The sequence below is a fragment of the Moritella viscosa genome (genome assembly GCF_900120065.1).
Classification (GTDB): Bacteria; Pseudomonadota; Gammaproteobacteria; order Enterobacterales; family Moritellaceae; genus Moritella; species Moritella viscosa.
In genome coordinates, this window is sequence record NZ_FPLG01000152.1 from 1 (window position 1) to 57671 (window position 57671).

Annotated in this window: 46 protein-coding genes, 1 tRNA gene and 1 pseudogene (1 of these 48 running past the window's edge); 23 read left to right on the top strand and 25 right to left on the bottom strand. The window is 35.4% G+C overall.

Annotated features, from left to right (window positions below; all coding sequences use genetic code 11):
• Positions 1–799 precede the first annotated feature (799 nt).
• From BT797_RS21915 to BT797_RS21925, 3 genes and pseudogenes are all read right to left on the bottom strand, one after another.
• Positions 800–884: transfer RNA gene (locus tag BT797_RS21915), tRNA-Leu, on the bottom strand.
• 296 nt (positions 885–1180) lie between these two features.
• Positions 1181–1489: pseudogene (locus BT797_RS21920) on the bottom strand (AbgT family transporter); the annotation flags it as partial.
• 261 nt (positions 1490–1750) lie between these two features.
• The gene (locus tag BT797_RS21925) at positions 1751–2275 is read right to left on the bottom strand and encodes a hypothetical protein (protein WP_045111956.1); all 525 of its coding nucleotides are present in this window, start codon (positions 2273–2275) and stop codon (positions 1751–1753) included.
• Positions 2276–2356: 81 nt separating this feature from the next.
• Here BT797_RS21925 and BT797_RS21930 point away from each other — a divergent pair, with 81 nt between their 5' ends.
• Positions 2357–3490 (top strand): DNA adenine methylase, encoded by a 1134-nt coding sequence (locus BT797_RS21930; protein ID WP_045111957.1) that lies wholly within the window; start codon positions 2357–2359, stop codon positions 3488–3490.
• Between the two features lie 58 nt (positions 3491–3548).
• On the opposite strand, the gene BT797_RS21935 is transcribed toward BT797_RS21930, so the two are convergent.
• From BT797_RS21935 to BT797_RS21945, 3 genes are all read right to left on the bottom strand, one after another.
• Positions 3549–4328, bottom strand: a complete 780-nt coding sequence (locus BT797_RS21935; protein WP_075473540.1) for a type II restriction endonuclease — start codon at positions 4326–4328, stop codon at positions 3549–3551.
• 517 nt (positions 4329–4845) lie between these two features.
• Positions 4846–8001, bottom strand: coding sequence for a hypothetical protein (locus BT797_RS21940; RefSeq protein ID WP_052678404.1), 3156 nt, complete (start codon positions 7999–8001; stop codon positions 4846–4848).
• 56 nt (positions 8002–8057) lie between these two features.
• A complete protein-coding gene (locus BT797_RS21945; protein ID WP_045111959.1) occupies positions 8058–8522 on the bottom strand; it encodes a hypothetical protein in 465 nt (154 codons plus the stop codon).
• Positions 8523–9208: 686 nt separating this feature from the next.
• On the opposite strand from BT797_RS21945, the gene BT797_RS21950 reads away from it, so the two are divergent.
• Positions 9209–9463, top strand: coding sequence for a hypothetical protein (locus tag BT797_RS21950; RefSeq protein ID WP_045111960.1), 255 nt, complete (start codon positions 9209–9211; stop codon positions 9461–9463).
• Positions 9464–10270: 807 nt separating this feature from the next.
• Here the strand turns inward: BT797_RS21950 and BT797_RS21955 are convergent.
• Positions 10271–10546 carry a hypothetical protein gene (locus BT797_RS21955; RefSeq protein ID WP_045111962.1) on the bottom strand — a complete coding sequence of 92 codons (276 nt, stop codon included), beginning with the start codon at positions 10544–10546 and terminating at the stop codon, positions 10271–10273.
• A gap of 221 nt (positions 10547–10767) precedes the next feature.
• On the opposite strand from BT797_RS21955, the gene BT797_RS21960 reads away from it, so the two are divergent.
• Positions 10768–11649 carry a helix-turn-helix transcriptional regulator gene (locus BT797_RS21960; protein ID WP_075473541.1) on the top strand — a complete coding sequence of 294 codons (882 nt, stop codon included), beginning with the start codon at positions 10768–10770 and terminating at the stop codon, positions 11647–11649.
• Between the two features lie 627 nt (positions 11650–12276).
• Here the strand turns inward: BT797_RS21960 and BT797_RS21965 are convergent.
• The 7 genes from BT797_RS21965 to BT797_RS23985 all read right to left on the bottom strand — a co-directional run bounded on the left by BT797_RS21965 (position 12277) and on the right by BT797_RS23985 (position 17595).
• On the bottom strand, positions 12277–12699 hold the full coding sequence (locus BT797_RS21965; RefSeq protein WP_075473542.1) for a DUF2787 family protein: 423 nt from the start codon (positions 12697–12699) through the stop codon (positions 12277–12279).
• Positions 12700–12778: 79 nt separating this feature from the next.
• On the bottom strand, positions 12779–13333 hold the full coding sequence (locus tag BT797_RS21970; protein WP_082293700.1) for a hypothetical protein: 555 nt from the start codon (positions 13331–13333) through the stop codon (positions 12779–12781).
• Positions 13334–13379: 46 nt separating this feature from the next.
• Positions 13380–13760, bottom strand: a complete 381-nt coding sequence (locus BT797_RS21975) for a hypothetical protein (protein WP_075473543.1) — start codon at positions 13758–13760, stop codon at positions 13380–13382.
• A 95-nt stretch (positions 13761–13855) separates the two neighbouring features.
• Positions 13856–15061 carry a site-specific integrase gene (locus BT797_RS21980; protein ID WP_075473544.1) on the bottom strand — a complete coding sequence of 402 codons (1206 nt, stop codon included), beginning with the start codon at positions 15059–15061 and terminating at the stop codon, positions 13856–13858.
• Between the two features lie 64 nt (positions 15062–15125).
• Positions 15126–15455 (bottom strand): hypothetical protein, encoded by a 330-nt coding sequence (locus BT797_RS21985; RefSeq protein WP_075473545.1) that lies wholly within the window; start codon positions 15453–15455, stop codon positions 15126–15128.
• A 1-nt stretch (position 15456) separates the two neighbouring features.
• On the bottom strand, positions 15457–16614 hold the full coding sequence (locus BT797_RS21990; RefSeq protein ID WP_075473546.1) for a hypothetical protein: 1158 nt from the start codon (positions 16612–16614) through the stop codon (positions 15457–15459).
• Positions 16615–17430: 816 nt separating this feature from the next.
• The gene (locus tag BT797_RS23985; protein ID WP_170860748.1) at positions 17431–17595 is read right to left on the bottom strand and encodes a hypothetical protein; all 165 of its coding nucleotides are present in this window, start codon (positions 17593–17595) and stop codon (positions 17431–17433) included.
• Positions 17596–17932: 337 nt separating this feature from the next.
• Between BT797_RS23985 and BT797_RS21995 the strand changes: the two genes are divergently transcribed.
• From BT797_RS21995 to BT797_RS22000, 4 genes are all read left to right on the top strand, one after another.
• Complete coding sequence (locus tag BT797_RS21995) at positions 17933–18289, top strand: hypothetical protein (RefSeq protein ID WP_075473547.1); 357 nt, start codon at positions 17933–17935, stop codon at positions 18287–18289.
• Positions 18282–18455, top strand: a complete 174-nt coding sequence (locus BT797_RS23990; protein WP_170860749.1) for a hypothetical protein — start codon at positions 18282–18284, stop codon at positions 18453–18455. The genes BT797_RS21995 and BT797_RS23990 overlap by 8 nt, the downstream gene beginning before the upstream one ends.
• Complete coding sequence (locus tag BT797_RS23995) at positions 18448–18624, top strand: hypothetical protein (RefSeq protein ID WP_170860750.1); 177 nt, start codon at positions 18448–18450, stop codon at positions 18622–18624. The genes BT797_RS23990 and BT797_RS23995 overlap by 8 nt, the downstream gene beginning before the upstream one ends.
• Positions 18625–19565: 941 nt before the next feature.
• Positions 19566–20120 carry an RDD family protein gene (locus BT797_RS22000; RefSeq protein WP_045111967.1) on the top strand — a complete coding sequence of 185 codons (555 nt, stop codon included), beginning with the start codon at positions 19566–19568 and terminating at the stop codon, positions 20118–20120.
• 130 nt (positions 20121–20250) lie between these two features.
• Here the strand turns inward: BT797_RS22000 and lptG are convergent, their stop codons facing one another.
• Positions 20251–21318 carry an LPS export ABC transporter permease LptG gene (gene lptG, locus BT797_RS22005; protein WP_045111968.1) on the bottom strand — a complete coding sequence of 356 codons (1068 nt, stop codon included), beginning with the start codon at positions 21316–21318 and terminating at the stop codon, positions 20251–20253.
• Entirely contained in the window at positions 21315–22430 is a 1116-nt protein-coding gene (lptF, locus tag BT797_RS22010; RefSeq protein WP_045111969.1) for an LPS export ABC transporter permease LptF, read from the bottom strand. Before lptF ends, lptG begins: the two co-directional genes overlap by 4 nt.
• A gap of 195 nt (positions 22431–22625) precedes the next feature.
• On the opposite strand from lptF, the gene pepA reads away from it, so the two are divergent.
• The 5 genes from pepA to BT797_RS22035 all read left to right on the top strand — a co-directional run bounded on the left by pepA (position 22626) and on the right by BT797_RS22035 (position 30549).
• Positions 22626–24149, top strand: a complete 1524-nt coding sequence (gene pepA / locus BT797_RS22015; RefSeq protein WP_045111970.1) for a leucyl aminopeptidase — start codon at positions 22626–22628, stop codon at positions 24147–24149.
• A gap of 216 nt (positions 24150–24365) precedes the next feature.
• Complete coding sequence (locus tag BT797_RS22020) at positions 24366–24686, top strand: EthD family reductase (RefSeq protein WP_045111971.1); 321 nt, start codon at positions 24366–24368, stop codon at positions 24684–24686.
• A 170-nt stretch (positions 24687–24856) separates the two neighbouring features.
• Positions 24857–25300, top strand: coding sequence for a DNA polymerase III subunit chi (locus tag BT797_RS22025; protein WP_045111972.1), 444 nt, complete (start codon positions 24857–24859; stop codon positions 25298–25300).
• A 33-nt stretch (positions 25301–25333) separates the two neighbouring features.
• A complete protein-coding gene (locus BT797_RS22030) occupies positions 25334–28195 on the top strand; it encodes a valine--tRNA ligase (RefSeq protein WP_045111973.1) in 2862 nt (953 codons plus the stop codon).
• Positions 28196–28431: 236 nt separating this feature from the next.
• Positions 28432–30549, top strand: a complete 2118-nt coding sequence (locus tag BT797_RS22035; protein ID WP_075473548.1) for a sensor domain-containing protein — start codon at positions 28432–28434, stop codon at positions 30547–30549.
• Positions 30550–30557: 8 nt separating this feature from the next.
• Here the strand turns inward: BT797_RS22035 and rraB are convergent, their stop codons facing one another.
• From rraB to dusA, 5 genes are all read right to left on the bottom strand, one after another.
• A complete protein-coding gene (gene rraB / locus BT797_RS22040; protein WP_045111975.1) occupies positions 30558–30920 on the bottom strand; it encodes a ribonuclease E inhibitor RraB in 363 nt (120 codons plus the stop codon).
• Between the two features lie 121 nt (positions 30921–31041).
• Positions 31042–31455 carry a type 2 periplasmic-binding domain-containing protein gene (locus BT797_RS22045; protein WP_067046153.1) on the bottom strand — a complete coding sequence of 138 codons (414 nt, stop codon included), beginning with the start codon at positions 31453–31455 and terminating at the stop codon, positions 31042–31044.
• Between the two features lie 11 nt (positions 31456–31466).
• Positions 31467–32606: a hypothetical protein gene (locus tag BT797_RS22050; protein ID WP_045111977.1), complete on the bottom strand. Its 1140-nt coding sequence runs from the start codon at positions 32604–32606 to the stop codon at positions 31467–31469.
• A 577-nt stretch (positions 32607–33183) separates the two neighbouring features.
• Entirely contained in the window at positions 33184–34803 is a 1620-nt protein-coding gene (locus BT797_RS22055) for a methyl-accepting chemotaxis protein (RefSeq protein WP_075473549.1), read from the bottom strand.
• 317 nt (positions 34804–35120) lie between these two features.
• Positions 35121–36122, bottom strand: a complete 1002-nt coding sequence (dusA, locus tag BT797_RS22060) for a tRNA dihydrouridine(20/20a) synthase DusA (protein ID WP_420271333.1) — start codon at positions 36120–36122, stop codon at positions 35121–35123.
• 137 nt (positions 36123–36259) lie between these two features.
• On the opposite strand from dusA, the gene BT797_RS22065 reads away from it, so the two are divergent.
• The 9 genes from BT797_RS22065 to BT797_RS22110 all read left to right on the top strand — a co-directional run bounded on the left by BT797_RS22065 (position 36260) and on the right by BT797_RS22110 (position 48820).
• Positions 36260–37477, top strand: coding sequence for a tyrosine-type recombinase/integrase (locus tag BT797_RS22065; RefSeq protein WP_075473551.1), 1218 nt, complete (start codon positions 36260–36262; stop codon positions 37475–37477).
• A gap of 588 nt (positions 37478–38065) precedes the next feature.
• On the top strand, positions 38066–38701 hold the full coding sequence (locus tag BT797_RS22075; protein WP_075473552.1) for a ParA family protein: 636 nt from the start codon (positions 38066–38068) through the stop codon (positions 38699–38701).
• A 36-nt stretch (positions 38702–38737) separates the two neighbouring features.
• Positions 38738–38989: a hypothetical protein gene (locus BT797_RS22080; RefSeq protein WP_075473553.1), complete on the top strand. Its 252-nt coding sequence runs from the start codon at positions 38738–38740 to the stop codon at positions 38987–38989.
• Between the two features lie 652 nt (positions 38990–39641).
• Positions 39642–39911 carry a hypothetical protein gene (locus BT797_RS22085; RefSeq protein ID WP_075473554.1) on the top strand — a complete coding sequence of 90 codons (270 nt, stop codon included), beginning with the start codon at positions 39642–39644 and terminating at the stop codon, positions 39909–39911.
• 14 nt (positions 39912–39925) lie between these two features.
• The gene (locus tag BT797_RS22090; protein WP_075473555.1) at positions 39926–41011 is read left to right on the top strand and encodes a hypothetical protein; all 1086 of its coding nucleotides are present in this window, start codon (positions 39926–39928) and stop codon (positions 41009–41011) included.
• Positions 41012–41190: 179 nt separating this feature from the next.
• Positions 41191–44004, top strand: coding sequence for an MFS transporter (locus tag BT797_RS22095; RefSeq protein ID WP_075473556.1), 2814 nt, complete (start codon positions 41191–41193; stop codon positions 44002–44004).
• A 140-nt stretch (positions 44005–44144) separates the two neighbouring features.
• The gene (locus tag BT797_RS22100) at positions 44145–46604 is read left to right on the top strand and encodes a hypothetical protein (protein WP_075473557.1); all 2460 of its coding nucleotides are present in this window, start codon (positions 44145–44147) and stop codon (positions 46602–46604) included.
• 112 nt (positions 46605–46716) lie between these two features.
• Positions 46717–47457: a hypothetical protein gene (locus tag BT797_RS22105; RefSeq protein ID WP_075473558.1), complete on the top strand. Its 741-nt coding sequence runs from the start codon at positions 46717–46719 to the stop codon at positions 47455–47457.
• 127 nt (positions 47458–47584) lie between these two features.
• A complete protein-coding gene (locus BT797_RS22110) occupies positions 47585–48820 on the top strand; it encodes a hypothetical protein (protein ID WP_075473559.1) in 1236 nt (411 codons plus the stop codon).
• Positions 48821–48859: 39 nt separating this feature from the next.
• Here BT797_RS22110 and BT797_RS22115 read toward each other — a convergent pair whose 3' ends face one another.
• Complete coding sequence (locus BT797_RS22115; RefSeq protein ID WP_075473560.1) at positions 48860–49585, bottom strand: hypothetical protein; 726 nt, start codon at positions 49583–49585, stop codon at positions 48860–48862.
• Positions 49586–49876: 291 nt separating this feature from the next.
• On the opposite strand from BT797_RS22115, the gene BT797_RS22120 reads away from it, so the two are divergent.
• Both BT797_RS22120 and BT797_RS22125 read left to right on the top strand, forming a co-directional pair.
• Positions 49877–51034 (top strand): hypothetical protein, encoded by a 1158-nt coding sequence (locus tag BT797_RS22120; RefSeq protein WP_075473561.1) that lies wholly within the window; start codon positions 49877–49879, stop codon positions 51032–51034.
• A 190-nt stretch (positions 51035–51224) separates the two neighbouring features.
• Complete coding sequence (locus tag BT797_RS22125; RefSeq protein ID WP_075473562.1) at positions 51225–54221, top strand: Eco57I restriction-modification methylase domain-containing protein; 2997 nt, start codon at positions 51225–51227, stop codon at positions 54219–54221.
• Positions 54222–54269: 48 nt separating this feature from the next.
• Here BT797_RS22125 and BT797_RS22130 read toward each other — a convergent pair whose 3' ends face one another.
• From BT797_RS22130 to BT797_RS22140, 3 genes are all read right to left on the bottom strand, one after another.
• A complete protein-coding gene (locus BT797_RS22130) occupies positions 54270–55898 on the bottom strand; it encodes an N-6 DNA methylase (RefSeq protein ID WP_217650849.1) in 1629 nt (542 codons plus the stop codon).
• Positions 55885–56073 (bottom strand): hypothetical protein, encoded by a 189-nt coding sequence (locus BT797_RS22135; RefSeq protein ID WP_075473564.1) that lies wholly within the window; start codon positions 56071–56073, stop codon positions 55885–55887. The genes BT797_RS22130 and BT797_RS22135 overlap by 14 nt, the downstream gene beginning before the upstream one ends.
• Before the next feature lie 84 nt (positions 56074–56157).
• Positions 56158–57671, bottom strand: the 3' portion of a protein-coding gene (locus BT797_RS22140) for a zincin-like metallopeptidase domain-containing protein (RefSeq protein WP_075473565.1). The gene runs 31 nt beyond the window's last position; the window shows 1514 of its 1545 coding nt (coding positions 32–1545); its start codon lies off the right edge, out of view — the gene reads right to left on this strand; it ends in the stop codon at positions 56158–56160.

A 57671-nucleotide genomic window follows, 5' to 3' on the forward strand; every position in this document is an offset into this window, starting at 1 on the left:
GTAGAATTAAACCACATCAGTTGTTGTAGTATTGAGATACGTCAGTTTTAAAAACTTTTCAGAAAAAACTCAAAATCATCTGAATTTTTAATTTCAGTAAAATCGAATATCATCCTAAAAATACTCCATCAACGGTACAATTTAAATTATTGAACTCAACATTAGTCTAACGATACTTGTTTCTAAGAATAATCATCGAGTTATGTAGCTTCAAGCTAACACAATTCACTTATATCACCATTACTTCATACGCAAGATACAATCATAATCACAAACAAATGTAACAACGCAACAACGCAACAACGTGAGCATACTGATCGTGTGTGTTACTTATTATCTTGCCCCTACCTGCTAATCACACACGCCACAACCCCATACTGCATAAGCACTCTCAGCCATAACCAATTACGAAAAAATAACGCAATGACTTTCAGCATCAATAAACCCACCGAATGACCCATACCAACTCCAAAGGACAAAACGGGGACAGGACACGGACAGTAAAGTACCGGAATCCCACTTAACTTTCCCCCATGCTAATACTGCAATCAATACCCACCAGCAAAATTAACAATCCTCAAAGTACAGGACAGAGTTGGATCGTGTGAGATCCCCTTGCGCACAGATTCTGCATGCGAAAGTACCGGATATGGACAGGAGTGAATTTTCTAAGGGTAATAACGTGAGTTTATTCGTGTGTGTTTTTGGGAATATGAATCAAGGAAAGAAGCTCTAAGCTTTTGATTGTGCTAGACACAACAAAGCCCCAGCGTTAGCTGAGGCTTTGTCATATGATATATGGTGCCCGAGGACGGACTTGAACCGTCACTCCTTTCGGAAGAGGATTTTGAATCCACCGCGTCTACCGATTTCACCACTCGGGCATAGGTCAGTATTATACATAGCAAACGATGCCAAGCAAGCCGTTTCTAATGATCGTAAAATCAACTGCTCAAAATTAAAGCAAAGTGCAACTTAAACTTGATACTAAGGTGTAACAGAGACTCAAAACCTTAAATATCAGTGCTAACTAACCACATAAAGACAGCTTTATTGCAGATATTGATTTGAACTAACAAGTATATTTGGCATAAAAAAGACCCGTAATAATCGGTTATCCAACTATCTCGGGTCACTTAACCTAGGCTTCACCTAAGTTAAAGGATCAAATCTATAACGATTAAGGCGTATAGAACGTAGCGGCACCAGGACCAACTGGTAAACCGAAGGCAAATACCCAAACGTAGAATAGGATACTCCAACCAACCATGAAACAAATTGAATAAGGTAGCATAGTCGCAATCAGCGTACCGATACCTAGATTCTTCATATAGCGCGTTGCAACAGCAAGAATAAGACCGAAGTAGCTCATCATCGGCGTAATGATATTCGTTGCAGAATCACCAATACGATATGCTGCTTGAATCGTTTCAGGTGCATAACCAACTAACATTAGCATTGGAATAAAGATAGGCGCTGTTACTGCCCATCATCCACCTGAGCGGACCATTCAGCACAACTAACATTCACAAATTTTTGCTACGTATAACCACTTTCAAAATCTCTTTAAAGCCTGAATGACAAGTCATAATTGATGGACCGGAAACTGGACAGGAAAGAATATTATTTACTAAATAAACCGCGTAAGACACCGCACAAGAATCAATAAGCTGACACCCTAAAAAGTAATCTAGCTGTATCGAATTAGCTAAAATATAGGATTTAGATCTATATAATTAGATATTAAAAATTAATCGAATAATGATTCAGTATAGATACTAGGTCTTGAATCAATAACTGACGAACTCAGAGGAGGAGGAGCATCATTATAAGTTAGGTAAATCAACCCTCTCATACCACCAGAACAAGGGTGAGAGGCAGGATCATTAAATAACCACAAATACTGTAAGTCATCACTATTCATTGGTTCTATAACCGACAATTTAAACCAAATTGAACATCTTTTCTTACGATAATAAGAAGGTGTAATGGATGGCTGTATACTAGACATCTCACCTTGACTAGTTTTAGCTGCAACTAAATCGATAATGTTAGCTTTACAGGTATATTTAGCCCCATGCATCAAGTAAAGAAAGCAAGGCTCACCTCTTTCAAGCTGCTTTTTAGCTATCTCAACAAATCGGTTACTCATACCGACGCCGAACTTCCCCATCCATACACTACCATGCTGTTCAATCATGAATTGATGCTCACCAATAGTATCAGCACCAGATAGCTTGTCACTATATCTAAGTAGGAAATGTAAGTTTTTCATAATTATAGGAACAAATATTTCATTATCATCAATACATGCTTATAATGATACCACTTACCCAACTAAATAACCAGGTTATAAATGCTAGAAAATCAACAACTTACTATCGACTGCAACATTGACAATAGTGGTGTCAACCGTATGAAAGTTAAAGCATTAGATCTACCAAAATTCCCAACGACTCGTTATCAAGGGTCAAAACGCAAAATATTGCCGGAATTAGCTACAGCATTAAGCACAGTAAATTACACGAAAGCTTTAGATATGTTTAGCGGTTCAGGTGTTGTATCACTATTATTTAGAACTTTAGACAAAGATATTAGTTCAAATGATTTTATGCTTTATAACCAAAATACAGCTAAAGTATTCCAACAATTTAACCTTGATAATTTGAATAATCTTGAGATTAAGAAAGACTTAGAGGATTTACTCTATAAACTACCAGTCAATGAAGAAAAATTAGTCTCTAAGCATTTTCATAATATCTATTTCATCGATTCAGAAAATATTGAAATTGATAGATTTTGCCAAAATATCAATACATACAATGATTTTGCTAAATCAGTTTACATCTATGCAATAGGGCAGGCTTTAACAAAAAAAAGACCGTATAATCTATTTCATCGCGCAAATTTAGAAATGCGAACTAAAGAGGTAGAGCGTTCATTCGGCAATAAAAAAACTTGGGACACCTCAATGTTTGATCACGCGATAAAGTGTATCAATGAGTTAAAGAAGTTCCCGATCAATGAAGTGAAAGAACTAAATAAGAATGTTACTGGGTTTAATTCCTCAGAACTAGATTCTTTTTCAAATGATTTTGATCTAATTTACCTAGACCCTCCTTATATAAACGGCAAGGGTACTTCTGTTGATTACAGCAATTTTTATCACTTTCTTGAAGGATTATGTGATTATCAATTATTCGGTTCTGCTAATGATAAATACCCACATAAGCCTATAGTCAAAAAACCAAGTGCATGGCTAAAACCTGATACTGCATTAATAGAGTTAACTGCAATCTGTGAGCGCTGGCCAAATGCTACAATAGTATTCAGCTACAGAAGCGATGGATTACCAATTCCCGTTGAAGCAGCAAAAGCAATGTCAACAAATGGTCGAGTTGCTGAAATACACTCTGCTGGCGAATACAAATACGCACTAAGTAAAACGAATACCAACGAAGAATTAATTATCATTGCTAGACCAGCATAAAAAGGAAGGGGGATCAATTACTTGCCCAGCCCCCTCCATTATTCTTCTTTTTTTTAATTTATCGAAATTGTACCATTTCCGGATGGTCATACAATGAATCACTATCTGTAATATCAAACTTTAACTCTTCATAATTAGTCCAATAATAATCACAAGCCTGTTTCTTATGATGAAACTGAGTGAATGGCCCATTTACATATTCAAAACCACGAGGATAAGAAATATCGACTGACCCAATATTCTTCGTATTACCACTACCAGCTCGGATACCAGTCAAATCAACTTTCTCACGAATGAAAATAGATTCAACGGAATATGGACAATAGATGTCGCCACGCTGAGGAAGATTCTCTAGTGTATACTCTTCAAAAGCAGCATTACGGAAATATACAAACCCCAAAACCCAATGTTCATGGTATGTGCTATAAGGGTAAAGAATATTCTTAGTATTATTGCGGATAAATGAATTATAGCTACCAAGAGTCATCTTAGTTTTCTTAAATTCTTGTGGGTTGTGATATTTTGGTTCAATATACGTGGACTTAATATCCAGAGCAATACGGTGGATTACACAGCCGTTCATACCATATTTAGTCAAGGTAAAGTCGGGATATGTTGTCTGATTTGCAGTCTCAACTACATAACCGAACTCAGCAGCTAGTGAACGCAGCGCTGGACTAGCAAATCGTTCAAATACGGTACTGAGCACTTTTGAATCAGAGTCAATTGGTAATACGTTATTATTCATATCAACAAATCCTTGAACTTCCCAAGAACAGTGTTCCGTTAACTGAAAGAAACGTTGACTGAAATTATTAATATCAAAAAGATACGACATATATATTCCTCATTAATAGATTTAATATATATATGTGGCAGTACTGCTCGATATTCAATGGTAAACATATGATTAATCAACATTTACAACATTCCCGCCCTGTTATGTTTAAGTTTCCTGAATTAATCGTCTATTTACATCTTGGCACCTTAGTGATTACCACGCCAATCAATAAAACTTTTAATGACTTACATTAAAAACACACTCGCTGATATTAAATAACTCTCGCCATAACTCTAAGCTATTCGACATAATCAGACTCAAGATAAAAATTCCCCCCTTACTTTACTAACAGTTCACTCAAACTCAACCGTATACAGCAGTTTATCAACACCTAATTTCACACTAACGGCATCCAACGATAATCCCAACGATCTACCTTCAGCCTTCACCCTACGGGCTTTCTGATTCAATAACGTAATCATCTTCTCGATATAACCACCAGCAACCAGTTCTTGGTTCGCCAGTAACAAGTAACGAGAAGATGGGCATAGATTCCCGTTATAGAACGTAGGCTTTAAGATTTATTAACTAACCCCATCACCTCATCAAACTCTTCTTTCATGAAAAATTTATCAACTTCCATATCTGGATATTGACTCATAACCCATTTAAGTAACGGTATAGACTTAGGTGCTGCTGGCATCATGTGTTCTTCAATCTTACGGTTCTTAGCATTAGTAAAATCTGATTTCTTAACGGGATAACCAGCGTTAGTAAATAGCTTAATTAACTCAGGGTAAGTACGATTTGTACCATCAGGTGTATCCTTAGACAATCCCCATGAATCATTGGTCAATGCCGTCAATACTAAGCGCTTGAATATCCCTTCAGAACTGTCATTTTCATACTTCTGACCTTTCACTGTCATCACAGCTTTAATCTTGTAAAAGTCCATCCAGTTATCCCAGTCATCAAGCGTTTTAAGGCAATTACCGCCTACTCTCACCTTCTTAGGCTTCTTCTCAGGCTTCTTACTTGATTTCTTATCAGTCTCATCGCTAGGTTCCTCACTCGGCTCTACAGGTGTTAACTTACCTTTTCGCCAACCGTCAAAAGCAGAACGAGCAAGTTCACCTTCCTTATGATTCTTCCATGGCACAGTATCAAACGTAAGGTGACTAACTGTCTTACCCGTAAGAGGATTACGAACATCAACCATAGAAGGGTTTACTGGACGTCTTTTAAAATCAAAATCAAGATTCAGATACTTATCATGTTTGATTTCAATTAAATCTAACTCATGCAGATACATATCACGTTCAGAAACAATACAGTTATTCGCTACTTTTTCAGAAGGTTGTCGATTTAAGAAGAGATCAACCATCCAATCATTTTCATTAGGGCAATCTCGAGGTGGCTTAATACCTGCTTTGGCGGTAACAGGCTTCTTATATAGCGCAGACATTTCAGGATTAGTACCATCATCTTCCATCATTTCAGCTGTCAATTGTCCGCGTGTTTTCATTGCTATGATTTGTTTAACTTGATGCTTTAATACAAGTGCATCATCATCACCAAATCGAGCACATAAAGCTTTAAATCGCGCAGTTGTAGATTGGTATATTTTACCGTCTAAATCGTACTCATCAATGATCATGGCATCAGCATTACCCAAGTCAGTCAATAAACCATCGGTGGTCGCGCTATAAACTGTAATATCATCATCAACGTTATCTAATAGCTCTGATAATACTGCTCTGATAAATCCTGTTACATGAGATGCGAAATATGAATTAGTAAGAGGCGAATTACCATTGGGCTTACTCAACCCTGTTTTAGTATCAAATTTATTACGCTGAAACCCGACACCCTGTCCTATTTTTCCATACGCAGTATTACCCACGTCTTTTACGATTTTCTCTTCAAATGTTCCTTTATGTTTTTTCCGTAGCTTACGGATCACTTTAGTAAAAGGTTCAAAGATAGGCTCTGCATCATTAACCCAAGGAATAATATCACCGTATAGTATTTCAATTTTACAGCCCATGTTATAAGCCACTGCAATCTCAGGGGCAGTACAATAAGTCTCACCTTCCAACGGGTAATAAAGACCATATAGTTCGGTTCTAACTGGCAATGAAGGGAATCGCGTACCTTCATCAAACTTAAACTTCACATAAGCAAAGCCCATAACATGACCTAGATAGTCTTCAATATCTGTTGAAGAAAAAGCAGCTCTGTAATTCACAGGTAAAATATCAACGAGCCCTGTAGTATAAGCGCCTGCTAAATCCCAATCACTGACAGCATCTTTAGCTGACGGTCCGAACACATAATCCTCATTCCTTCCACCAAAGAAACACCGACGAGCTGTTGATTCATTCCTATCACGCTCACCAGATAACACAGTTAATTTATTTGGTATAGAACGATGCCTACGTTCATCCCATTTATAAGATATAACTTCCTCCATCCCAAACACTTCATTAAATGCCATATTTGGGATCAAGGGAGCAGTATAGCTCTCAGCTTCAGCAGCCCTCTTTTCATATTTATCAGCAAATACATTTTTAAACAACGCTACTGACAAATTACCAAGCGTATTAGGGAGATACTTAATTCGATTAGATGAGCTATTTTTAGTTTTAGCACCACCTTCAGACACTGCACCAGCATCGTTAGCTTCACTATCATCATTATCAAATACATCATTTAATTCAGTAAGCGCAAATTCCTCTACATAACGACCGTATTTAACGGCTATCTCAGCATCACGTACGGCATATTTCTCAAACGCCCCCTTGTTCTCTTCCAATAACTTACTCATTTTTTCAATAGAGTAACCAGCCGGAAGCTTAATTTTAGGGATACCAATGGCCTCACCAATAACATCAAGTGAACAACGTCCGGGAGAAAGGAATAATGTATCTTTTAGGTGAAGAGTCGTTCTTTCTAGACGTTTACCATTATTTTTATAAGTCACATATTTTGGCTTGTACTGCGATGCACCAATAGCACGTAAATCTAAACCATAATCACCGCGCGCATTACTAGCTACAGCCTTAACGGCATCTAACTTATTACTTTTGATATTCCAATAAGCATCGAATGAAGCTATATCAGCTCTCATGAAGTGGGCATAAATAAATGTTTTCTCTGGGTACTCAGAGAGCCAACCATGTCTCTTAGCATAATTTATGATCTGGAAAATATAGTTATTAAAATCAAAACGGTCTTTTTTATCGGTACTCGCAGGGTAATCAACCCCCTTAAATTCACGACCATCTGCGGTCAGTAAACAATATTGGTAAGATAAGATCTTATTACATTCATTCTCTTCATCATATTCAAACTCAGTATCAATACCGATATGAATATTACTACCTTGAGCCTTTAGATATTTAAATCGAGATTTACGGTCAATGTGATAGTGAATCAGTTCCTTTTCTACATCTTTATTTTCTTTAATAGGTTTAACCCTATTAGCTAAGTATTTTCGTAATTCAGTAGTACTGTCTTTTTGATACTCAGGACCAAAACGACGCCTGATTCCATCCATGAGGTTTTGAAGTTGAGCATCTTGAGTAGCCCTTTCAGTAGCTTCACCACCTCTAATAGTGGAGTATGAAATTGTACTTACATATTTATCTGATTTTTTCACAGGGGTAGATACTACTGTTTTCTCGTCTTGTTCATCTTTAGTCTGTTCTGGGGATAATGTAGTTGTCATGCTGTATACCAAATGTCTATATCATGCGGGTAAGATAATCGGACCTAATTTATTTATTAACGTAATCCCAACTTATCCCAGTCTGGTTGATAGAGTGCAGGTTTCTTTACCTTCACCTCAAGTGCCTTCAGCAGCTCTACTTTAAAAGTCTCATGCTTACTTTCATCTAGCAAACCCACGAAATCAACAATTTCATCATACTCGTTACGTAAGATGAAGCCCTTATAAAGCGTCGAGATCAATTCAATTGCCATGATTTGACCTTTACGCAATAAATTACCATTAGGTAATTCAATAAAGTAATCGCCCTTCTGAACATCAGCTTTCTTCAACTCAACAACCAATTTAGCAAATACGCTAGATGCAGCAGTCTCAGTATCATATTGCTTAAAGTCGATAGTCTTAGCTTTCATACCTAATAACACGATTGTCTCTTCACACAGTAAAGCACCATGGATAGTCTGCATTGAACGCTCAACACCACTCGGGGTGTTTATAAAACCTGTTTTAGTATCAGCCATTTAATTCCATACCTTTAGTCAAATAACTAACATCATAATACTTTCATACCCACATGCTGTAATTACCTTCCTAAATAACAACATTCATCAAGTTGTTGCGATTTTATTGCCTACTCTGCGCACAGTGGTCGATGATAGAACCCCGTGATTAAAGGGCTGAGAGGATGGTCTTAGATATTTATATGGGTAAGAGATATTGCGCATCCCATCCAAGATTACATTTACACTCCTAATTTTAAGCATTGATAGTTGCGCAGAGATTGCTTACCCGACTACTCGTAACAAATTAGGTCTGAGATTCTTATATGATTTATCACTGCTTAATCTGATGGGGATAGTTGGGTAGCATCTTGATGGCTAATACATCCAGTGATAATTAAGCGCTGTAATATCATGGGTAAGTTCTGGTATTCGTGATGAATTAAGGTTCTTGATTACTGGTTTAATATCACTGGATTAGGTTGCGCATTATCTCTTACCCATATAAATATCTAAGACCTTGGCTTTAACGAAGTTAAAACAAGGACTTGCATTAACACCCACTGCGCCGCCTAATAGATATACGCGCAGAGATACAGCTTAATTGTCTATTTTTATACGGAATTAAATCAACAATAAATTAGTTAAAATTTTAATTGTCCTAACGTTTCATCGAAGGGCTATTTCATACATAGGGAAAAATAAAAATGAGTACATTTAATTTATTTGTTGAAGCGTTTAAGGCTCGAGTGATTCTCAAGGCTAATCAAGGAAAAACTGCGCGAATTAAGGAATTTGATGCCATCGTAAATGACATTGAAATGATGCATGGTGCTATACCTGATATCTTTAGAATTAGAGCGTACTTCATCGTATGTTTATCTAATAAACCTAACTGGGGCTGTCGTAAGGTTATTGAAGAGTTTGATTACACTGTTGCTAAAATCAGAGGTGATGGTTGATAGCGGGTATTGAGTGTGATTTATTGGTATGTCTGTATTAGTGGGTAATTTATTCACTAATATAGGCATTAATATAAGGGGTGAGGGGGTTAACGAAGTTAAGCAACGACCCCTTATATTAATAGAATCACCTAGAAAAAAAATAATAAAAGTCATTTTCCAAACCCAGCTGGGAAATGACTTTTTCATTACGTCATAATGTCCGAACAGATACTAGATTCATTAAGCACGTTTAGATTTATGGTTACTTGTAATCTTGGTTTCATTCGCTGCAAATAAGAACCCTGAAATCAATCCGCATCCTAAGTAAATCAATGGTAATGGCATGGTGTTACTCCTTGTTTAATTCTTTATAGATGGCGTAGCCGATGATAAATCCAATACCAAATATGGGATTGGAAAAAGCTGCAACAGGCATAATATTTTCTTCTTTGTTTCAGATATAAAAAAGCGCCATATCATTGCTGATATGGCGCTGTGTTAAGTGTTGTAATTTATTAAATTTTGGCTAGCAACCGCCCTTACAAACTCCGCCAGATGCTTTATGTGAATTACACACCCACTTACCGCATCGGTTACATGAAGTGCCACCAGCAGCTTCTGTCTTCTTTCCGCACTTATGGCAAGTCCATAGTTTTAGGTTACTACTCAACTTCTTAAAAAATGACATCTTAGCTCGTTCCTGATTAGTGAGAATGACCGCAAACTTGGCAGCTACCATCATCGTAAGCACGTTGACCACAGGCTGGACATGTTGTGACTACTGTTAAGATTTTTTTGATTGTCATGATATTTCCCTATTATGATTTATTGATTAGTTGAATTAACTACGTTTATCGTTTTAGTACATTTAGTTGTATCGGTGATATGGCCATTTAACGTGCCGCAAACATCAGCTTTCCATTGAACAATCACACCATACGAGGCCGTATGTTGAATGTCTGATTTACCATTCCAGTTTGCTTCTAAAACTGATTTCATCTTAGAAATGTCTCCCGGATTACCACCCATAGTACCGCCAGCTAATACCGCTGTTGATGCAAATAGGCAAGATAGACTCAGCAGCATGATTGATTTGTTCATTGATTGTTTTCCTTTGTTTTAATATTTAAATTAATTGATGGGTATTATGAAATGCTCGACTGACAGGTTGAGTCAGTGATACTTGAAATTATTGATTTTTGCTTCACGCCTTACTGTTACTGCTTCATGAAACTAATAACAATACTGCTAACCTAATGGGTTTAGATTAGAAATAATAACGGCTGACTCAACCTGTCAGTGCAGTGGTTTAATCTAGTTAAATGAAAAGTAAGAATGAGAAATTAGCCAAGCGCCTAGGTACTATCCTTGCCCGATTAAATACTGGTGAACGACTGTATCTAAAAGACTTGGAAGTTGAATTTAACGTACATGAAAGAACGATATGGCGTGACTTTGAAAGGTTGTCCTATTTACCTTTGATTCGTGAAGAAGGTTGTTACTTTCTTGATATGAGCAGTGTTAGGCAGCAATCATCTAATAACATGAATAAGTTCATTCACAATATGGGACTCGAATCACTCATCCCGATTAAGCTCAACATGAACAACTGGCAGACCAATGATGTACCAATATTTCTATTCAAGAATGTACGTATTGAGGATGTCTCAAGTTTTACTGATTTGTTTGATGTATTGGCTAGCGCGATTAGTTCACAGCAACAGATTTCATTTACATATAAAGATAAATTACTCGAACAAGCCCACCCCTACCGCTTGGTAAATGACAGAGGTATCTGGTATCTAGCCGCAGTCTGCCAGAACCACTTACACTCATTCAGAATTGCCTATATTTCACAGTTACAGCTCAGTGGCGATAAATATAAACCGCAAGCTAATATACAAAATGAAATCATTAGGCAAGGGATGCAATGGATAGATATCGACAAGTTAGATGTACTAATACAAGTTGATTCCCATGTTGCTTCACGCTTTCTTGATGGTGGTTTACTCCCTAATATTCAGGTGTTAAAAGAAATGGATGACGGTTCATTACTGATTAGCAGTCAGATAACACGATTACACGATGTGATTCCTATTTTGAAGGCTTGGATGCCCCATGTTGAAGTGTTATCACCAGTGAGTCTAAAGCATGAACTTATCCGCGATTTGTACGCGTCATTAGAGCGCGTCAAGATGATGTAATGCTGTTAGTTTGAGGTAGGTGTTAATCCGATACAAATCACAGCTAAACTTCATTTTCTTATTTTGCATACTGTTGGTTTTTAACTTCGGGATAGGACTACCCCCCACTTTAAATTGACATAGTTAGCTAAAATCAAAGTTACTAATGTGAGTTAACCAGATACTTAAAATTGATCAACCTGCAAACCGATATGGGTTATCGAAAGGTTCAAAATGGGCTTATTTTTCACCCGTAGTTACTAAACATAATAATAACTGCGCTTTAGCAGGTTTAATATATAGGGATATATATTAGATTTTCATCAGTAAATTACTGTTCTAATTTTTAATATTTCATTACCCCAATTACATTAATTTAAGCCACCTACCCTATTGCCTATCGAGCAATGGGGTGATTATTTTCGATGGTATTTTTTACTTCATTAAGCATCAACCATTACCAACTGAAACAGCCGTTTTCTGTAAAAGGATTAAGTATCCTCTGCTTTAAAAGCATAAAGTGGTGTGACAATACCCGTCACGCCTTGCTACGTAAGGCTTGATGGGTATTGTCTAATTACACCCGTTAAGTAGTTAGCTTCCCCCCGGTCCATAATCAGGCTTTTTCCTGACCTTTACGCAGATCAGCTAAAACGTACTGACTTTAACTTCATCAAATGCAGCAAAACTTTGGTAATTACAAAAGTTCATCTCCCATGTTGGATAGAAATCCATAACTTCATGTAAAGAGCACATAGGTAATGGATACACCAAGCCAGTACCATTGCGCATATCAAAATCAATTTCTTTCGCTAATTCAGGGTAGTGATAGCCTTGGTAACTGAACGAGGTGATGTAATCAAATTGCCACAATCCGTTATGGTTTGTGATACTAATTTCAACAGGATGAAAACCACCATCTTCACTGTTGTAAGCACTATCTCTAAAGTTAAATACAATTGTGTTAATGCCTGTTGGTATATCTTGCTCTTGAGCGACCTTGGCAAGTAAATCCATCAAAGTAGGTGTGACAGGCACGAGTAGGCCATCCGAATCAAAGTTCAGTTTCATAATGAGTTCCGTTAGTAAGTTTGTGGGATTAGGTTTAGGTAGGTTCTTAGGTATGTAAGTAGTGAATAAGCAGCGTGGATTAAGTTAATGCTAACAACTTAGCTTTCTTCTCCTCATAGTCAGCAGCTAATACATGCAGAAATACGCTAGTACCAGATTGAGCAATCAAGCCAATATCATCACTACGTAATACACCAGCAAGAAAGCCAGCATTATTAGCACTAGCACCTTTGAATGTAGGTTTAAGGGTGGTACTTTTAAATGGCTTATCAACTTGTTCATCCAGAATTGCAAACAACTTGGTTAAGTTAATCCATTCTTTAGAATGTAACCCTCCACCTTCATTACCACTGAGTCTGAGATATAACTCGCCTTCTTCATCATGCTCTGCCACATCAAAGAAAACATGGTTAGTTGTTTTAGGACTTAGTTTCTTACCTTTACCTGATAATACAATATTGCTGAAATGGTCGAACTTCTCAGGCTTAGCTTGTTCATCAACAGGTGCATCTTCTACTTGTTCAGCTGCTACTTCATTATCAGTATTTTCATCAGTAATAATTACCGAATCATCAAGTTGAATATCAGTAGTGGTATCGTTAGTTTTATTGGTGTTGTTAGTTTTACGGCTCATAGAAAATCCTTTAATAATGATGGTTAGATTAGGTTTAATAGGTGAATTAGATCAATTTGCTTAATGCAGTGACGGCATTAGTGTTAGAAGTTAATGGTGCTAATAGATAACAGCCACCACCCACTGTTGTAGTGACTGATAAGGCTAGAAGATATGGACAAGTATCATCATTCAACAATACGACAAACTCAGGGTTATCCGTTACGTATTGAATGAAATATTGCATATCTTCATCTGCATCAAGTAATGAACTATCAACATCGCTTTCTTCTAGCAGAATTAGAAAGGTATCGTATTCATGCCAGAAGTCAGCGGTAGTATTCAAGCAACCATCAAATGGGTCAGTTAACTCAGAATGTAGTGCGGTTTTAACTTGCTCAGGTAGGTTTAATTCATTAACAAGGCTGAGGTTCTTAATCACTTTCATTGGTTGTATTCCTTATGTATTAACAATCAATATCAGGTTATTAATATATAATTCAGCCTTGATTTATTACGCTATGTTAATAAACAACCTTACTATCACCCTCCTACCATGCTCGATATCATTGACGCTGTTTCACGTTGTTTACCCTCGCTTAATTTGGCATAACGTAAGGTGCTAGATATGTCCTTGTGATTAAGTAACTTCTGAACAGCACTGATATCAACACCGTTAGAAATTAGGTTACTCGCAACTGAATGACGAGCGGTATGCAATAACACTTCATCAGGATTATCTATCTTCGCTATTCGTTTAATAATATCGAAGGAATCACGAGGGCGCGCTATTGGTTTCCCATTTTTATGTGGAGCAGGGAAAAGGTAATTATTGCCCGATATTTTAGGGATGGATTGCAGTATCTCTATCATAAGGTCAGACAGATAAATGATGTGATAAGTACCATTTTTTGTCCGTGGGATAGTCAGCGTGCGCTTTTCGTAATTAATATCACTATGTACTCTGAAACGTAATTCACTTTCCCGACAGCCAATCAGATGCAGCAATGCAATGAAGTTACCAAAGCTTTTCTTCGGATAGGCTCTAGCAGCTTTGATGATGCGTTTAGTCTCATTAATGTCACAATAACGAGTACGGGCATTGTTCTCCGGTAATAGTGACACCCTATCCGCCACATTGATTATATCGTGCATTGAGTACGTCAATTTCCCCATAGTCTTGAGGAGTGCCAAAACCCTGTTACAACTAGCTGGTGCGTATAGTTTATCTTTATATTTAGTTTCACTCAGGGTTAAGTGAAGTTTCATTACATGGCTAACGGTCAGCTCGTTATATTTAATATTAGCAATAGCATTACAGTGTTTACGAAATCGTTTTTCATCAATACCCCATGTTTTCTTACGACGCTTTGCCAGTGGTAAGTACGTATCGTAGAAGAATGACTTAACCGTTGGGTAATCAACTTTATTGTCACGTTCGGCTTTAGGGTCAATACCATCAGCAATCATGCCTTTATATTTTCTCGCTACCTTTCTAGCTTGGTTGATATCAATATCAGGGAAACGCCCGATAGTGATGCTACATTTACGACTGTTAAACTTATAACGTAATAGAAAGCGTTTATTACCTGTTTTACCGGATAGGCATTTCAAGCCGATGATTTCAGTATCGGATACTTCGAGTTCTGTTGATGATGAATTGGTTGGGTTGGATGGCAGGGATTTTAGATTGGCATTGGTGAATTTGAATTTTTTGGTGGTAATCGAATTGGGGTTGGTGCTGGTCATATTAATACCTCGTTGATTAGGGATACCAGGTATTAATATGTTCTTGATTTGGGGTTAGATACGTTTAGTTATTTAATTGGAAATATTCAAATGTGATTTGTGATAATGGAATTTTCTTTGTTGCTTTATATTCACACTCATCCGCCACCATAAAACCCCGAGATGTAGATATGGTTATGATAATATCGAATATTACGTAGTCATCAATAAACTCTATTGATTTTATTAACGCAGGCTCTTGTGTACATGAGTTTAAGGCGGTTATAACTTCATGTACTGGACCAGAACCATCCTTTAAAGATTCATTAGCAACACCAATAACAGCTCCTCGTCCGTACTTAATATAGTAAACTTTATTCTCTTCAATCAGTTTTTTATAATCTAAATTTTTCATCTTACTGTTTCCAAATATTTGGTAAGTTTTTTATTCCAAAAGACTTAAGAACACCATCGCGATGCTCATCACTAAAAAACTCTCCTTTTAATACTTCGGAAAGGGGAATCACAAGTTCACGATCACAGGACTCTAAAAGCGAGACGCCGTTAGAAATGATATAGATACTTACAGGCCCATATACCTCTACTAATTTAGATTTTATGTTTTTAACCACTTGGACTATAGAACCTGCAGTTCTTAACTGCTCAGCAGTAATATCTTCATCAAAATAATGCTTGGCAGCATATTCTGGTGATGATAATAATAATCCATCAGGTGTATTTATTTCTAAAATAAACAACCTATGGGCTTTAATCGAGAGATCATCTTTAAATTTACAATTTGAGTTAAACTCATCGAGATAAATTCTACAGCTAAAACGAGTATCATTTTTTGCAATGTCTAGAAGCTCTAACAACCTTTTGCTTTTATTCTTTTCAGCCCAAAAATTTAATGCTATATCAGGTCTTTTTAACTGCTGTAAATCATCAGGATTATCATCAACCCAAACTGGGCTTGCACAGTTTGGTTGCAAGTGAGATAGCTGAAAATCACGCACATCACCAATATCCGAATCATCGTAAAATGAGACAATATGCTGAAAAGGGTCTTCAATAAGGAGGGTTGAATAGCAAGTTAGTGCATCATTCTTATCATGAGCCAAACAAAGAAGTATTCTAGAAGACGGGTTGTTGTCTAAACTTTTTAAAGCCATGTCAAACTGAGCTTCAAAATAGACCGAGCCATTGATCACTAAGAAAGGTTTCTTTTTTGTAAATCTTACCATTTGCTCATCTAAAAAGTTTGTATACAGGTCAAGAGGTATACCTAATAATTTCCTAATTTCTTTCTGAAGCAGATATATTAAATAACCACCGTTCGAATAGTTAAACCCATGGTTATTAACATAGTCGGCATACTGTGGTATCTGTTTAGATTTCAATACTGAATTACTAAAATGAGAAAAATTATCATAGCCAATCATCTTTACAATTTCATTTTTGAAATCAGTCAAAGTGATGTCTGTACGACGGGTATTCTTATGTAGATTATTAAGGATTTTTTTAAAATCACTAGTATCAATAAGAGGAAATATCTGGCGTTGCATATTTAACATAAGTTAGCTCCTAATTTGTTCGTATTAACTCATTAATCAATGAACGAATTCACCAATGCCCCTTGTATTATTAATAATGAGTAACAAACAATATTAAAATTAACTTAATATAAAAATGATTGAAGGTTGTTGACGTTAGTCCAAGGGAGACCCTACGCAGTCAGGCGCGTAGGTCAAAATATACTCCAATAGTATTAATTGTCAATAGCTAAAAACAAAATTGCAATGAGCAGTAATATTAATACGTGGTAACTGTCATCTATCACCAGCGACACTAATACATACATACATACATACATACGCACACACCACTTCTAATAAGGATTCTTCACTATTATCGATTACGAATTAAGTATCATATCGGGAACTAAATCAGACAGCCAAGTTTTAGAGTAGAGTCACAGCAAGCCCCCCAGCAGAACGCCACAGATATTCACTGACCTGGATTATAACGACGGTATTCACGGTTCGAGGGTTAAGGGGATGGACAGGGGATAGTACTCATTATTCGGTTTTATTCTGCGATGGTAATAATTTCACGTCATTTAACATGAGCATTAGATGATATATTTCATGACGATATTATGCGGCTCATAGTTTAGTCATAACCTGATACTTAATTTTAAATCAGATACTTACACTATATTTCAGAACTCGTTTATAGCAATGGATACATTGCCGTTATTCTTATTGCTGCGTGATGATAATTCTTACCTTTATATCCAAATCTTAATGACTTTGTGAATATCGGCAACACTTCTACATTGCTAATATCACGGTGTGAAAGTTAGCTATTAATATACTTATATCAACATATTAACCTATTGCCTCAATACTAGATGAGCATAATACACGTTGATAATCATTCAATTTAAGTTCTGTTGATGATGAATTGCTTGGATTGGCTGGTAGGGATTTTAAATTGGCATTGGTGAATTTGAATTTTTTGGTAGTGATGGGATTTGTGTTATTACTGGTCATATTAATACCTCGTCTGGTTAGGAATACAGGGTATTAATATGTTTTTGAAGATAGTTTAAATACGCTTAGTGAAAAGTTATTACACTGAATTATTTACAGGCTCTAGATAGCTACAATCGATGCTCGCGAACCTACTCTCAGTTGCATCTACTGACCGCACTTCGTACTTAAACACAACTAAAAACAACTTTAGAGATGGATTAAAGTGGCGTTAGGATTAAAAGACACACACTTACAGCCACCATAGATCACAATTACAGGGAGTTAAGTGATATTTAAATTGAGGTTACATGGTAATTAGATTAATATTGATATCAATTTAAAGAGGGTTAAATATATGGAAGACGATGATTTTCAAACTTCGATAGTATCTAGATTACGATTTATAGCTAGAGAACGCGCTATACGAAGTGAGGGTTCAGATGAGGGTTTTACTGTATCAATTAGTGCAGAAAATATTAAGGCAGAGACTGAACGTTCAAGAATTAAAAAATCAGTATTAGAAAATTATAGCGATGCTTTCAATTCTGCTGGTTTTTCTAGCCAAATAGACAATGAAAATAAGTCTATCGAAGTATTTGTCCCTGCAGTGGTCGACAGCACTCGTACAAACTTTAGTCTTGATGACATCAATGAGCAAAAAGATGTCATTCAAGAAATTCGATTAAGAGAGGAAATGAAATATAATGACTAATAGACGCCCCTATAAAAATGCAGTTCAAGTAGAACTAACTCCAGAAGATTGCGATAAAATCAACGGTGCCATGGATATAATCCGCAAATATGGCGGCACTATAAGTGTCAACAAATTCTTACGAGATGCTGCAAAAACAAAAGCTAAGGAAGTTAACGATGAGTAAAGCAAACAAAACACAACGCGCTGTCCCAAACCACAAATACCGTATTGGATTCGGGTGTAACCAGTTTGAAAAAATTCTAGATGCTTCCAACAAAGAAGAAAAACACCCTAATATCTTTGTTAAAGATGCAGCCTTAGAAGAGGCTAAAAAGACCAATGTGGTACTCTAAATGAAGGCTACAAATAAAGGCTGTAAATGTAGCCTTTATTTGTAATATCTAATATGAACAGAGTCAGATCAAGGATGTCATTATCTGTTTATCACTGTGAGAAATGTGTATGTAACTTATTATCTATTCCCTACGTGCTAATCACACACACATATCACAACACCATATGGCGTAGGCACTTCCCTCGATAATCAATTACGAAGAAATCACGCAACGACATTCAGCATTAATAAATCCACCGAATTACCCATACCAATTCCAATGGTTAGTCAACGGACAAGACGCGGACAGGACTTGGACCGTAAAACACCGGAATCTCACCCAACCTAACCCCATGCTAATACTGCCAGTTACAACCACCAGCAAAATTAACGATCGTTAAAGTACAGGAACCTGTTGGATCCATCTGAGGAGCGTAAAATTATGTTGCGCGTAAGTTCTGCATGAGAAAGTACAAGATATGAACAGGAGCAAGTTTTCTAAGGGTAATAAAGTGCGTTTATTAGGTGTTATTTAGAGAGAGACAAGGTGTTTAGATAGGGGTTAAACTTAGGGGGAACATGGCTTATTTGGTGTAATTCAGGACTGCAAAACCGGAACGAAGTTTCGGTTTAAAGCTTTGTTTTCAAAGGTATTTTGAATCCACCGCGTCTACCGATTTCACCACTCGGGCATAGGTCAGTATTATACATAGCAAACGATGCCAAGCAAGCCGTTTCTAATGATCGTAAAATCAACTGCTCAAAATTAAAGCAAAGTGCAACTTAAACTTGATACTAAGGTGTAACAGAGACTCAAAACCTTAAATATCAGTGCTGTTACTCTTACCGTATATCAGTTGATGTCCACCAGCACTGACTATTTAGTACGACTAAGACTCACTTTTTTTGCTACACTGTTTCCACTTTCGAGATAACCCTGAAGACATGGCTGGATTCATAATGGCGAAAAAAAACAAACTCAGAAAACCAAAACACGCACCTAAAATTGAAACAGGTGAAACGGCATCCATTGCCACTTTTGGCCCGCGTATTGGTGCGCTTGTGTATGACGCACTTATTGTTATTGGTATAGCTGCGATTGCCAGTGCAATAGGGCTTGGTATTGCAGAAGCATTAATTGCATCCGGCATCGTCGATATTGCTGGCCGTTATGTGGATAGTGCGGCGTATGCAGGCAGCCAAATTTGGTTTGCGATATTAGTATGGGGTTCGGTAGCAGGATTCTATTTGTGGTTTTGGACACACGGCGGTCAAACAGTTGGTATGCGTGCGTGGCGTTTACGCGTACAAAATACCGATGGCAGCGCAATTAGCTTAACTCAAGCAATTATCCGCCTAGCCACTGCAGCATGTGGTTTAGGTAACTTACAAGTACCGTTTGATGTTAAAAATAGAGCCTTTCAAGATCACTGGTCGAACTGCAATGTATTACGTTTAAGTAAAGATCAAAACGGTTCATTACTCCGGTACGCTGACAAGCTAAAACAGAAATAATTATCTGAGTTTAGGCTTAACGAACAATGCTGAATTTATAAGCAGCAATAAAAATGGCAACCAAATAGGTTGCCATTTTTGCATCTACAGAGCAGAGATACATCATATTCAGTAGCATTAAACTCGCACGTTAACCATGTTTCCTTAACTGTATAATCGCAATGAAGGTAAAAATGGCACTAGGAACAACCGCCCCAAGAAACGGCGGTAACGAGTACACTAAACTAATCGGGCCAAAGGTTTCACTCGCGAGGTAGAAAGTAAAACCAGCAATCACCCCCATTAGAATACGTGCGCCCATAGTAACCGTTCGGAGTGGTCCAAATACAAAAGACAACGCCAGTAAGACCATTACACCAATCGATATCGGTTGAAATATTTTCCGCCAGAAGGCTAACTCATAACTTGCTGCATCCTGCTTATTGCTGTCTAAATAAGTGATATAAGAGTACAAGCCTGATATTGATAAATCCTCGGGATCAATCGTTACCACATCTAACTTTTCTGGTGTCAGCGTTGAATCCCAACGCAATTGAGACTGCTTTGTCACTGTAATACTATCATTTTTGAAATCCGTAATATTAATGCCCGTTAATTCCCAGTGTTTGTCTGTATAAATCGCTTTACGAGCTTGGGTCGTTTTAACTAAACGCTGACTTTCTGAAAATTCATAAATCGTGACATTATGTAATTCGCTGCCGTTATTCACTTTGCCGATATTAATAAAGTTATCTTTATCTTTCGCCCAGACCCCTTTTTGAGCCCGGATAATTGATTGACCAGAAATAGACTCACCACGTAATTGAACAGCTTTTAGCTCGGTATAAGGGGCAACATACTCCCCCATCAACATCACCACTATCATCATCGGAATAGCCGTTTTCATTGCTGAAAGTACAATTTTAAAACGTGACTGACCAGCAGCTTGAATCACCACCAATTCAGACGAACTTGCGAGTGCTCCTAGACCAATCAACGCACCGAGTAATGCCGCCATCGGAAAAAAAATAGTAATTTCGCGGGGCATTTTCAGCATCACAAATATTAACGCTTCAACTAAACCATATGTTCCCTGACCGACCGCTCGTAATTGTTCGACGTATTTAATCACCGCAGATAAACCAACGAGGGTAAACAAACAGATCATAGTGGCAAATAAAATAGCCTTACCAATATAGATATCTAAAATTTTAATCACTGCTTATTTCCTCGAGATAAACGCATTTTCACTTTATATACTAGATGATGGTACCAAGAAAAATTGGCTAAATTAAACGAAATAGCCAAAGCCAGCACCCCTGAATGAACAAGCCAAAAGCCGATTGATAACGGTAGTTTTTCATCCAATATCGACGAACGCGCCGCACTCAATAACATGAAATAAGTTAAAAACATTAATAACGCAGGGAACAGTTTCGCGTAACGTCCCTGTCTAGGGTTAACCATAGCTAAAGGCACAACCAATAACGTGAGGAGTGGAATTGATACGACTTGGGCAATACGCCATTGCAGTTCCACCTTGTGTTCGAATACAGTTGAATTCCATAACTCCGATGTAGGTAATGCTTTAGTTCTTCGACCACGCTCACGCACATCTTGTTCTTGAATTAAGACACGATAAGTACTGAAATCAACAATACGGAAATCACGTTGTGATAATTCACCTTCATAACGTAGACCTTGACTTAGCTTCAACCATTGTGAGCCATTGTCGTCAGACTCCACGTTACCTTTATCAGCTAACACAATAGAAGGACGCTCCCCTTCCTGCGAGGGTGATTTGGCAATAAATATTTTACGCAGCGATTTATTACTATCATAAGATTCCACATAGACCACAGCGCGACCACCATCAAGCGACTCAAAACGCCCTTGCTTCAATGTCGCTAAGCCGACATCAGCATCTATATTTTCGCGTAATTTCACGCGACCTTCTTCTGCTGTAGGCGCATAAACAAACGCATTAAAAGCCACCAGACCAATCGTCACTGATGATAATAATAACGACGACATTAATATCCGACTCGGGGTATATCCACAGGCCGTTAAGATCACCATTTCACTTTCGGCGTACAACCGCCCATGCGCAAACAAAATACCAATGAATAAACTCACAGGTAAAATTAATGTGCCTAACGCTGGCATAGTATACAGCAACATCTCCATCACTAAATTAGCAGGTAAAGCACCTGTCATTACCTTTGAGAGCAGTGCAACGAACTGCTGGCTCACAAAGATAAGTGATAAGATGAATAAAACAGCAATTTGTGATTTCACTGTCTCAGCAAATAAATATCGGAAAATTATCACTTAAAACCTATATTAGACTAATGTTTTGTATGAAATGCAGCTCATAATTAGGTAAACTCAGCTACAAATGCAGTTTAAATAGTTAACTGCACACCCATTTTATCTGAAAATGTTTAGTTTTTGATTAACTAAATACGTATAACCCCCTATTATGTTATAAATATTTGATTTTGTCTTTAGGAAACCGGAGAGTCCATGGAGTTCAATGTAAAAAGTGGTAGCCCTGAGAAACAACGCAGCGCTTGTGTTGTTGTCGGAGTATTTGAACCACGTCGTTTATCACCAGCAGCAGAACAACTCGATAAGATTAGTGATGGCTATTTAAGTTCCCTACTACGTCGTGGTGATATCGAAGGTAAACCAGGTCAAGTATTGTTGCTTCATCATGTACCAAATGTACTTAGCGAACGTGTATTATTAGTTGGCTGTGGTAAAGAACGTGAATTAGATGAGCGTCAGTACAAGCAAATTATCACCAAAACAATGAATACCTTAAACGAAACCGGTTCTATGGAAGCAGTTTGTTTCTTACCAGAACTCAATGTTAAAGGCCGCGATACCTACTGGAAGATTCGTTTTGCCGTTGAAACCGCTCGCGAAAGTCGCTACCGTTTCGATCAGCTAAAAAGTAATAAAGAAGAAACGCGTCGTCCATTACGCAAAATGGTATTCAACGTTACTTCACGTCGTGATTTACCAACAAGTGAAAAAGCCATTGCTCACGGTTTAGCTGTAGCCAGTGGTATGCGTCTATGTAAAGACGTAGCAAACATGCCGCCAAACATCTGTAATCCAGTTTATCTTGCTAATCAAGCACGCCAACTTTCTGATGACAGTGACAAGATCACAACACAGATCTTGGGTGAGCCTGAAATGAAAGAGTTAAAAATGGACTCTTATCTTGCGGTATCACAAGGTTCAGCGAATGAAGCTAAGATGTCGATTATTAATTATCAAGGTAATCCAGATCCAGACGCAAAACCGATTGTACTGATTGGTAAAGGTCTAACATTCGATTCCGGTGGTATTTCATTAAAACCAGGCTTAGGCATGGACGAAATGAAATATGACATGGGTGGTGCCGCTGGCGTACTTGGTACTATGAAATCATTAGCGAAGCTAAACTTGCCACTTAACGTTATCGGTATTCTAGCGGGTTGTGAAAACATGCCGGGTAGCAACGCTTACCGTCCAGGTGACATCATTACCACAATGTCAGGACAAACCGTTGAAGTACTTAATACCGATGCTGAAGGCCGTTTAGTATTATGTGACGTATTAACCTATGTTGAACGTTTTGATCCAGAACTTGTTATCGATGTCGCGACCTTAACGGGTGCGTGTGTTGTTGCACTTGGTCATCACATCACAGGTTTACTGTCTACGCATAATCCACTGGCACATGAATTATTAAATGCGTCTGACCAAGCCGCAGATAAAGCATGGCGTTTACCAATTACTGACGACTTCCAAGAACAAATTGAAAGTCCATTTGCTGATTTAGCCAACATTGGTGGCCCAGGTGGCGGTACAATCACTGCAGCCTGTTTCTTATCACGCTTTACTAAAAAGTATAACTGGGCGCATCTAGATATCGCAGGTACAGCTTGGGTAAGTGGTAAAAATAAAGGCTCAACAGGTCGTCCTGTACCAATGTTGACCCAATTCTTACTAAACCGTACAGAACGAAATGAAGTACAGCAGGCTGACGAAGCTTAATTAATTTCATATCGTCAATATCCAAAAGGTCGCTGTAGCGGCCTTTTTTATTCCCAACTAATCTAAAACCCCACCTTATTAATCAACTTTAGTATGAAATAATACTGAATTAAAGGTTTCTAAAATGGTTGCCACATAAAGTTAGCGTATGGTAATAAGTACACAAAGTATAACAATTTATACTAATGCCATTAATAAGGATATTAAGGTTATATCATGATAAACATCGCTAGTATTTATGAAAAAATGGACAATTACCACTTCGATTTTGACTATTATCTTAATATCCATATGCCAATGTCGATTAAGATATTATCAAACGCAGAAGGATTTAAAGGCGTAAAAGTGGAACGCGGTATCGATATATCTAACACTATCGATTCAACTTATGTCGCAATGTGCCATTACTATTTCGATACCTTAGAAAACTTCATGGCCGCCTTTATTCCTCACGCCGAAAAATTACAAGATGATGTAAGAAATTATACTAACATCGAACCGACAATTCAGATCAACGAGGTTGAGTTAGCCCTCTAACGTCTCCCTCAACATTAAGGAACAGACTTGGTTTAGTATTAATTCCCGTAAATAACACAAAACACAGTATTCCCGCCGACAACTCTATTTTTCATCACTATCCTTTGTGATACTATGTGCTGTTATATTTATAATTGGTAAATGACTCAGTCATTGGCGCAAAACTACAGATGAAAAAAGTCACTTTTTATATTATGCAAGAATCTAAAAATGGCGTTGCGGCGAGTATGCCGCAGCATCATGAACTTGCCTGTAAACTAGCTGGTGAGTTTTATCAGCAAGGACAACGCGTCTATATTCACACCAACGATGAATCGGCAGCCAATCAGGTTGACGAATACCTTTGGCAATTAGATGCAAGCAGTTTTGTACCACATAATTTACAAGGTGAAGGTCCACGTAATGGCGCGCCCGTTGAAATCGGTTTTCAACCGCCCCGTCATCGCTATCAGGTACTAATCAACCTGCACGACCAGACACCGCAATTTGCAGTCAACTTTAATCAGATTATCGATTTTGTACCGCATCAAGACGGGCTAAAACAACAAGCTCGAGAACGTTATAAACATTATCGTCAAACAGGGTTACAACTGTTAACTGTGAACGCCGAATAATCAATCAACCATTGAGAATTAGAAAGCAGACCTATGGAAAAAATATACAATCCCCAAGCCATTGAGCAATCGCTTTACCAAAACTGGGAAGAGCAAGGTTACTTCAAGCCAAACGGCGATCTAACTAAAGATGCATACAGCATCATGATCCCACCGCCAAATGTCACTGGTAGCCTGCACATGGGTCATGCCTTCCAACAAACAATCATGGATGCGCTAACTCGTTATAAGCGTATGCAAGGTAACAATACGTTATGGCAAGTGGGTACTGATCACGCCGGTATCGCAACACAAATGGTTGTTGAACGTAAGATTGCAGCTGAAGAAGGTAAAACACGCCACGATTATGGCCGTGATGCGTTCATTGACAAGATCTGGGATTGGAAAAATGAATCAGGTGGTACCATCACTCGCCAAATGCGTCGTTTAGGCACATCGGTAGATTGGGATCGTGAACGTTTTACTATGGATGACGGTCTGTCTGAAGCAGTAAAAGAAGTATTCGTACGCCTATTTAAAGAAGATCTGATTTACCGTGGTAAGCGCCTGGTAAACTGGGATCCAAAATTCCACACTGCCATCTCTGATCTTGAAGTTGAGAGTAAAGAAAAACAAGGCAGCATGTGGTATTTCCGCTACCCACTGGCAGATGGTGCAACAACCGCTGACGGTAAAGATTACATCGTTGTAGCAACCACACGTCCAGAAACAATGCTAGGTGACTCTGCGGTTGCAGTGCACCCGAAAGACGAACGCTATACGGCGCTTGTTGGTAAAGATATCATTCTTCCAATCGTTGGCCGTCGCATCAAAATTGTTGCTGATGATTACGCAGATATGGAAAAAGGTACTGGTTGTGTGAAGATCACACCAGCCCACGATTTTAACGATTACGAAGTTGGTAAGCGTAACAACTTAGCGATGTTCAACATCCTAACTGAAAATGCAGATATCCGTGAAGAAGCAGAAATCATCAACTCAGACGGTACAGAAAACACTGAACTAACCTTCACTATCCCTGCTGAATACCAAGGCATGGAGCGTTTTGCTGCTCGTAAAGCAATCGTTGCTAAGTTTGAAGAACTTGACCTACTCGAAAAAATTGAGCCACATACACTACAAGTACCTTATGGCGATCGTAGTGGCGTTGTGATTGAGCCACTACTAACAGACCAATGGTATGTAAGTGTTGGTCCAATGGCGAAAGTAGCCACTGATGCAGTAAAAGACGGTGAAATCCAATTCGTACCAAAACAATACGAAAATATGTATTTCTCGTGGATGAACGACGTACAAGACTGGTGTATTTCTCGTCAACTTTGGTGGGGACATCGTATTCCAGCTTGGTACGACAACGAAGGTAACGTATTCGTGGGTCGTGACGAAGCAGAAGTTCGTGCAGAAAACAACTTTGGTCCAGAAGTAGAATTACGCCAAGATAACGATGTACTTGATACTTGGTTCTCATCTGCGCTTTGGACATTTTCAACGCAAGGCTGGCCACAGCAAACACAAGATCTTAAAGTGTTCCACCCAAGTGATGTACTGGTAACCGGTTTCGACATCATCTTCTTCTGGGTTGCACGTATGATCATGATGACTATGCATTTCATCAAAGATGAAAACGGCAAACCACAAGTACCATTCAAAACGGTTTATGTGACAGGCTTAGTACGTGATGAAGCTGGCGATAAAATGTCAAAATCAAAAGGTAACGTACTTGATCCACTAGACATGATCGACGGTATCGACCTTGAGTCATTAGTACAAAAACGTACTGGCAACATGATGCAGCCACAACTTGCTAAGAAAATTGAAAAAGCAACGCGTAAAGAATTTGAAGGCGGTATCGAAGCTCATGGTACTGACGCACTACGTTTCACATTAGCAGCAATGGCATCGACTGGTCGTGACATTAACTGGGATATGAAGCGCCTTGACGGTTACCGTAACTTCTGTAACAAACTATGGAATGCAAGCCGTTACGTATTAATGAACACAGAAGAACATGATTGCGGCCAAAATGGCGGCGACATGGAATTCAGCCTAGCGGATCGTTGGATCCAAGGTCAATTCCAAGAAACTATCAAGACATACCGTGAAGCAGTTGATACTTACCGTCTCGATCTGGCTGCAAACATTGCTTACGAATTCACTTGGAACCAATTTTGTGATTGGTACTTAGAATTAACTAAGCCTGTATTCGCACACGGCACTGAAGCACAACTGCGTGCTACGCGTCATACGCTAGTAACAATTCTAGAAGAGTTACAACGTTTAATGCACCCAATCATGCCATTCATCACTGAAGAGATTTGGCAGCGTGTTGCACCACTTGCAGGTAAACACACCGAAGGCGCAACAATCATGCTACAGGCATTCCCTGAATATGATGCGGCTAAAGTTGATGCACAATCAATGCAAGATCTTGAGTGGGTGAAACAATTCATTATCGCTATCCGTAACATTCGCGGCGAAATGGACATCAGCCCAAGCAAGCCAATTTCTATCTTGCTTAAAAACGTAGGTACTGAAGAACAACGTCGCCTAGACGAAAATCAACAGTTCCTAAGTTCACTAGCAAAACTAGAAAAAATCACGTTACTTAGCGAAAATGAAGAAGCACCAATCTCAGCAACATCATTATTAGGCAACATGGAAATCTTAATTCCAATGGCTGGTCTAATCGATAAAGATGCTGAAATTGCGCGTATCAACAAGCAAATGGAAAAAGTACAAAAAGACTTAGACCGTGTTGCAGGCAAACTAAACAACGAAAAATTCGTTGGTAAAGCGCCAGAAGCTGTTATCGCGAAAGAGCGTGAGAAACAAGCTGAATTTGAAAATACAATTGCTAAATTCAAAGCACAGAAAGCACGAATTGAATCGATCTAATCGTTAACATCGTACTTACCTACAAAGGGAAGGTTGAACACTCAGCCTTCCCTTTATTATTTTTAGATTCCGCTAAATACTAAATCAACGTCACAATTACCTATGCCTTTCCCGCAAAAACGTTTCCATCCCTCGACATACAATGTAACATATTTGTTAATAACAGTGAGTTATGGTTATGGAAGACAACATCGCTTAACTATAAATGTCGACACCAAGGAATGGAGTGATAGATTATGGGCAACAAGGATCCGCTGAATCACGTATTAATTGCCGCTATTCAGCATTTACCTATTGGTATCTTTTGGAAAGATACCAAAGGTCAATACCTTGGTTGTAATAAACACTGTCTGGAATTATTTGATCTCCCCTCCGAACAGTTCATTATAGGCAAAACAGACGTTCAGCTAAAACCTGCATTCAAAGAAAAAAAACTCCCCAACGACGAACTCTATCAAACCGACCAGCAAGCGTTAAAATACGGGCGTAGTGTCATTGCAAAAAAAATGACCATGGAAACCATATACGGCGATGGTCAATATGAAATAACCAAGATTCCCCTTAAAAACAAAACAGGTGAAATCATTGGCTTACTTGGTATTGCCGTGGATGTCTCCAGTAAATTTCGTTCCGAGCAGAAGCTGCAAGAAAAAACCGCATTACTTAATTCTATTTTTGATGCCCTGCCAGATTCTGTCATATACAAAGACATGCAAGGACGTGTGGTCGAGTGCAACCGTGCCGCACTTAAGTTGGCCAACAAAAAAAAAGCCGATGTGATTGGTAAAACCATTGGACAATTATTGCCTGAAACAACAGCTAAATTAAGTATCAGCTATGATAGTCAACTCAAACCAAATTATAAAAGTGTCAATTATAAGATGGAGTTCACACTCGAAGGCCGAGACGTATACGTGGATGTACATAAGCACCCAGTCATTAAAAATAATGAATTAGTCGGGACGGTCAGTATATCTCGCGATATGAAAGAGCGCCGTATTACCTTGCAAAAAATTGATACATTAACGAAACAAGATCAACTCACAAACCTATTAAATCGCACCACGTTTCTGAAAAAACTCGATAAAATAAAATCAGATTCTAAGTGGGGTATGCTACTCATCGATATCAAAAAACTGGGATATATAAACAGCCATCATGGTACCGATATTGGGGATCAAGTACTATTTTATGTCGGCGAGGCAATAAAAAAAATAGCACCTGAACATGCTTACTTAGCACGAATTCAAGGTGACCGATTTTCGATTCTTAGTGATCAAGTCAGTAGCTCTAAGCAACTTGATGATTTATGTAATACATTAACAAATAGGCTTAACAAAAAAATTGCGATTCAAGGGCATGTTATTGATCTGGCCATTTGCATTGGCGCAGCCAATTACCCTTACAGTATTCAAAATACCAAACAACTGCTGACTTGCAGTGAACAAGCCTTACAGCGTTCACGTAAACACCCAGAGCAGAGCTACAGTTTGTTTAATCCCGTCTTAGAAGCACATGCCGATGCAGAAAGACGACTGACAGAAGACTTAAAATACGCCATACAAAAGAAGAACATCGACTTATATTACCAACCCATTATTGATAGTAAAACCAAAGTTGTATTGGGTGTTGAAGCGCTTGCGCGTTGGCATCATCCTGAACAAGGGCTTATTATGCCGATTAAATTCATTGCGCTTGCCGAAAAAAATAACTTAATTGGGCAGCTTGGTGAAGTCGTATTAGAAAAAGCCTGCCAGCAATTAGCCCAATGGCGTGCTCACGATATCGATATTTTTATGGCCGTCAACTTGTCACCGATTCAATTTAATGATCCACAGCTCATCAATAAAATTAAATACTGCATCGACTATTACCAGGTACCAGCACACCGGCTCGAAATAGAAGTCACTGAAAGCGCCCTAATGGAATCAAACAAGACCGCAGACCAAATGCTAGAAGAATTAATAAAACTCGGCGTGCGTCTTTCTATTGATGATTTTGGTACAGGTTATTGTTCATTGTCTTATCTAAAAAATATGCCTGCACATAAAATAAAAATAGATAAATCTTTTGTGGATGAATTAGAAATAGATAAAACGACAACAGCAATAACACGCTCTGTGATCAGCCTAGCAAGAGAATTAAACATTACAGTCACAGCAGAAGGAATCGAGGAAGAATCACAAATGGAATGGCTACAAGCACAACAATGTGATCAACTTCAGGGGTATTTATTTAGTCGCCCGTTACCGAGCGACAAATTTTGTCTATGGTACAAAAAACACCATGCCACACACAATAATATGACTTATCTACAACACACAGAAACAACGCTGTCTATGCCAGTACTATAATGTAAGTACTATGAGGCGTCTTCTTCGAAGTAAGTACCCCAACCATCATAAGTAACGTCTTGTTCGATAGACATTTTAAGTAACGCTTCGATATCACGCGTGATCGTATCGATATCAAGTTCAGTTTCAACAATACAATCGAAGGCGAATACTGTTTGTCCGTCTTCAAGTTCAACTTCTTCAGGATCTGATACATCGTAGCCCAGTTTAAATGCAGCAATAGCGGCTTTTTCTAACTGTGCAAAATCATCCCCAGCAAAGTGATGCTCAATTGAATACACAGCATCAGGATCACTGCCATCTTCTAATAAGTTATCAATGATCTCTTCAGCTTCGACTTTCAGTTCGGCAAATTCTTTTTCAAAATCCACTAGGTTAATCTCTTTAATTATGATGAGTGAAGAATACTCTGCTTTTAATATTCATGCCATTAAATTTTACCCAAAAAAAATGCCAAACCTAAGGTTTGGCATTTACAATTAGACATTACAATTAAGGTGTAAAGACCACTTTTACTGAATCATCGACTTCTGACGAATCGATATAAGCAATCGCGTTAGCACGTGACGCCACTTGGCTTTTGATCAATGCTGATGAGCCAATTGTCTTCGGCGGCTTGCCTTTACCAGTAAATATTAAACGAGACCAATAAGCTTGTAACTGTGAGTCACTCTTACCAGTAACACTTGCGTGAAATTCTCCTCGGATAAAGCTACCTGTCGCTTGCTCAATCACTTCAGCTTTTGCGCCGTTTGGTAATTTTTTCGACTTACCTAAATATAATTTAGATACTTGTGATTTCGATAACGAGTCAGGGCCTGTTGGGTTAGCAATAACCACAACACCCGCTTGTGCTACGCCAGATATCAATGCTGCTGTTAAGGCAACTTTAGCTAATAATTTCATCAAAGTTCTCCTTAAAATACGGCATCAAATGAAATGGTGTAAACGATAGTATCGTCGTTACTATCAGCTATATTTGGAGTCATACCACCTGAGGTATCACCAAAATTAGTTGCATAAGTAACATCGGCTTTTAATGCGAGGTTTGAGTTAATGTCATAACGCGTACCAATGCTGTAAGCATTACGCTTCCAGTTAAAGCTTGATTCGTATCCAGGGGCTCTCTCACTATCATCTGTTGTTTCAAGGAAAGCATAACTCACATAGGGAGTGAAATCACTAATACGGTACCCTAGGGTAATATAACCAGATTTAGTATCTGAATAATTACCTTCTACATCAGAAACCGCAAACTCAGAGATAGCAAGTAGTGAACCGTCATCATAACTCAGACCAATACCAGCAAAATAGCTATCTTCTTTATCAAAAAAGCTTGCTCCGTTCTTACTATCAAGTGTGGTTTGATAATAAGTCGTACGGAACACCCACTCTTCATAAGAAAATGATGCTGAAGCACCGAGAATATCTTTGTAGTCAACTTCGCCAAGCGCACCCGTATCACGATCAGCATGGCCATAGCTTGCTTGTAGTGTGACTGCAACATCACTAAAATCAAAATCATAAATAGCATCAACACCATCAAAAGATGACAGTGGCACAATACTGTAAAGTTCACTTGGAGGCGTTGCCCAAGGTTGTGCATAGCCCACTTCTAGATAATCAGAATACATGTACAGTGGCACACGCAGACGACCGATACGTGTGACAAAGCCATTATCAAAATCATGGCTTAAAAATGCCCATTCCATTTCGGTAGACCAATCATCATTACCACGAGCAACTAACTGAGCAACAATTTTTGTTTGCTCAGTTAGTGCGAACGAACCTTGCAGACCAAGTTTGCTGCCTTCAGAGAAATCAGCATCTTTATCGTATCCATTATATCCAGCATCGTTACTAGCAACACCTACTTTACCAGTGAAAAAACCATTAACGGTCATCCGATCAGATAACGAATCATAAGAACTCACCTCTTGTAAGATCGCAAGTTCTTGTTCGAGCTGGGCAAGACGCTGTGCATCCGTTGTTGCCGCAGTCGCAAATTGCGAAGCGCAGGCAACGGCCAGCGGTAGCATGATAAATATTTTTTTCATCAAAACACTCCTTGTATTAAACATTTTATCCATATTGAATTTCTCAGCAAGTCGCCATAAAAATATAAATTCGATATCAATCAATTAGCTCATTAGTATGACGGGATTGTTAATTCTTATCGAATTTACTTGCGTGACATAGATCACACAGAGACAAGTTGTTATGAGATTGTGAACGATTAAGTTGAACTTATTGCGTTTTACTTCTATGGGTTAACATTTAGCCTGAATATTATACTCAAACATTAATATGTATAAATGAAGTAAACGAAATGTAAAACAAGAGCCTACTGCATTAAAATAATCGTTCCTATTTTTATGAGTGACTTTATTATGAAATTCATACTTTATTCCGCTCTCGTCAGCCATTTCAATCACGAAAGTCCGTCTCTGATTGAGAATAGCGCTACTGAAATACAAGCGGCTAAGGATAGTTGGCAGTGGTTTTTTGTAATAAATTTGATCTTACGATTGGTACTGTTTTTGATAAAATGATTGGTCTATCAGTAGCAATTTGCTTACTCATAAAATTTCTCTCCTTAGAAATTTTGTGTAGCAAGCAAACTGTCGTTACTCACTACACACTAAATTGATTTGTTGCTTGCCTTAATTGTTGTGTTGCAACTTCAATAGCACCTGCTATCTCGTCAAGTACTTCGGTATCTTGGGATACTTGTGTTGCTATCGCATGAGTTTCATCGATATAACCATGTATTAGTTTGCTGGTTTGCGCTTGCTCTTCCGTTGCCGATGCAATTTGCTCGTTGACTACGTGAATCGCTTCAACTTTACCCGAAATACTGATGAGGGAATCACTCGCACTCGATGATTGCTCTACGCCCATCTCCGCTTTATTCATCCCACGTTGCATCGCTTCCACAGCACCTCGTGAAGCGCGTTGCAATTCTTCCAACACCTGTTGAATCTCTTGGGTTGAGTCTTGTGTGCGAGATGCTAAAGTTCGTACTTCGTCGGCAACTACAGCAAAACCACGTCCTTGTTCACCCGCACGCGCCGCTTCAATGGCCGCATTTAATGCTAGCAGATTGGTCTGATCGGCGATACCACGGATAGTGTCGAGAATAACCCCTACATTGCTAGTATGGGAGTCTAATTCATCAATTACTTTTGATGCTGTTTTTACCTCATTAGCGAGGTCATGTATGGCTTCAATGGTCTTATCGACAACCACTGTTCCGGTCTCAGCTTCCTTGTTTGCACTACTCGCTTCTAAAGAAGCATTAGATGCATAATCAGCAATATGCCTGACAGTATCGAACATTTCGTTCATCGAGCGAGATACCTGATCAATCGACTTACTTTGCTCTTGAATTCGAGATTTAGACGTGCTGCTTGATGTCGCTAACTGCGTCGACACTTGTGATAACGAATCAATAGATTGGATAGTTTCTGAGATACTACCATGGAGCTTATTCAAGAACTGATTAAACCAATACACTAAGTCACCGATTTCATCTTTATTAGTGTAATCAATACGTATCGTCAGATCACCATCTCCTTGCGCGATCTCTTTTAAAGAATCAGATACTTTACGAATGCTCCCTGTAATCGACACTGTTAACCAATAACACAGTGCTAACACTAAAATGATGACACCCACACCCAATAAAACACCTTTATTACGGCTACTATCAGAGCTCTCTAATGAGGTATTAATTAATGCGGTAAACTCAGATTGACTGTCTTGTTTAAATTGACCAAGGTCTGCCAATAATTTTTCTAACTTAAGGCTATTTTTCTCAGCTAACACTGATAAGTTATCAATAGAAATAGTGCCACTAATCAAACCATTAGCTAAGTATTTAGCTGATTTATAATATTCAGCTGCTTCATTTTTAATTATTAGTAATTCACGATTTTTATCAGGATGAATCGAGTTAATTAAATCTAATTGTGCAATCAGATCAATATAAACATCATCTGCACTCAGTAGCATATCTTCATCGCCGATCGTGACAGATGTTTCAATTGCTTGCGTTAATTCAGCAATTTTACTGTTACTAATAGTAGCAGCTTCAAGTACTGGATAATAAATAGCAGACAGTTGTGATAAACGTTCTTTATTTTCTTTTACAACGAGAATATTCGCAAAAAGATAAGTTAAAAAACTAACGACAACAACCGCCGAAAGAATGCCGATCTGATGCTTAATTTTTAGTTGGGTTGATAGTCCCATTTCATACCTCTGTAGCGTTTACAAGTTAGTTTGATAGTATTATTACAATACCAATCCAGTCCCTTTGATCTAACTTATAGATCGGACAACGTCCTTAAAATCCTAATAGCTTATCGGCCTAACAATCAAAATCATGACCATATTTTGGATCTTTATTTTATTAAACCCTTAGAATTAGAGTTTTTACACCACTTGAATAAACTAGCCTAAATGAGAGCATTTTTAATAAGTAACCGTGTTCTAAAAATTTATGCAAAAAAAAGCTTATTATATAAATCATAATAAGCTTTTTATTTTTGAACTTTAAAATCAATACATTAGCATTTTGGAACTAACTTTAGCGCGGCTTCAACAACATCCACACCAGCCCCTTTTTTATGCCCTTGTTCACTCAAGTAACGTTTCCACGCTCTGGCACCAGGCTGACCAAGGAATAACCCCAGTATATGACGATAAATATGCGTTAAACTCCCGCCATTACGAATGTGATTATCAATATACGGTAACATCATTTCTGCATAATCATGACGACTATAAGTCGACTTCTCAGCACCGTAAACAAGTTCATCGACTTGGCTCAATAAATAAGGGTTATGGTACGCTTCACGCCCCATCATCACACCATCAATATGCGTAAGGTGCGATTCTGTCTCTGCTAACGTTTTTACGCCACCGTTAATCGCAATAAACAATCCCGGAAAATCCTGCTTAATATCGTAAACACGTTGATAGTTAAGTTCAGGGATCTCACGGTTTTCTTTCGGGCTTAAGCCACTTAGCCATGCTTTACGGGCATGCAAAGTAAAGTCATTACAACCCGTTGCCGCAACAGTATCGATAAATGTTTGTAAAAACTCATACGAATCTTGATCATCAATACCAATACGGGTTTTAACAGTAATTGGTATATCTACCACGTCTTGCATCGCTTTAACGCAATCTGCCACAAGCATAGGTTCCGCCATTAGGCAGGCACCAAATTTACCACTTTGAACGCGATCTGACGGACAGCCTACATTCAGGTTAATTTCGTCATAACCACGCTCTTGTGCCAGTTTAGCGCTTTGTGCCAGATCTAACGGGTTGCTGCCACCTAACTGTAAAGACACTGGGTGCTCTTCTTGGTTATAGGCAAGATAATCACCTCGGCCGTGAATGATGGCACCAGTGGTCACCATTTCGGTATACAGTAAGGTGTTTTTGGTCAGCAGGCGATGGAAGTAACGGCAATGACGGTCTGTCCAATCCAACATTGGTGCAACGGAAAACTTATGGGAGATGGGGTTTGACTTTAAGTTGTTGATATTTGGCTTATTGATGGCTATTTACCTCTAGATCTGAATGTATATTTTTGCTTGTTATTACATATCATGATACATTTTAATAATTATTTGACCCCAAAAGTGACCCCAGCAAATTGTTACTTTTGACCCCACGGAATATAAGAGTAATTATAATGGCATCAGTGAATATAGAAAAGAGAAAATCTAGTGCAGGTAAAATAACTTTTCGTGCAAAAGTAAGGTTAACTCAAAAAGGAAAGATTTTAGAAGAGAAAAGTCAAACTTTCACGAATAAAAAGCTTGCTGTTCTCTGGTCTGAAAAAATGCGTTTATCTCTTGATGAGAAATTCTCAAAGATTAAAGCAGGGGAATATAGAGAAGAAGAAAAATATAGGGAGGCTACGATAGGAGAGCTTATAGCTTTATATTTAACTGAATTCTCTACTCAAGAAGAAGAAGATAAAAAAATAAAACAATTAAAAATTGAACAAGGTGATAAATATAAAGAAGTGCCAAAAACTTCAAAAATCATCGGAAGAACTAAAAAGTATGTTTTAACAGCCCTACTGCGCTATAAAATATCATCAATTATCGCAAGTAACCTTCGGGCAAGTGATCTCGTAGAACACTGTAAATTTCGCTTAAATGAACCTTCACAACCAAAACCGCAAACGGTATATCATGATGTAACGTATTTAAGATCTGTTATGAAAGTGGCAAAAGCATTTTACAAGATTAATGCTAACTTAGATTATCATGATGAAGCTATACCACTTCTATTAGATTATGAATTTATTGGTCGTTCAGGTAATCGAAATGATAAAAGACCCACAGAAGATCAATTAGATCTAATGAGAGAGGGATTACGTAAAAGACAATCTCATAGATCATCGACTACGCCTTACTTAGATATACTTGATATATCAATATTGACAGCAATGCGTATAAGTGAAATCACCTCGATTACTTGGGAGGATTTCAATTACGAAAAGAAAACATTAACAATCAGGAATCGAAAATCCCCTTCAAACAAAATTGGAAATGATTCAATAATCCCTTTGCTTGGTGATTCTGCTGAAATTCTTAAAAGACAGCCAAAATCAGAGGATAAAGATAAAGCATTACTTATATTCCCTCATAACTCTAGAACTGTCACAGCAGGTTGGCAAAGGGTAAGAAAAGCCCTAGATTTAGGTGATATTAGGTATCATGATATTCGCCGTCATGCCGCTAGTTCGCTCATAGAATTAGGCATTCCTCTACATATTGTATCTTTGATAACAGGTCATAGGAATATTAATATTCTTCACAATATCTATCAGAAACTGGATATGGAAAACTTCGATATAAATGACTTTACACCTGTAATGACTAAAAATAATAAAACTTAACCCTCCATTGTCATATATGACAACACTAGATCAATTTGTTCAAAACAGAATACAAATTACTAGAATCCTTATTTTAATCTATTAAGGGGTTGTCATTTTTGATAACTCTTTTTTATTGATTGTCATAATTGACAACAACCGTAAATCATTAAAATTCATTTATCATTTATCATTTATCATTTCAAAAAATAAAACAATCAAACTTTATTCATACCTTCGTAAAGCAACCAAAACACCTTTCTTTTCTGCCAAATAATAAACTCGAAACAAACACATCAAAAACTTAATTTGACACCTTTAAAAAACAATAAATGTATATCTATACGCATACCCAAACGCATATCCAAACGCATATCCAAACGTATATCCAAACGTATATCCAAATGCATATCCAAATGTATATCCAAATGTATATCCAAACGTATATCCAAACGTATATCCAAATGTATATCCAAATGTATATCCAAACGTATATCCAAACGTATATCAAAAGAATATACAAATATATATACATCTACTCTTGCAAAATCATAAGGTCCTGTTAATTTATACAGTAGGTAAGCAAATCAAACAAAAAAGGAAAAACATATGATTATTGCAATAGGTGGTACGAGTAAAGGCGGAATTGGAAAGACAATTACAGCGGCTTCTATAGCTCATTTACTGAAAGCTAAATTATTAGAAAATGACATCAGAGGTCAGCTTAAATGTATAGAAAATTTTAGAGAACATAGTGAACTTGAAAAGCTAGATGTTGAATATCCCAAAGATAAAAAAGAATTAATTAAAGCCCTAAAGAAATCAACAAAAAACAACTACATAGTTGTCGATTGCGGAGGCTATGACAGTGAATTAAATAGAGTCGTGATAGCTGCTGCTGATCTTATTATTTCTCCTTGCAAAAATAGCACATTAGAACATAGCTCACTTATTGAATTTCATAGTGTTATTGCTGCTGTATCGGTAAAAGTAAAACGTAAAATTAATGTACATATTTTAAGAAACCGTATTCATCCATCGACTACTAATTTTGAAGACTTTGAATATATTTCTACTGAGTTTGAACATTTCAAACTACTAAATACAGTTATTCGTCAACGTGTAGATTTTGAAAAAGCTATCGAAAGTGGTGCATCTGTTACAGAATTAAAAGCATATAAACACAACAAATCGACTAAAGAAATTAAAGCTCTAGTAGCAGAAATTAAAACTTTAGTGGCATAAATTAAATCACTAATTCAATTATAAAAAGGAAATATTATGAGCAACGTAAAAAACTTAAAAAGAATTGCAGAATTAGCATCACAAGATGCTCCATTCTCTGAAAATAAAAACATAAATAAAAATACAAACACAAAAACAGATAAGCTAGTAAGAAACGTACCAGACGTTCTAAAAGAGCAGCACAAGGAGCTTTTAGACAATGGCTATACAGAACTATCATTCAGTAAATTTATGATTGAAGCGACAGCTAAACAGCTTAAATCACTTAACAGAAAATATAACAAATGAGCTTGCTAGTCATAATTAAACTTAACACACAACTTAAAGAACAAGCTCTCTGATAAGATCTTGTTTTTAATCTCTAAACCGCAACTCGATTTTTTATTGTTTTAGTGTTTTCAAAACAATGAAAAATGAGTAACACAACTCTCTATATCCGTTTAATTAAAACCTTCAATACAAATTGCACAAATACAAACTCAGATACACTAGTAAGAAACGTACCAGACGTTCTAAAAGAGCCGCACAAGGAGCTTTTAGACAATGGCTATACAGAACTATCATTCAGTAAATTTATGATTAAAGCGATAGCTATACAGCTTAAATCACTTAACCGAAAATATAACAAATGAGCTGACTAATAGTGATGAAACTTAACACTAAAATTAAAAACAAAAACAAGATCTCTAAACCGCAACTCGATTTTTTATCGTTTTAGTGTTTTAAAAACAATAAAAAATGAGTAATACAATTCTCTATATCTGTTTAATATTAGATTAAAATCTTCTTTTTTACGAAAAACCAAAACTATTTCATTATAAAAAACCTTTAAAACTCACTCTAAAATCCATTCACAACAGCAATAACGACTTCTATTCTTTACAAATCTCTTATATATGAGCATATGTATAATTGTATGAAACATAAAGGAAAAAAGAAAATGGATTTATTAACAAAAACAAAAAACGATATTAAAGAGTCAAAAACAATCAGTCGCTATTTAAGTAAAAATCGTAAAGAGTTTAAAGTCGAAATTATTATTGATGAAGCGATATATCATTTAATTTTAAAACAAGACAATCGAACAATCTTGAAAGTCGGTACTTTCGTAAAAACAAGTAATTACATAAAAAGAACAGACTTTGATTTACAGACAAGACTTAATTATTCAGATAAGGATCTAATAATAATTTTTAACAATTTAGCATAAAAGGATTTAGCAAAATGAAAGCATTAATAAAAACAACACTACTTATAACAACACTAATTAGTGTAACAGCACAATCAGCATATGTAGCTGTAGTTCATGTACCAAAAAACCCGATAATCGAGCCAGTTGCACAACTATTAGTATCACAATCATTAGCCGATATGAGCGGATCATACAGTGTTAGTAACTCAGAACTTTACTACTCAGATACTATTCTCAGTGAAGAAGGTTGTAATGTTCAATTAGTTGGTGATGAAAAATCAGGAAGTTGGAAGTATTTCAACTCTCTAGGTTGCTCTGACAATGACACAATTACGTTTCTTGCTAAAGGTGGATTAACCAAGAAAATAGCTCTTTGGAATGGCGCTCCAACTTGTAAATATTGGGAAAATGAATGGTTAACAGCGGCACGAAATGGCACAGGAACTGGACTCATATACAATCCTGATAGCTGTTCAATAAATGGTTCTGCTATAAGATCTTTAATCAGCCACGACTCTATACCTGCTTATTATCTTGATTCAATTATTATAGATGTTCTAGGAGGTGGTGGTGAAGCTGGTCTTGAAGAAGGTGAAAGTATTGATTTACCCCCTGCTGAGGGAGAAGGAATTGGCGAAGGTGCTTCAAATCCTGAATTTAATCTCCCTCTGATCCAATATGTATTCGGTGATATTATCGTGGATTTTCCATTTTTAGTAAATTTGAATTTATTAAATTTAAGATATGTTTTGGGTGATAAAATAATACTTCGTGGTATGCAGAACATAACTAAATTCGACTTAAGTAAACTTCAAAACTATTATAATGCACCATTAGATATTAATGTTATGGGGGCAATGACAGCTACTGAATTAGACATTTCACGCCTACAGAATGCAGGTGTTATTGATATTTCATACACTAGTATTACTGATGTATCAAAATTCTATAGATTGAAATATGCTGAAATAATTACTAATAACGATAACGAATTGTATTTTCCACAAGTGACTATTTTTCCCTCTAAATATTCAGATTTTTGTAAAGGTGTTGTGTGGGGAAACATAACGTTTTCAAGCGCAAGATCTCAAGAGAACGCTGATAATGCTTGTCAGTAAAAACACAACAAAAGAAGTTACATAATATGTGGCTTTTTTATTGAAAAAAGAAAGTTAAATTTCATACCTAGAAATATTTTAAAGACCTGATTAACGGTCTTTTTTTTATGTCTAAATCCCCTTCTGTTGAGTTATACGAAAATTATGATAATTCTGTAATTATACAAAAGGAATTCGTCATGAAAATAAGAGCAATAATATTACTAACAATAACCATATTTTTATCGGGTTGTTATGACGAACCTTCTGATAAAGGCTGTATAACGAAATTTGATGAATTAACAATTAATACTCAAGAATGTATGTCAAAAAATAAGTATATGAGTTATCACAATGTTTATTATCTCGATGAAGATACTGATATTCATCAATTGAAAAAAGAAAATAATCTATTGAGTGCTGATGAAATAAACGTAAAGAATGCTCGTCAAGCGCTACTGGCTAAAGCATCTAAATCTAACTTAACAATTAAACAAAAATTCACAAAAACAGCGTGGCAAAGTATCGGTTATTATCTAGTGATTTTGATTATATTAGGTTCGATTTTTAAAACACTTACAAAAGGCTTTAACTTAGCAAAAACCTTGTCAATAGTGGGTAAGCAAGCAGTTCTAGGACTATTACTTTCATTATTAATGTTTACAAATATGGTTGAAGTTTATCAAAGTCGCACAGCAATGAAAGCAGGTGATCTCACCTTTAAAACTTTAGCTTCAATATCAACTTTTGAACAAAAAACTTCTAAGACAAATTTAATTTCATATCATAAGAATGAAGGACTTATTGACGTTAAATCATTACATGACATAAATATTTGCTTGAGTAATAACATTATAAATAATATCGAAAATATACAGTACAACTCAACAAATGTGTATACCAAATATTTTAATACTGAAAAAGAATTATATGATTTCTTTAAAAGTAAAAACAAACCTTACATTAAGAACTTCGAAGAACGTAAAAATCAAAAAATCAGTTACATAATTGGTGAAGCAGGTTTTGTCAGTAAAGTGTTATTTGCTGATTGTGGAGTTGCTAATTTTCCAAACAAAATAATTAGCAATGATTTTTTAGAAGTGATGAAAACTATTCGTTTTAAAGAGATTCTTCATGATTCAATTATAAATAATGATTTTGAAAATGGCTGGTTAAAAATAGAAAAAAATATGCGTGATAATTATGCATATTCTAATAAATTAATAAGTCGTTTAGTGCAGTTACTTATTCACTATACTATTGAATCTAAAAAAAGTGTTTTATTTGGTTCTGTGTTCACTGATTATCAAAAAATAAGTCCTAAAATCAAAGCTAAAAACTATGCAAATTTAGACTCATTCTTCAAAAATTCTGATGAAATTTACAGAAAGATAAATGAAGTTGCTTGTTTGAAAAATGAAGAGCTTGCAAGAGATACAAAAAATGAACTTGATGATTATATAGAAGGGGATCACACAGCAATAACAGAGTTTAATTGTATAGATTTTCATGATAATAAAATTGATTTAGCTATAGACGATATTCATATTTATAGAACTGATCAGAGTCGTGATGAATCTATCACATTCGTCAATGCTGAAATTGAATTTGCGCTTGAAGAATCAATTCCCCTTGTAGAAGCAAGTTATCCCCATATTGTTAAAAAGTATGAAGAAATGAATCTTCATTTTTTAAAAAAGGTTGATAGCTTTTACGATGATCAGTTAGATCTTGCAGAGTATATAAACGAGGGAAATACATCTGCTGGTAAGTTTTACAGATACTTAAATAAAAGAGGAGATAAATACGAACATCTTTTTTCAGAAATTGTTGATGTCGTAGACATTGATTTTAGACAATCATTACCAAACTATTCAAACGCAAGTTTAAATGCAACTGATGTTCATTATTATAATACTGCTTTTGTAAATGCGTTTATGCACCCAATAACAGATAAAATAGATTATGAACATTCTGCTAAGACAACAAATATCGCTTCAAACGCTCTTGAATACTCCGTAGACAGTTCTAATTTAAATATAGATACAGACATTTTACTTACAACAAAGAACGTAAAGAACGTGCTTTTATCAACATTTGAAAGCAGTCAAAAAGTTTTCGCTGGAATAAAAAGACTAAGTTGTAAAAACTCTGAAGAAAGTTGTCTTGAACAAATGAGTAAGCAGGACGGTGTAATAGAAATTAATAATTTATCATCGAATCTCGATACACTAGGAAAAGGTCTACTTGTTCAAGGGTTAGCGGCAAAAGGAACTCAAATGGGCTTAGAAATGGTTACTAAGTCTCCAAAGCAGCCTAAAGCACAATTTGGTAAAAGAAAGTTTTCTGCTAAAACAAGACCTTCTCGAATCAGTAAACAGTTCATTAATATGCTTAAAGTTGTTAGCAATACTCAAATTTATATCGGCGGTGTTGCAATTGTCATGGCTGGAACTATTAATTTAATTCATGAAATTAGTGTGATGATTATGTTATCTATAATGTCTAAACAATTATTGATTCTGTCGGTCACTGGAATTTTAATGATTGTTACGATTCTAAAGGGTTATTTCACTAACTTCTTTAAAATGGAAGAAGAGTATAAAACCACAAATCTAGCTCTTTTTTTCTTGTTCACATTCCCCATAGTTATCAAAGTTTCTAGTATGTTTATTCTGTTTTTGCTACATGTGATTTTAAACGTAGGTTTAGACTTTTTACCAATGTTGCTTAAGAGTGTACTAGGTAAATTTTCGGGCAATATTTTAGCTGAAATATTAGGATACGGACTCTGTTTATTTATATTAGTTTTTGGTGTTTTGTCTGGTTATATGTGGATAGCACGATACATTTTAGATAGATTTACAGCAATGACGTTTGGAACAATTAAAGGAACATTTACAAAAACATCAGAAGATTTAGAGTCAGTAAAATCAGTTACTAAAATTGCAACGGGAGCGGCTGCAATTTCTAAACTTGATGATGTTAAAAAACAAAAACAACAAGCTACATAAAAACATTCAAAAAAGTAATAATTATTTAATAGTGTAAATTTTTAAAAGGCTGATAATTCGGTCTTTTTTTTATGTCTAAATCCCCTTCTGTTGAATTATACGAAAATTATGATAAATCTGTAATTATAAAAGGATTTATTATGAAAAATGAAAAGCTGACAAAAAAGATATTTTTACACGAAATTGATTCAACTAAAGAAATTATTTATTCGTCTTTAAAACTTAAAGAAAAAGGCATTCTTTATTTTTTTAGTATGCTTTTGTTTGTCATTATCAACGTATCTTTTGCAGCAGCAAACACTTCTGTTCTACCCGATTCAGCTAGTAATTCAGTATTAACTGAAATGCTACATGTGATTATGCCAGCTTCAAATAACACTGGTATAAGCCCGAACTCATACTTATCAAATGATGTTTCAACACACTATTTCAATCTAATTTCTAATGTGTTTTCAGTAATAGAATATATAGTTTATTTCATTCTTTTATTTTCAGTCGCTGAATGTCTTTCTCAAATTTTACACACAAATAAGATAAAAACAGATTCAAGAAACAAAGTTATTATTTTAACTTTATTGTTATTGAGCTTCGCTAAAGAATCTCGATTTGAAGTAGAAAATGACGCTGGCTATAAAGTTTCGCTTGGATTTTATCAATATTTTGCATTTCAAGTTTTTGGGGAAACATTTGAGAATTTAGAAAAAGAACTAGAATCAAATCAAAATCACCTTGTAGATATTTCATCAATACAATTAGCTGATCCTTACGAGTTTGAAGACGATTTTCTTAAAGTGTTGAAAGTATATTTACTTCATCAAAACAAGCCTTCTGATGGTGAAAATTATAACTTAAATGTTACTTTCAAAGATGGAGAGTATTTAGTTACATTCTTCCTCGGTGGTGCGAGTAATACAATAACAATTCAGAGCAATCCTATATTAAATAGTTATGCTGAAAATCTCCGTATAGACCTTTTAGTTAAAGAAAAAAAGATGGTTGAAGACTATATTAAAGCTTTGTTTTTACATGCTGAAAAAATTAATAAAAACGTATCTAATTACACAGAAGTTTTCGAAAATCTCAAATCTAGTGACTTTACTGATTCAGAGAATATTCTTAACAAAAAAGACCTTTTCCCAAAACCAGTAAATGAGTATTGCGAAGAGATTTATGATGTGAATTTGGCTGGTACGGGGTTACTTGATTTTAATATATACTTAAAGATATCAAGTATGTGTGCCTCTAAAAACTTTTTAGAGTCTCAATATAGTAATAGTTATTATGATGCTGCTGATGTGTTCTCAGATAATGCTTTAAACAACAGAAATGTTATGCCGTTCGGCAATCAAAACACTGAGCTTTTATATAATGATTTACTATCTTTCACCAAGTCTTTATGTGCTAATTCAGGTTATTTAGCTTGTTCAGAAGCGGTTCAAATAACGTCACGAGCTAATTCAGAAATTTATAGAGGATTAGGTTTGTTATCCCCTTTCGTAAAATCAATGAACAACGTGTTTTCAAGCTATTTTGATTACACTAATCTACTTTTCGACTCTCGAAATTTTAAGCAACAATATGTATCTATTCCATATTTCAGTGATAATTCAGATCATAGTAGTAATATCATTTTCAACGTGAAAATAAAGAATCACGATGATGATCATAACGGAAAAATCATACCTTTTGATCTTCTAATTGATTTAAATAAGTTGGCTATCCCGAATGCTAAAGAAATTGTAAAATCAAAGTTGGGGAAATCTTTAATAGATCCAATTTACAGGGCTAAAACTTGTTTAAAATACTCTAGAATGATTAAGAATAATTATAAATGTAACAGTCAAAGTAAAGAATTTACAGACTTAAGTAGTGAATTAATAAAAATGAGCTGGATTATAAAAATTGCTAATACGTTTAATAATTCAGCAAGTAATTCTAATGGTTTTGTCGCTGGACAAGCTAAAAAATTAACGTCTAAAACGGCTAAAAATATTTCAAAGCTTTTAGTGCCGTTATCAGTTAATAATTCATTCAAAGATACAAACTACTCACAAAATTCAACAGTTAGTAATGTAGTTCTTACAACACTGATTCTAACGAAGTATGGATCAGGCTTATTACTAGCTTTAGCCCCTGTAGCTACTCTTTTTCTAGCAGTTGGTTATTTGGGTTACTATCTAGTAATTGGAATGAAGTTTCATTTAACCTTAAGAGTGCTTAAAGATCTTTATCTGTTGTTAGTGTTTATTGCATTTTTACCAATGATTTTATTTGTTGCGGTTAGAAATCACAGCTCGGTTGGTTTACAAAAAATAGGCATAGAATTTGTAGGTAGAATCCTGAAAATTGTAGTTGTGGGATATGTAACTTTAAACTGTGATACGACTGTAGATTTATTGCTAGCTATGCATATTGATTACACCTACGAAATCATTGAAAACATAAACTCATTCGAAGATCTACTTTCAAATATCTTTATGTACTGCGCTTATCTTGTAGCAAGTTTTATCATTCTAAAAAGTTCTGTAGGGACATTCTTATATGTGAATGATACTCTGTTTGATAATCTCTTGAAATCGAATGAAACTCACGAACAATAAACCTTTCAAAAAAGATAAAACCTCTTAGATTTCAATTGCAAAGCGTTAATTATTACTTCTAAACTTTACATTTCCCCTTTTAATGATATTTAAATTAAAAAGGGAGATAATTATGAATAATACAATTACAGTAAAAACAAACAATCAAGATTTATACAATTACATACTTACAATAACTAAATTAAAGCCGCTTGCTAGACCTATTTTTTCAGAGCAATTATGCACTGTTATAAAATCAGGATTGGTAAAAGATTGGACGATTTCGATTAAAGAATTGAAATTACTAATCCCTCAATTGACTAAATCTGTATTATATCAATTTAAGTCAGTAGGTGAATTTACAGGTGTTTTTTCTAGTTCAGATAGAGAAACTATCACTCTTCACAATAATCTATTTTCGGCAAATGGTGAACTGAAAAACTATAGACTTACACTTGAATATAGAAATGGTTTAAGAACGTTATTTAATCCAAGTTTAACTAAATATTCACACATAGTTATTGGTATGGGTGCTGACGGTAAAACTTATCTTTCTGACTTAACTACAACTACATTATCTTCGCTAAGACCAAGTTCATTTTATGAAGTGCTTTCTCATTTTGAAGATAATCAATTAACGGATACTCAGAATAAAATGCTCTTTGAAAATATTGGAATTAACATTCGTTCTCAATATTTTCAGTTAAGTAAACTCACCAGTTTATCGGTTACTTTTAAACGTAATTATAAGAATTATATACTTAATACGAATATGATTAAGTCTAGTCAGTGGTTGAAAAGTATAAATAATCAGAGTTTTATGATTAATTATACTTTCAGAGATAAAATTATTACTACTAGCCCAACTCTATAATTTCTTTTAAATAATACGATTTATAATCACTTCGAAAATGGTTATAAATTTATTTGTATACTCACTCTTCAAATATCTCTAAAAAATGATATTCATATTATATGTGTCATAAAAAAAGGAGAATATTATGAGTGCGGAACAAAAGGATTTAATAGATACAGAAAAACTAACAAATACAGATCAGAACTTAGATAAACAGCAAGATGAAGAACCTGTTGTTGATGACGTTAAATTTGGCTCTGATAAAGAAGAAGTTGAAAATATCTCAACTGAAATTCTTCCATCTGAACCACAAAAACCTAATGCTAAAAAAATATTGGCAAAATCAAAAGAAGAACTCGAAGAAGAATTAAAAGTATCTATAGACCGTGAAAAATACTTAAAAGATACAAAAGATGAAATGTTTAAAAGCTTTGAAAAGAAAGGTAACATTTACTTTTTAGAGGGTAAAACTTCAATAAAAACTGAAAATTATCGTCTTGAATCGAATAAAAAGGGTGTTAAAAATGCCAATTGTAGCCCTTATTCAAGCCCTCTGGTTTTTGCTAAATGTTTGTCTGATGTAAAAGTTAAACACATTGATAAATTTCCGATAGTTGATGGTAGTTTAGATAATTTAGAACAAGCTTTCTTGTTAATTCAAGAGAAAGATTTGTTTAGTCTCGATGAAATAACGTTGGGTAAAGATGTTGATCAAAGTGTTAGAGAAATGCTTGAACGTATTAAGACTAAAAACAATGTTGAATTAGGTGTGGGCCAGGATAACAAACAAGGTCAAACAGCTACAAATGATGATGTTAAATTTGGTGATAATAAACAAGAATCTACTCAATCTCTCGAAGATAAAAAAGAAGATAAAACAAAATCTTCGGCTGAATTAACTGATGATGACATTGCAAACTTCGGTGATTACGGATCTTATACTCTAGATGAAGCGTTAGAATCAGATCCCGAATTAGAAAAACACATAGAAAAAAATACAAAACAATTTGATAAAGAAAATCTTGATGATCTAGATTTAGATAGTGATGTTTCGAAAAATAAACATCCAACAAATCCTGTTGTAACAGAGGAAGCTTTAGATTTTGATGAAGAGCAGCTTGAAGCTGATAGTGTTTTAGATTTTGATGAAGATAAACCAGAATTAGATAACGACATTGATTTTGATGAATATTCACCTGAAAAGCCATCTTTAAAACCAGAATCAAAACCAGAAAAACCGACTGTTCTTAGCAGTTTAGAAAGTGAAAAATCTGTTCTTTTAAATGATTTAAAATCAGAATGTCATGTTGAAAAACCTGAGCCTAAATCTGCGAATACTAATAAAAACACGAAGACCAATCGAATATCTAATAAACCTTAAAGGCATATATATAAAAAAGAGCCTTTATTGGCTCTCTTTTTATTTTAATGCGGATGAGAGCAGACATTGAAAGATAAAGATTTCAGGATGATTTATCACTGAATGAGATTTATCAAATGACTCGTGTGTATCTGTAATCGCTCTACTGCCTCTGATGCAATTTATAGCTGTTATTTCTAAACTCTCCCCCTTATCTATACTCATAACTTTAAAGTCATTATCGACTCTATACTGCACTTTCTGATAAAGCTCTTTGTCATTTTTAGATAATGATAAAACAAGCATTTGAAAGAGCTTAAATGTTAAACCTACTCTCTCTAATTCGGCACTAAATTTATCTTTAAGCTGTGTTTGTCTATTTAAACAATTAAGAATTAATACAAGGTTGTCTTTATAAATAACTGTTGCAGATTGATGTTTCTCAATTCGATTAATTATTGATTCAAATCTTGGTTCATTCAGTTCAGAAATGTGCTTTACAATTTTTAAATCTAAATACATAGATTCTATTTCTTTATAATTTTCACTACTTTTAATATAAGTATCATTAAGCTCTGCTAGTGTTTTCTTCTTTTTGTTTTGATTTAACAAAAGCTCAAGCTTTGCAATCTGTGTTTCAAACTCACTATTTTTTATTAGGAGTGGTAGAACGATTTCAGGTTCTAATCCCAGTAATTCAAGTCTCTGAATTAATCTGTATTGACTCTCATATTTGTTCAAGTCATGTATTTTATTTCTGTATGTTGTTTCTTTTGTATCACTCATAACGATTCCTTTTATTATTTGTTAATCCTAATATCAATAAAACATACAAATAAATTTATACAATATCACCTTCTAAAAATTACACTTTAGGATATACAAATGTATATCCATTTGTATATCTCCTTGTATATCCATCGTTTCATTAAAAAACCTTTAATCTAGACTTAAACACTAATTTTAACCTCTCTGTTTTATTATAAATAACCAGAAATGAAGCAATCACTTACCTTTATAATATTTTGATCTATATGAAAATTATGATAAATAAATAATATAGAAAAGGATAAAAATATGAATGAAAATAATAAACCTAGAGTTATTCAAGCTTTAGATAAGTTCAAAATACATTACAGAAATAATCAGAAAAAAGTTCAGCTAGGTGTAGATGTTGAAATTGATTTAAAGGGGATTCAAGTGCAAAAAGTTACTGCAACGAATACCATGATATTAATAAGGTTTCCTGACGTTATTATGAATCAGCCAGTGCCAGCCAAAAGAGGTAAAGATTTAAAATCTGTGAGAGGGATATTTGAATATTTATGTGAAAAATTCTCATCGGTTAGTTATCAGGAAGATGTTTCAGAATCGCAGTACGCCAAAATTATAGATTTGGATTGTGAGCGTGACATGTGTGTTGTTTTTGATGAAAACCAAGAGAAACTACAACAATCAAAACAAACTTTAAGTAATAAAAAACGAAAAAATCCAGACATGTTTTTTGAAATATCAAAGAACACACAATTTCCATCCACTTTTAAGTTTCGATGTGATGAATCATTCTTATTTGTCCTTGAATCTCATTGTCACATTGATTATATAGCAGGTTTTAAAACGTTTAAAAATAAAGATATAACAGTCAAAACAAACGATGGTGTAATTGATCATTTTGACGATTATAAAATGAATGTTTGTTTAATGTTTTTGCTGAATAAGTTCTGTAAGAAATCATACAGTGTTCAATCATTTGAAATTGATAGTGCCTTAATTAATTTAATGACTATTCGAATCCCTGAACCTGATGAAGATGATGAAGATCAGACACAGATTAATGTTAAACCTATTTTTGATGATGTTGCTTACAATCGTTTTTTTGAAAAGTATGAATTAAATTATTCGAGCGATAAATTTGTTAATGAAGTGCTTAAAAATATGGAAGGTTTAGCATTTTATAACTATCAGAATGAATGTAGTAAAAAAGCTATGGTTCACGATAAAAACATAATGCTAATTAGAAAAGCTATTAATCAGTTTTACAATGAAAAAGAAATTAATAGAGATATGTTAGTTGATAATTACTCTAGTAATTACGATGATCACTTACATCAATTATTCATGTTTTTGTTTAGTAAATATTTGAATTTGTACTTTAAACATAATGTTGTTTTAGATACTTTTAAATCTAAAAGTGAATCACAGCCCAAAGCATCAAAGAAGAAAAATAAGCTTTAATCTCAACCATCTGACTAGATAACTTCAATGACTTTTGTTTTATCTGTACTACCTCAAGATATTGATAACACTAATGTATTGGTTAGTTATGCCCAATATGCGATACTTTGGCCAATAAAGGACCGATTTATAAGCTTAAGATCCAGCTATAAAATCCTAAATTGAACGTTATTGTAGGTGAGATGATTTAATGGACGAGAAATTACAATTACAACTGTTAGTGGATAAATATGATAATGATTCCGATTACTACCAGTCAAAAAAATACAATGAAACACAGCTCCGAACTGATTTTTTAGACCATTTCTTTTCCATTTTAGGTTGGGACATCACTAATGCTAAAGGTAAACCAACAAATGAACGTGAAGTTTTAGTCGAAGAAGGGCTAAAAGCAAAAGCTGGAGCTAATACAAAAAAACCTGATTATACTTTTAGACTATATTCTGACAGAAAGTTTTTTGTTGAGGCTAAAAAGCCAAGTGTTGATGTATCTATTGATCATGAACCAGCGAAACAAGTAAGGCGTTACGGTTTTACGGCTAAACTTAAAATATCAGTCCTGTCTAACTTTGAATATACCGCCATATACGACTGTTCAAATCAAGTAAATGAAAGCGATCAAGTTTCTAATTCAAGAATAAAGCTATACCATTATACTGAATTAATTCATAACATAGATGAAATCAAAGCTCTGATAGGTCGAGAAAGTGTTTACTCTGGTCAGTTTGATTCAGAGTGGTCTAGCATTGAAAATAAGATACTAAAATTCAGTGTTGATGATTTATTTCTTAAACAAATTAATGAATGGCGTTTGTTACTAGCTCAGGAATTTCTTTCTATTAAAAACGAGCTTAGTGAAGAGAAACTAAATGACTTAACTCAAAATTATATTAATAGCATTGTATTTTTACGTGTATGTGAAGATAGGGATTTAGAAGAATATGAAACTCTTCATCACTATGCCGAAGCTAAAGATTACAAATCTTTAGTCTCTAAACTTAAGCAATCAGATAAAAAATATAATTCAGGACTATTTTCTCTTGAGTATATTGAAGAGTTAATTAGTAATGTGGATTCGTCTATCTGGACGATAATCGAACAACTTTATTTCCCACAAAGCACCTATTCTTTTTCTGTTTTCTCTTCCGATATACTTGGTAATATTTATGAGGTATTTTTAAGCGAAAGAATCCGTATAACTGTTAATGGTGATGTAGAAATTCAACCAAAAGCAGAACATATTGATCGAGATGTTGTAACTACTCCAAATCACGTAGTTAAAGATATTATTAGAAATACTGTAACCGAATTCTGTAAGGGTAAATCAGATCAACAGATCTTCGACTCAAAATTTGCCGATATAGCTTGTGGCTCTGGTGCATTCATTGTTGAGGTATTTCAAACGCTTCAAGATATTCTAATAGATTATTATCTGGTACATGATAAGAGCAAGCTTCAACAATTAGCAGAACATACATTCAAGTTAAAATTATCAGTTAAAAAACAAATTCTATGTAAATGTATCTATGGAATAGACAAAGATTACAACGCAACAAAAGCTTGTTCATTTGGTTTGTTATTGAAATTGCTTGAAGGTGAATCAAAAGACACTATCGGGAAAGCAACGCCAATCCTGCCGAATCTAGATACAAATATCTTATTTGGCAATAGCTTGATTGATAATGATGACAAAATAAACAAGAAAGAGATTGTATCAATAAATCCTTTCGACATTCAAAACTATAAGTTTGATGTGATTGTTGGGAATCCGCCATACATGGCGACTGAACATATGAAACAACTTATTCCAACTGAATATGCTGCTTACAAAAAGAAATATAAATCAGCTTTTAAACAGTTTGATAAATACTTCCTTTTTGTTGAACGTTCTATGCAAGTTTTAAACGAAGGAGGTATGTTAGGTTACATACTTCCGTCAAAATTTACTAAAGTTGGCTCAGGTAAAAATTTAAGAAAATTACTTACAGATAATAAGTATTTATCCAAATTAGTAGCATTTGGTTCTTATCAAGTATTCAAAGATAAAACCACTTATACGTGTCTGTTGTTTTTAAAAAAATCTCAACAAAATAGCTTTTCTTTTTACGAAGTAAAAGACTTTAAAAAGTGGCTAACTCGTGAAGATAAATCAACACTTTCTAGTGTATATGAAACAAAAAACCTTAACTCTGATACTTGGATTTTAGAAAAGAAAACCAATGACATTTTAGAGAAAATGCTAAATATATCTAAACCTCTGGAAGAAATCTTAGGTAAAGGTGCTATTGCAAACGGTATTCAAACAAGTGCTAATAAATACTACATTCATAAAGAAACTAAAAGTGATAGTAACTACGTGTTCTTTGAGTATAAAGGAAAGGAATACTTTGTAGAAAAAGCATTAACTAGACCTTATTTTGCGACTAGTCGTTCAGCAGAAGATCACTTCTACACATATAAAGATGTTCAGCCAAATTCATTTGTTATTTACCCATATAAAAAAGTTGGTGGAAAGATTTTATTTATAGAATATGAAGAGCTTAAAGCAGATTATCCTAAAATATTTGAATTTATACATATCGTAAAAGAAGGGTTAACTGCTGAAAAACGTTCTATTGAACCAGAACCAACAGGACCAAATGAATGGCATAGGTACGGTCGTAATCAAGCATTAGAAAATTGTGATGTTGACCAAAAGTTAATTGTAGGTATTTTATCTAGCGGTTATAAATACTCAATCGACAATCACCGTACATTTGTTGCATCAGGTGGTACAGCAGGTTATAGCATCATAAATATACCTAGTGATTGTGAATACTCTATTTACTACATTCAAGCATTACTATCTTCAAAGTACCTTGAATGGTTTTCTTCAATTTACGGTGAAGTATTTAGAGGGGGATTTGTCGCTCGTGGTACAAAAGTTCAAACCAGAATGCCGATTCCAACGATTGATTTTTCTAATGTAGGAGAAGCCTCTAAACATAAAACGATTAGTAATTTACAGAAAGAGCTAAACTCTATCTATACGAAAATACTAAAAGCCGATGTTCGTGAGAAAATTATTTTAGAAAGACAATTTGAAGCAGGTAAAATCAAAATGGCTAATTTAATTAAAAAACTTTTCAATTTAGGTGATCTTGATAAAGATATCCCATCAATAGAAGAGCTATACAAATCATTGTAAAGGCTTAAATAGTGGTGCAACTCAAACAATTAGTTGCACCACTCAATACTAGTTACGCTGTCTTCTATCCCTTAATTTTTTCCATATGTTAAGGAGCTTTTCATTATCTTTTTCAGTAAAGCCAAGCTTAGTTAGAATAATTTTGCCTTGTTGCCTCATTACTTCTTCAATATTACCTTCCTTGATTAACTCATTAATTTCATGAGTTTTATGATCAAGACCTTCTACGATTGGAATATACAATTTGTTAATTTCTGATGGTACTAATTCGAGAACTCCACCACCATAAAATCGCCCTTCTAACTCTGCTGTTATTGCCGTTAATGGGTTTAGAAAGCTACACACTAAATTCTCTGCACTAGTGAAGGTCGAAGTAACACGATAAGCTGTATCAGTTGTGTATGCCTCAACTTGATTGTGAATTAACCGTGGTGCAGTGTGGCAACGTTTCAACATTCCTATTTCGGTACTGTAAACCGATGGCACAGTATACCAAGGCTCACGAATACGGCACTTATATCGTTCATGGTATTCTTCTGACTTCCCTAGCTCAATATAAGCTTTGACACGTTCAGGCAAATCTTCAAACTTGTCTTCTATGTATAGAAAGTTTGTTGGTAACTCCTTTTCCTGATTGGTATTGTGCTGTTCATCATTATACAAAATTCCGGGGCAATGCTGACTCTTACCAAACATAGGGTGAGCATAGCTTTGCAATTCATATTCATTGACAGTTTTGTTGTCTACAAGAAAGAACTTATTTGCCCCTGTAACAATCCCTACGGCTACTTTTGCTATATCTTTAAATTGATGTACATCATCATGACTGATTATCTTTTTAATAAGCGACAGTTCATCAGCATCGAGTATCGCTTTAGTCCATTTACCAGCGACAGTTTCACCATTAATCCCAACTGTATTGTTAAATAAGACATTAGGATCTTCTTTCAGGAATTCAAATCCACTAACATTTACGACACCTACGCCTTCCGATTTTTGGTCTTTTTTCTGCTTCTTTTCAGCTAATATTATTACAGCCCCTTGCAGAGTATCTTCGAACCAAATTTCTTTAGGGTCTATAATAACTATTTTTGAACAAACTTCACCGATATAGCTTCGTAGTGATTGAGCATGCATAACATGACCAATTTCTGATGGAATAACCATTCCCATTCTTCCACCATCTTTCAGTAATGCTAACGAAGATAATAGAAAAGGAACCCAAGCATTTGTATGTTTAGTAAACTTTAAATCTAATTGTTTAAAAACTAATTCCGTTTGCTTCTGAAAATCTTTTTCAAGAAATTGATATCTAATAAAAGGAGGATTGCCTAGAACACCATCAAAACATGGTTTCTTTTTTGCCATTGCTTTATTAGCCCAAACTAAAAAATCACCTTCGGTAACAGAGGCATTTTTAAGTTTGATATCACTGCAAAGCTGTTTAGCTTTTACAGCTTCTGTATCAAATAATTCAAAACAGGATAGGTTAATATTTTTATCACAATTATTATTACCAAGTGCCTTAATAAATACTCCATCACCACAGCTAGGTTCTAGAATGTTTTTAGGATTATTACTCAAAACCCACTTCGTAACATAATCAGCTAAATTTTGTGGTGTGTAATAACCACCTCTTAATTTTTGATCGGTTTGATCTGCTTTAAACTTCATCATTTACCTTCGAAAAGCTTTTAATTAGCTCATTCTTTTTTTCGTCAATATGCTTTTGTGCTTTGTCTATAAACCAATCTTTAAGGGTTTTTTGTTCCATTGCTAGTATTGAATAAAGTGTTTTCTTTAATTCAGGATCTACTTCTAGAACTATACGTCCAGATTCACCTTTCGCCATGACAAGTAACCTATGTAATGTTTGTTATGTACCTTATGTTACATAGGTTACATCATTTTAAAGCGGTCCAAAAGATAAATTTATCTATATAGAGTTTCGTGAACGCTTGGTATTTTTCTTTTTATCATTTAACTCAGGATTATCCAAAGCCTGTTCTTGAGCTAATTTACGCTCTTGCTCTTTTTCTCGAAGCTTCTCACCACTTACTTCAACTTTTGCTTTTGAATATTTCTGTAAATCGAGTTTTAATTTAGCTGATAACTCTTCACGGTCTTTGTCATTGATCGGTGACTTATCATTTATAGCTTCATTAAAGATTTTCATATCAGATTCAGGAATTTGAATTAAATCAGGATTGTCTAAATCGACTATTGCCGTGAATGTCTTTGAAGAGTTCTTTTCAAGGGCAAAAGCAGCAGTTAATACATTGTCATTAAGTTGAACATCTTTAGCCAGTAAATCATTGTTTTGAAGCGTTTCTGCAACTCTTAATGTATATAAATCATTTAGAACATATTTTCCTGCTTCTAAACCATTATCAAAAACCCTTTTTAATGCTTTAGGATCATCTTTTATCTTGCTCCACCAACCTTTGTAATAGCCTTTATGAGCGCTACTTGTCGTTTTTATACCAAGTGTTTTAGCCGTAACAGCAGTGGATAATTCTACTGTACATTCTTCTTCCGCATAATCTTTGTCACTTCTCGGTTTGAAAAAACCAACTTTAGGATCACCATTATCATCTGTAGCATATTTGAACCTATTGAGCTTTCTAGGGTGTCCTGTCGAATGCTTTGTTTCATGAATGGTTATTACAGCATAAGATTCAGCATTATAATAAGTCTCATAATTAGCTAATTTAATTCCATCAGTGCCGTAGTTGTAAGCAGATTGAGCACGATTTTCAATAGTCTCATATTCAATATCATTTGATCTTTGAATCTCTAATGCGAGGTCATACACTTCTTTACTGTGTTCTTCTGGACTCATTGTAACGTTTTTAAGTCTCTCGAATTCACGACAATAATAACTATTTTTCTTATATGAATCGGGTAAATGTTCATAGACTTGATCGATAGAATAAACAGCAGTAAAGGGGCGAAGTTTCTTCTCGTAATATCCTTCTTCCCACTTCTCTTTATCAGTCATTCCTTCTGTTTCTGCTAGAAAATCATTCTTCTTCATCTTCACAAATTCACCGTTTGCTTTTTTACTATATAAAGAGTATTTTTGATGAATATTACCGTTCTTTTTTAATCCCGTTAGGATCTGTCTTGTAGTAAGTTTTTTAGAAGCTTCGGGTAAAATCTTTCTGACTTCTTCATCGTTAAAATATGATTCAAGACCTTTTAAAGTGTGATATTGAGGAATAAGCGTATCTTTATCTGTTTGGGTTAATGCTATGATAAAAGTGTTAAGTTCATTGTAAGGTTTACCTTTAAAATTTCTAGGCTCTCCTGCCACCTTTTTTTTATGTTGACCTACTTTAATTTGATTATCTGTTAGACCAATTTGATTATCTTTATCATCAACAGAATCGAAATAATCATTCATATATACATAAAGTTTTTCATACGTTGTTTTCTTCTTCGGGTATT

What these genes read in the sequence shown, in the direction of transcription:
- BT797_RS21925 (WP_045111956.1), bottom strand. Translation starts at nt 2,275, where the DNA reads ATGAAAAACTTACATTTCCTACTTAGATATAGTGACAAGCTATCTGGT.
- BT797_RS21930 (WP_045111957.1), top strand. Translation starts at nt 2,357, where the DNA reads ATGCTAGAAAATCAACAACTTACTATCGACTGCAACATTGACAATAGT.
- BT797_RS21935 (WP_075473540.1), bottom strand. Translation starts at nt 4,328, where the DNA reads ATGTCGTATCTTTTTGATATTAATAATTTCAGTCAACGTTTCTTTCAG.
- BT797_RS21940 (WP_052678404.1), bottom strand. Translation starts at nt 8,001, where the DNA reads ATGACAACTACATTATCCCCAGAACAGACTAAAGATGAACAAGACGAG.
- BT797_RS21945 (WP_045111959.1), bottom strand. Translation starts at nt 8,522, where the DNA reads ATGGCTGATACTAAAACAGGTTTTATAAACACCCCGAGTGGTGTTGAG.
- BT797_RS21950 (WP_045111960.1), top strand. Translation starts at nt 9,209, where the DNA reads ATGAGTACATTTAATTTATTTGTTGAAGCGTTTAAGGCTCGAGTGATT.
- BT797_RS21955 (WP_045111962.1), bottom strand. Translation starts at nt 10,546, where the DNA reads ATGAACAAATCAATCATGCTGCTGAGTCTATCTTGCCTATTTGCATCA.
- BT797_RS21960 (WP_075473541.1), top strand. Translation starts at nt 10,768, where the DNA reads ATGAAAAGTAAGAATGAGAAATTAGCCAAGCGCCTAGGTACTATCCTT.
- BT797_RS21965 (WP_075473542.1), bottom strand. Translation starts at nt 12,699, where the DNA reads ATGAAACTGAACTTTGATTCGGATGGCCTACTCGTGCCTGTCACACCT.
- BT797_RS21970 (WP_082293700.1), bottom strand. Translation starts at nt 13,333, where the DNA reads ATGAGCCGTAAAACTAACAACACCAATAAAACTAACGATACCACTACT.
- BT797_RS21975 (WP_075473543.1), bottom strand. Translation starts at nt 13,760, where the DNA reads ATGAAAGTGATTAAGAACCTCAGCCTTGTTAATGAATTAAACCTACCT.
- BT797_RS21980 (WP_075473544.1), bottom strand. Translation starts at nt 15,061, where the DNA reads ATGACCAGCACCAACCCCAATTCGATTACCACCAAAAAATTCAAATTC.
- BT797_RS21985 (WP_075473545.1), bottom strand. Translation starts at nt 15,455, where the DNA reads ATGAAAAATTTAGATTATAAAAAACTGATTGAAGAGAATAAAGTTTAC.
- BT797_RS21990 (WP_075473546.1), bottom strand. Translation starts at nt 16,614, where the DNA reads ATGTTAAATATGCAACGCCAGATATTTCCTCTTATTGATACTAGTGAT.
- BT797_RS23985 (WP_170860748.1), bottom strand. Translation starts at nt 17,595, where the DNA reads ATGACCAGTAATAACACAAATCCCATCACTACCAAAAAATTCAAATTC.
- BT797_RS21995 (WP_075473547.1), top strand. Translation starts at nt 17,933, where the DNA reads ATGGAAGACGATGATTTTCAAACTTCGATAGTATCTAGATTACGATTT.
- BT797_RS23990 (WP_170860749.1), top strand. Translation starts at nt 18,282, where the DNA reads ATGACTAATAGACGCCCCTATAAAAATGCAGTTCAAGTAGAACTAACT.
- BT797_RS23995 (WP_170860750.1), top strand. Translation starts at nt 18,448, where the DNA reads ATGAGTAAAGCAAACAAAACACAACGCGCTGTCCCAAACCACAAATAC.
- BT797_RS22000 (WP_045111967.1), top strand. Translation starts at nt 19,566, where the DNA reads ATGGCGAAAAAAAACAAACTCAGAAAACCAAAACACGCACCTAAAATT.
- pepA (WP_045111970.1), top strand. Translation starts at nt 22,626, where the DNA reads ATGGAGTTCAATGTAAAAAGTGGTAGCCCTGAGAAACAACGCAGCGCT.
- BT797_RS22020 (WP_045111971.1), top strand. Translation starts at nt 24,366, where the DNA reads ATGATAAACATCGCTAGTATTTATGAAAAAATGGACAATTACCACTTC.
- BT797_RS22025 (WP_045111972.1), top strand. Translation starts at nt 24,857, where the DNA reads ATGAAAAAAGTCACTTTTTATATTATGCAAGAATCTAAAAATGGCGTT.
- BT797_RS22030 (WP_045111973.1), top strand. Translation starts at nt 25,334, where the DNA reads ATGGAAAAAATATACAATCCCCAAGCCATTGAGCAATCGCTTTACCAA.
- BT797_RS22035 (WP_075473548.1), top strand. Translation starts at nt 28,432, where the DNA reads ATGGGCAACAAGGATCCGCTGAATCACGTATTAATTGCCGCTATTCAG.
- BT797_RS22045 (WP_067046153.1), bottom strand. Translation starts at nt 31,455, where the DNA reads ATGAAATTATTAGCTAAAGTTGCCTTAACAGCAGCATTGATATCTGGC.
- BT797_RS22050 (WP_045111977.1), bottom strand. Translation starts at nt 32,606, where the DNA reads ATGAAAAAAATATTTATCATGCTACCGCTGGCCGTTGCCTGCGCTTCG.
- BT797_RS22055 (WP_075473549.1), bottom strand. Translation starts at nt 34,803, where the DNA reads ATGGGACTATCAACCCAACTAAAAATTAAGCATCAGATCGGCATTCTT.
- BT797_RS22065 (WP_075473551.1), top strand. Translation starts at nt 36,260, where the DNA reads ATGGCATCAGTGAATATAGAAAAGAGAAAATCTAGTGCAGGTAAAATA.
- BT797_RS22075 (WP_075473552.1), top strand. Translation starts at nt 38,066, where the DNA reads ATGATTATTGCAATAGGTGGTACGAGTAAAGGCGGAATTGGAAAGACA.
- BT797_RS22080 (WP_075473553.1), top strand. Translation starts at nt 38,738, where the DNA reads ATGAGCAACGTAAAAAACTTAAAAAGAATTGCAGAATTAGCATCACAA.
- BT797_RS22085 (WP_075473554.1), top strand. Translation starts at nt 39,642, where the DNA reads ATGGATTTATTAACAAAAACAAAAAACGATATTAAAGAGTCAAAAACA.
- BT797_RS22090 (WP_075473555.1), top strand. Translation starts at nt 39,926, where the DNA reads ATGAAAGCATTAATAAAAACAACACTACTTATAACAACACTAATTAGT.
- BT797_RS22095 (WP_075473556.1), top strand. Translation starts at nt 41,191, where the DNA reads ATGAAAATAAGAGCAATAATATTACTAACAATAACCATATTTTTATCG.
- BT797_RS22100 (WP_075473557.1), top strand. Translation starts at nt 44,145, where the DNA reads ATGAAAAATGAAAAGCTGACAAAAAAGATATTTTTACACGAAATTGAT.
- BT797_RS22105 (WP_075473558.1), top strand. Translation starts at nt 46,717, where the DNA reads ATGAATAATACAATTACAGTAAAAACAAACAATCAAGATTTATACAAT.
- BT797_RS22110 (WP_075473559.1), top strand. Translation starts at nt 47,585, where the DNA reads ATGAGTGCGGAACAAAAGGATTTAATAGATACAGAAAAACTAACAAAT.
- BT797_RS22115 (WP_075473560.1), bottom strand. Translation starts at nt 49,585, where the DNA reads ATGAGTGATACAAAAGAAACAACATACAGAAATAAAATACATGACTTG.
- BT797_RS22120 (WP_075473561.1), top strand. Translation starts at nt 49,877, where the DNA reads ATGAATGAAAATAATAAACCTAGAGTTATTCAAGCTTTAGATAAGTTC.
- BT797_RS22125 (WP_075473562.1), top strand. Translation starts at nt 51,225, where the DNA reads ATGGACGAGAAATTACAATTACAACTGTTAGTGGATAAATATGATAAT.
- BT797_RS22130 (WP_217650849.1), bottom strand. Translation starts at nt 55,898, where the DNA reads ATGATGAAGTTTAAAGCAGATCAAACCGATCAAAAATTAAGAGGTGGT.
- BT797_RS22135 (WP_075473564.1), bottom strand. Translation starts at nt 56,073, where the DNA reads ATGGCGAAAGGTGAATCTGGACGTATAGTTCTAGAAGTAGATCCTGAA.